The organism is Rhizobium mesosinicum, from assembly GCF_019511345.1.
GTDB classification, from domain to species: domain Bacteria; phylum Pseudomonadota; class Alphaproteobacteria; order Rhizobiales; family Rhizobiaceae; genus Rhizobium; species Rhizobium mesosinicum.
Map to the genome: position 1 here is coordinate 115343 of NZ_JAEUAK010000006.1, position 55842 is coordinate 171184.

The following is a 55842-nucleotide window of genomic DNA, read 5'->3' on the forward strand; positions in this document are numbered from 1 at the left end:
TCGGTTTCGCTCAACGGAGCGCAATGATGGGCGATAGCCGCAATTATCTCGGCCTCAATATCTATATGTCGCTCCTTCCGGGCCTCGCGATCATGGTCACCACGCTTGGCTTCAACATTCTCGGCGACGGCCGGCGGCCTGCTCGATCCGCGGAAATAAAAAGAGATGCGACGCGCAGCTTGCTGCCCGTTTCGTCGTATCGGTTGGGAAAATTGTGCCCGGCCTGAGAGATAAGTACGGGACGTACCGGAGACATGGGTAACACTTTTCGCTTTTGGCGGGAGGTGTTGATGCCGTGGAGAGAGACTTCGGTGATGGAGGAACGTCTACGCTTTATCGCCCGGCTGCTTGAGGGCGAAGGCATGAGCGATGTGTGCCGGGAGTTCGGCATCTCGCGCAAGACCCGGCTACAAGATCTTCAATCGCTACAAGGACGACGGCCTGGAGGCGCTGACGGATCGGTCTCGACGACCGGTGCGTTACGCCAACCAGTTGCCCGAGCCGGTGGAGGCAATGATCGTGCGGCTCAGACAAGAGAAGCCGCATTGGGGTGCCACCCGGCAGAAATATCCTGCAGCAGCAGGCCCGTTTCGATGCATTCGTCAGCGAATTCAATACCGAGCGACCGCATGAAGCCCTGGCGATGAAGACGCCTGTCGATCTCTACGCCGCGTCGTCACGACTCTATCAGGGCCTGCCGGAGATCGACTACCCCTTCCATGATCGGGAGGCGCTGGTCACCAATTGCGGCCGCATCTGCATCTATCGCAAGAAGATCAACATATCGACGGTGCTGGCCGGCCAGAAACTGGGGCTCAAGGAAGTCGACGACGGTATTTGGCTCGTCAGCTTCATGCATTATGATCTGGGATATATCGACCTGGAGCAGAGGACTTTGCAAACCATCGACAACCCGTTCGGCACGAGGTTGTCACCCATGTGTTAGGTACGTTTTGTTACCTATGTCTCCGGGCTGGACAATTGAGAAACTGGAGCGGGCGAAGGGATTCGAACCCTCGACCCCAACCTTGGCAAGGTTGTGCTCTACCCCTGAGCTACACCCGCTCAATCCACAACGGTCCGGGGTAGTAAGTAGCGGACCGTGGGTGCCACCTTGCGGCGACGGGCGCTATATCGCCCAAACGATTTTCAAATGCAACAGGGAAATGACGGAAAAACGAAGAAAAGTTCCGATGGTGGAAAACCGGCTTCGGAAGCGCCGCGAATGCGGGGCAACGCGTCGTCCTGAAGATTGCCAAGCGCACGAGGCGGACGTAAGCAGGCAGTCCAATCTGCCTTTCTCCTGCCTGATGGAATGACGATGATCGAAAACAAGCCCAAGACTCGCCAGGAACTCCTCGCCTTTCTCGATGGGCTCGGCATCGCCCACAGCACCAAAAACCATGCGCCAGTCTTCACGGTGGCCGAATCGGTGGCGTTGCGGGACGAGATTCCAGGCGGGCATACCAAGAACCTGTTCGTGAAGGACAAGAAAGATCGTTACTTCCTGCTGACAGTCGAGGAAAATGCCCTCGTCGACCTCAAGCAGGTCCATACTCTCATCGGCGCTTCCGGCCGCGTCTCTTTCGGCAGGCCCGAGAAGCTGATGGAATATCTTGGTGTCATTCCAGGCGCTGTTACCGCGTTCGGCGCGATCAACGATACCGGCAACAATGTCACCTTCGTCCTCGATGCTGATCTGATGCATGACGAGATCATCAACTGCCATCCGCTTTCCAACGATGCGACGACGTCGATCGCCAGCGCCGATCTGATACGATTCATGGAAGCGACTGGGCATAAGCCGCTTGTCTTGAAAGTGACGTCCTGACATACGATTTTAGCGCTATCAGAGACGCCGGCAGATCGGCGCGGCGGGAGATACCTATGAGCGGCAGCGACAATCCTTACAACGGTTCCTTCGGCAACCAGATGTCGGCAACGGCAAGTTATGGCGCAGTATCCGAGCCTGCGGCGGGCGGCAGTCATATCAAGGACACGACGACGGCGAATTTTTCGAAGGACGTCCTCGATGAGTCGCGCAATCAGCCGGTTCTGGTCGATTTCTGGGCGCCGTGGTGCGGCCCGTGCAAGCAGCTGACGCCGGTTTTGGAAAAGGTCGTCAACGAAGGTCAGGGCCGCGTCAAGCTGGTCAAGATGAACATCGACGATCATCCCTCGATCGCCGGCCAGCTCGGCATCCAGTCGATCCCGGCGGTCATTGCCTTCGTCAACGGTCGCCCGGCCGACGGCTTCATGGGTGCTGTTCCGGAAAGCCAGGTCCGCCAGTTCGTCGATCGCCTTGCAGGTCCGGCGGGTGCCGATCAGGCCGCTGAGATCGAGGCCGTTCTGGCGGAAGCGGGCGAATTGCTTGCTGCCGGCAACATCAATGAAGCGGGGCAGCTTTACGGCGCCATCATACAGGCCGAGCCGGAAAACGCCAAGGCTCTTGCCGGCATGGCCGAGTGTCTGATCGCGGCCGACCAGCATGGCGAGGCTCGCCAGATGTTGAGCGAGTTGTCTGAGGCGCTTGCCAAGGACGCAGGGATTCAGGCGGTCCTGAAGAAGCTCGACCAGATCGAAGAAGCCCGCAAGCTCGGCGATCCTGTCGCTCTGGAGCGCGAGCTGGCACTGAATCCCGATCATCACGAAGCCCGCCTGAAACTCGCCAAGATCCTCAATGTCGAGGGAAAGCGCGAGGAGGCGGCCGAACACCTGCTCTTCATCATGCGCAAGGATCGCGCCTTCGATGACGACGGGGCGCGTCGCCAGCTCCTGCAGTTCTTCGAGGTCTGGGGCTTCAAGGATCCGGCGACTGTTTCGGCTCGCCGCAAGCTTTCCTCCATCCTCTTTTCCTGAGTTTGCCGCATCTGCCCTTGCGTTTTTACGCAAGGGCACCACATTCGTCGTGAGGACGGGCGCCACAGATGCGCCCGCCGAAAGAGTGCGGGACTAGTCTTCATGCAAGTCGGCAATGCGAGATATCTGAAGCCCGGGGATCTACCGGATGAGATCGCAGTTTTTCCCCTGACAGGTGCGCTTCTCCTGCCTGCCGGACAGTTGCCGCTCAACATCTTCGAGCCGCGTTATCTCGCGATGTTCGATGCTGCACTGACCGGAAACCGTCTGATCGGCATGGTGCAGCCGGCGCACGGCGAGCATGAAGACAAGACGCATGCTCCTGAGCTTGCAGCTGTCGGTTGCCTCGGCCGGATTACCTCTTATGCCGAAACGGGGGATGGACGTTATATCGTCTCGCTCACGGGTGTGTGCCGTTTCCGGCTGCTGGAAGAGAGATCGCATGGTCAGCCGTTCCGCAGCTTTCGCATCGCGCCATTCATTTCCGATCTTTCCGCCGAGAACGAGGAAGATGCCGTCGACCGTGGCGCGTTGCTAACAGCTTTTAAGGCCTATCTTGACGCCAACAAACTCGAGGCAGACTGGGAGAGCGTGGAGCGGGCTAGCAACCTTACCCTCGTCAATTCGCTCGCGATGATGTCGCCTTTCGGCCCCGCCGAAAAACAGGCGCTGCTCGAAGCGCCCGACCTCAAGACGAGGGCGGAAACCCTGATCGCCATCACCGAAATCGTGCTAGCCCGCGTCTTCGGCGATTCGGATACCGTACTGCAGTAGAGGGCGCGATGGACGAAAAACTGAGCCGGGTCGATCCCAAGCTTCTCGAACTTCTCGTCTGCCCGCTCACCAAGGGGCGGCTTTCCTATGACCGGGAGCACAATGAGTTGGTCTCGGAAAAGGCGCGCCTTGCCTATCCGATCAGAGACGGCATTCCGATCATGCTCGTTTCTGAAGCGCGCAGCCTCGAAGACTGAAGAGTAATTTCAGATTGTTTCGCCTGCGAGCAGCTTCGGATTGTTCTTGGCAGTCGTTCCTGCCGCCTGGCCGATGAAGAAGGATTTCAGGCCGGGCAGGCGATCGACGATGCCGAGGCCGAAATCGCGGGCGATGCGGATCGGCGCCGCGTCATTGGAGAACAGCCGGTTCAACACGTCTGTGGTGACGCCCATGCGGAACGTGTCGAAACGGCGCCAGCTCTGGTAGCGCTCCAGAATATTGATGGCGCCGATATCAAGGCCAAGGCGATCGGCTTCCACGATGGTTTCGGCAAGGGCGGCTACGTCCTTGAAGCCGAGATTGAGGCCCTGGCCGGAAATCGGATGGATGCCGTGTGCGGCATCACCTGCTAGCGCAAAACGCGGAGCGACGAAGGAGCGAGCAAGCGTGAGGCCGAGCGGGAAGGCGCGCTTGTCGCCAACCACCTTGAGAGCGCCGAGTTTGTGGCCGAAGCGGCGTTCAAGTTCCTCCTCGAAAACCAGATCGTCAGCCGCAATCAAGCGGTTGGCGTCATTCGTCCGCTCGGTCCAGACGAGCGACGAGCGGTTGTTGCGCAGCGGCAGGATGGCGAAGGGGCCGGATGGCAGGAAATGTTCTTCGGCGCAGCCGTGGTGCGGGCGCTCGTGCTCGACGGTCGTCACGATGCCGGACTGACCGTAATCCCAGGTGACAGTCTTGATGCCGGCGAAATCGCGCAGTCTGGAGCGCACGCCATCGCAGGCAACCAGCAGGCGTGATTGCAGCGTGCTGCCGTCGGACAGGCTGACTTCGATATAGGTATCATTCGTCTTCAGGCCGGCGGCGCTCAGGCCGTGGCGGATCTCGATGCCGAGCCGCTCGCAGGCGCCGTGCAGCGCGCCTACCAGAGCGACATTCGGGATCATGTGGGCAAAGGGCCGGCCATCGGCGACTTCGCCGTCGAAGGTCAGGAAGATCGGGCGGACAGGATCGGACATCTTGGAATCGGTCACGATCATCTTGGTGATCGGCTGAGCCTCCGGCTCGATCTCATCCCAGATGCCGAAGACTTCGAGCATCTTTGTCGCGGCCGCGATAATGGCGGAAGCGCGCATATCCTTTTTCCAGGCATGCTCGGGTGCTGCCTCGACGACGGCGATATTGAGATGCGGGGCAGCCTGCTTGACCGCCACGGCCACGGACAGGCCGACATAACCTCCGCCTGCAACCAGCATGTCCAGCATCGTCCGCTCCTGTTACTTTCTACGATCAGATGCGATCTATATAGATCATCATATTGCTACTTCCTACCGCCGAGAGCCGAACAAATGACGGAACAAACGGATAAACCGACCGCGATGGAAACGCTGATTTCGACGCTCGATATCGAGCCGATCGAGGTCGATATCTTTCGTGGCCGCAGTCCGCAGGTCGGCTGGCAGCGCGTGTTTGGCGGGCAGGTGATTGCACAGGCGTTGATGGCGGCGCAGCGCACGGTGGCGGACGGTCGCTTCATTCACTCCCTGCACGCCTATTTCATGCGCCCCGGCGACCCCTCGGTGCCGATCATCTATCAGGTCGAGCGCATTCGGGACGGATCGAGTTTCAACACACGCCGGGCCGTCGCGATCCAGCACGGCAAGGCGATCTTCGCGCTCTCGGCCTCGTTCCAGGTCGAGGAGCCGGGCTTCGACCATCAGGTCCCCATGCCGCCCGTGCCGATGCCGGAAACGCTGCTCGGCGAACAGCAGATCAAGGAGCAGTATCTCGCTCATGCTCCGGAGGCGGTGCGCAAATATTGGGAGCGCGAACGGCCGATCGAGATCCGCCCGGTCTCGCTCAAGCACTATTTTACGAGTGAGAAGCTCGAGCCGCGGCAGGATGTCTGGGTTCGTGCTACCGGTCCTGTGCCGGACAGCAGGCTTTATCAGGCCGCTGTGCTTGCCTATCTCTCGGACATGACGCTGCTCGATGCATCGCTGCATGCCCACGGAACGTCCATTTTCGACCAGAACCTGCAGGTTGCAAGCCTCGACCACGCCATGTGGTTCCATCGTTCCGATAAGCTCGACGACTGGCTGCTCTATACGCAGGACAGTCCGTCGGCTTCAGGCGCCCGGGGATTGACCCGCGGTAGCCTATTTAGTCGCTCCGGTGTCCTAATCGCGTCGGTGGCGCAGGAGGGGTTGATTCGGAAAAAGGCAAATGAATAAATAATGTGCATATTTATAAATTTGCGCGTTATTTGTGCGCTTATTGACCAATCATTTGCCTGTTTATTGGCGCCTTCAATTATAGTCTTTATATTTCAATAACTTATAGACTGTCACGAATCTGGCACGTCCTTTGAATGTCTATCGCCGGTCGCTGGTCAAGAAACCGTCAGCGGCAAGGAGAGTCGGCTCCGCGCCGAGGATAACGAAGGATGGGAAACCAGATGAAAATTGTGATGGCCATTATCAAGCCGTTCAAGCTCGATGAGGTCCGCGAAGCCCTCACGGCGATCGGCATCCAGGGCCTGACTGTGACCGAAGTGAAGGGCTACGGTCGTCAGAAGGGGCACACTGAAATTTATCGCGGCACTGAATATGCGGTCAGCTTCCTGCCGAAGCTCAAGATCGAAATCGCGGTCGCATCCGAGATCGTCGACAAGGCGGTCGAAGCCATCGCAGCATCTGCCAAGACCGGCCAGATCGGTGACGGCAAAATCTTCGTCTACTCGATCGACCATGCCGTGCGCATCCGTACGGGCGAGACCGATTCAGAAGCGCTGTAAAGAACGGCAGATCAAGGAGCTTTTTCCAATGTCAATTTCGAAGTTTTCCTCCAACATAGCACGGGTAGGCGCCCTTTCGGCTGCTCTCCTGGCGCCGGTCGTCGCTTTCGCGCAGGAAGCAGCCCCGGCAGCCGCCGCTGCTCCGGCTTTCACCATGGACAAGGGTGACAATACCTGGATGCTCGTTTCCTCGGCGCTCGTCCTCCTGATGACGATCCCCGGCCTTGCGCTGTTCTACGGCGGCCTCGTGCGCGCCAAGAACATGCTCTCGGTGCTGATGCAGGTCTTCATGATCACTGCCGTCGTGGCGCTGATCTGGGTGACCTACGGCTATTCGCTCGCCTTCACCGATGGTGGCTCGCTGAACAGCTTCGTCGGCGGCTTCTCCAAGGCGTTCCTCGCCGGGGTCAACACCTCGTCGCTGGCTGAGACCTTCTCGAAGGGCGTCGCCATCCCGGAATATACTTTCATCGTATTCCAGATGACCTTCGCCTGCATCACGCCCGGCCTGATCGTCGGTGCATTCGCCGAGCGCATCAAATTCTCGGCCGTCATGCTCTTCGTCGTGCTCTGGGTCACCTTCATCTACTTCCCGATGGCGCACATGGTCTGGTTCTGGGGCGGTCCGAGCTCCTACACCTCGCCGGCTGGTCTGATCTTCTCCTATGGTGCAATCGATTTTGCCGGCGGTACGGTCGTTCACATCAATGCCGGTATCGCTGGCCTCGTTGGCGCCATCATGCTCGGCAAGCGCACCGGCTATAAGAAGGAGATCATGGCTCCGCACTCGATGACGCTCACCATGGTCGGCGCATCGCTGCTCTGGGTCGGCTGGTTCGGCTTCAACGCAGGCTCTAACCTCGAAGCCAATGCCTATGCATCGCTCGCCATGATCAACACCTTCGTCGCGACGGCCGCCGCCGCCGTGTCCTGGTGCATCGTCGAAAGCTTCGCTCGCGGCAAGGCTTCCATGCTGGGCGCGGCTTCCGGCGCTGTTGCCGGTCTCGTCGCCGTCACTCCGGCGGCAGGCTTTGCCGGCCCGATGGGTTCGATCGTTCTCGGTCTCATCGTCTCGCCGGTCTGCTACTTCTTCGTCGACGTCGTGAAGAACAAGTTCAACTATGACGACAGCCTCGACGTCTTCGGTGTCCATTGCATCGGCGGCATCATCGGTGCTCTTGGCACCGGCATCCTCGTCAACCCGGCCCTCGGCGGCGCCGGTATCGTCGACTACTCGACGGCCGATTTCGCTGCCTCCTATGCCGGCACGGCAACGCAGGTCCTGGCCCAGGCCAAGGGCGTGCTCACGACGCTGCTGTGGTCGGGCATCGGCTCTGCGATCCTCTACAAGATCGTCGATGTCATCATCGGCCTGCGCGTTTCGGTTGAAGCCGAGCGCGAAGGTCTCGATCTCGCAACGCACGGCGAAGCAGCCTACCACGCCTAATCACAGGGTTTGCGGCGCCGGCACAAGGGCGCCGCCGAACAGCCCGTCGCGGCCTATCTAACCAAAAGCCGCTCTTGGCCCGGACCTTCACAGGTTCGGGCCCTTTTCTTTTTAGTGATCCGGCATATGCATGGTTAACATCGCTTTAACTCTACTTTGATTAGGTAGAGCGGACGCATTTGGCGCGGCGAAGCATTGGCGATTCGCGTGCCCCCAGGCATTGGACGGGTTTGACATATGGCAAGAAGCACGTCGCCGGCGATGGACGGCCGTCCTGACCGGTTCTCCTTCTCGGCATTCATGCTGCGGCAGATCCAGGCTCTCATCGGCTTTGCGGTCTTCTTGGTCTTAGCGCTCGCGGTTGCGGCGCTTGCGACATGGAACGTCACCGATCCCAGCTATTCCTATGCCACCGGTAATGTGCCGACCAACATACTCGGTTATAGCGGTGCCGCCTTTGCCGACATCGCCATGCAATTTCTGGGACTCGCGAGCGTCGTTTCGATGCTGCCGATCGTTGCGTGGGCGCTGGCGCTGATTTCCGGCCGTCGCATAAGCCGCATTCCAGCGCGTGCCGGCGCATGGCTCGTAGGCACCATACTTTCCTCCGCCGTCATCGGCTGCTTCCCGCCACCGCTCACCTGGCCGATCCCGAACGGTATCGGCGGTGTTATCGGCGACATGATCCTGCGTTTTCCTGCGCTCTTTGTCGGTGCCTATCCCACCGGTGTTTTCGCGACCGCCGTCGGCTGCATCTTCGCCGTCCCGACGGCGTGGATGATGCTCTTTGCGGCCGGCATCGTCGGCCGCGGCGAGCTCGATGAGGAGGAAAACGAAGAAGAGGATTATGTCGATTCGCGCAGCAAGGTGCGTGTCGTCGGCGATGAGGACGATGAGGACGATGGGTCCCGCTGGATGGCCTTTAGCGGCGCCGTGACGCATGCCTGGTATATGAACCAGGCGCGTTTCCGGCGGCTTTTCGGCATGGGACCACGCAAGCGCCGCCAGGGCGATTTCGAATCACCCTACGACTTCAACGATGACGAATTCGGTACGCTGAACGAGCCGGTGCGCGCCAAGCCCGCAGCGCGCGGCGAGCGCATGGATCCTTCCATGGAGCCGCGTGGCCCATCGAGCCGTCGGGTCGTTTCGGCGCCTTCCATCTCGCTCAACGACGATGAGGACGAGGATGACGATACGCCATTCGATACCGGCATGCCGCCGCGTCCGGCCGATATTCTGCCCGATGACGATGATGACGACTGGATGATCCGCGCACCGGCCAAATCGGCCGGTAAACCTGAGCCTCGCGTCATTCCTGCCTCCGCCCGTCCGAAGCCCGGCGCCCGCGTCGAACGTGAGGCGCAAGGTTCGTTCATCCGTCCGGAAGGTTTCCAGCTTCCCTCCATGCATCTGCTTGCCGAGCCGAAGAACGTGGTGCGCGATTCCACGCTTTCGGCAGATGCGCTGGAGCAGAATGCTCGCATGCTGGAGGGTGTTCTGGAAGATTTCGGTGTCAAGGGCGAGATCATCCATGTTCGCCCCGGCCCCGTCGTCACACTTTACGAACTGGAGCCGGCACCCGGCATCAAGTCGTCCCGTGTCATCGGCCTTGCCGACGACATCGCGCGGTCGATGAGCGCTATCGCCGCGCGTGTCGCTGTCGTGCCGGGCCGCAATGCGATCGGCATCGAGCTACCGAACCAGACGCGCGAGACCGTCTATCTGCGCGAGCTCATTGCCTCGCGTGATTTCGAAAGTTCGAAGGCGAAGCTCGCCATGGCGCTCGGCAAGACGATCGGCGGCGAAGCCGTGATCGCCGATCTTGCGAAGATGCCGCATCTGCTCGTCGCCGGTACGACAGGTTCCGGTAAGTCCGTTGCCATCAACACGATGATCCTGTCGCTGCTCTACCGCATGACGCCGGAGCAATGCCGACTGATCATGATCGACCCAAAGATGCTGGAACTCTCCGTCTATGACGGCATTCCGCATCTGCTTTCCCCTGTCGTCACCGATCCGAAGAAGGCCGTCGTCGCGCTCAAATGGACCGTCCGCGAGATGGAAGAGCGCTACAAGAAGATGTCTAAGATTGGTGTTCGCAACATCGACGGCTTCAATACGCGCGTCGAGCAGGCGCTCGCCAAGGGCGACACGATCTCGCGCACGGTGCAGACCGGCTTCGATCGGCAGACGGGCGAAGCGGTCTACGAAACCGAGGAATTCGATCTTCAGCCGATGCCTTACATCGTCGTCATCATCGACGAAATGGCCGACCTCATGATGGTTGCGGGCAAGGACATCGAAGGCGCCGTACAACGCCTGGCGCAGATGGCGCGTGCGGCCGGCATCCATGTCATCATGGCAACGCAGCGTCCGTCGGTCGACGTCATCACCGGCACGATCAAGGCGAACTTCCCGACGCGCATCTCTTTCCAGGTTACGTCCAAGATCGACAGCCGCACGATCCTCGGCGAGCAGGGCGCCGAGCAACTGCTCGGCATGGGCGACATGCTCTATATGGCAGGCGGCGGCCGCATACAGCGCGTCCATGGTCCTTTCGTATCCGACGTCGAGGTCGAAGAGATCGTTTCCTACCTGAAAACACAGGGTTCGCCTCAATATCTCGATGCCATCACTGCCGATGACGACGAGGACGGCGATTATGGCGGCGGTTCGGCCGGCACGGCAAATCTCGCCGATTCGGAAGATCCCTATGACCAGGCCGTTGCCATTGTCTTGCGCGACGGAAAGGCCTCCACTTCCTATGTTCAGCGCAGGCTCGGTATCGGCTATAACCGTGCCGCATCGCTGATCGAGCGCATGGAGCAGGAGGGCATCATCGGCCCTGCCAACCATGCCGGAAAACGGGAGATTCTCGTGCCGACGGATGGGGATATTCTCGACCGCTGATACAGGAAAATTTTGCAACGCCGCCCGTCCGACGGAAACCCTGGGCCCGTGTAATCCGTTACCTTTCACCGGGCGATCGCGGCGCCTTGAAGACGCCGCCTTTCAGCGGCATGCAGATCGCATACAGGAGGTTCATATGACCAACTCCGCATCCATCTTTTCCCGCCTGACGGTGGCCCGCCGCGACGTCCTTGGTGTCTTTGCCGCTGCGGTCGTTGCAAGCGCCGTTCCGTTTCCAGCTCTCGCTCAGGTCGCACAGGCGGCAGCACCCGCTGGCAACAACGCTACGGCACAGGCGATTGCCGATCATTTTTCCGGCGTCGCCACCATGCAGGGCGAGTTCGTGCAGTTTGGCCCTCGGGGTGAACAGACTGGGGGCAAGTTCTTCATCGAGCGTCCCGGCAAGCTGCGCTTCAACTATGACGATCCGTCGCCGATGCGCGTCATTGCCGACGGCAGGAATGTCGCGATCGGCAATGTGAAGCTGAAGACCTGGGATCTCTATCCGCTTTCCAAGACGCCGCTCAGTCTGCTGCTTGCGCCGCGTATCGATCTTTCCGCCGGTATGGTGAAGGGCGTGAAGCAAGAGTCCGATCTGACAACGATCTCGCTCGGCAACAATACGGTGTTCGGCAATTCGACCATCACGATGATGTTCGACCCGAAGACTTATGATCTCCGCCAGTGGACGATCACCGACAACCAGGGTAAGGACACGTCGGTCATGATCTTCAACGTGAAGACCGGTGTTGCCTTCGACGAGCGCGTCTTCCGTGTGCCCTACGAAGATATCAAGGGTACTTCGGCAAACCGTGACTAACGCTTTTCGGTTGATCGCCGGCCGCTTTTGCCCGCGGCCGGTTTTCTCGCTGACGCCTTTGCTCTAAAGCCTTTTCAGAGGGATCTGAAAGGGCACGGCATGAGCTTCTCCATCACCACCTGGAATATCAATTCGGTGCGGCTGCGCATGCCGATCGTCGAGCAGCTCGTGTTGAAACACAGGCCTGATATCCTTTGCCTGCAGGAAACCAAGGTTCCGAACGACCTCTTCCCGCTGGCACCGCTGCGCGCCATGGGGTACGAGCATATCATCATCCACGGCCAGAAGGGCTATCACGGGGTTGCCATCGCCTCCCGCGTGCCGCTGACCGAGGATCACCGGCAGGACTACTGCAATGTCGGCGACGCGCGCCACATTTCGGCGGTCTTCGAGCGCGGCAACCGGCGCATCCGTCTGCATAATTTCTATGTTCCTGCCGGCGGTGACGAGCCGGACCGCACGATCAATCCAAAATTCGGCCACAAACTCGATTTTATCGAGGAGATGAAGAACCTCAAGGCGAACGCCGAGCGCGACACCTCAGCCATCCTCGTCGGCGACCTCAATATCGCGCCGTTAGAGCATGATGTCTGGTCGCACAAGCAGCTTCTGAAGATCGTCAGCCACACGCCCGTCGAAACCGAGGGGCTCATCGAAGTGATGAAACGCGGCGGCTGGCACGATCTCATGCGCCAGCACGTGCCTGCCAACGAGAAGCTCTATACGTGGTGGAGCTACCGCGCGAAGGATTGGGAGGCTGCCGACAAGGGCCGGCGCCTCGACCATATCTGGTCTTCGCCCGATCTCGGTCCGCATCTGCAGCGCATTGAGGTGCTGAAGGAGGCGCGCGGCTGGGACCGGCCGTCCGACCACGTGCCCGTAACAGCACATTTCAATCTCTGAAGGTTCAGTTGAAGCGGTGAAACTGACTCGCGGCCTGCGCCGCCAGTTCGGCGATGTTGTCGCGGATGCGATTTTCGATGATACGCGCTGCCGAGGGAAATTCCTCGATCAGCCGATGGAACAGGGTTCGCGTGATGCGGAGGATGCCGGTATCCTCGCGCGCAATCGCCGTGAATTTACGCTCCACCTGCGTCACCAATGCGAGTTCCGATATCAACGATCCGGATTCGGCAATGGCTTCAGTCTGCCCCATGCCGTCTGAGCCTGTCACGCTGAGTTCGAGGCTGCCGCTGGTGATTACATAGGCGCTTTCAGCAGGCGAGCCCTGACGGAACAATATCTGTCCGGCCGCAATCACGCGACGGTCGGCGCCAAAGGCAATCAGGCGCAATTGGTCGTCGTTCATGTCCTTGAAGAGCGGAAGCTGCGACAGCAGATGAATATCGTCGGAAAGAGACATTCTACGGAATAATCTTGTAGCCGCCGTTCTCCGTCACGAGGATCTCGGCGTTGGACGGATCCCGCTCGATCTTCTGGCGCAGGCGGTAAACGTGGGTTTCCAGCGTGTGGGTGGTCACGCCGGAATTGTAACCCCAGACCTCCTCCAGCAGTACGTCGCGGGTCACGACCTTCTGTTCGGCGCGGTAGAGGTAGCGGATGATCGCCGCCTCCTTTTCCGTCAGGCGGATCTTCTGGCCGTTGTCGGTCGTCAGCAGCTTCTGGCTCGGCTTGAAGAGATAGGGGCCGACGGTAAAAGTGGCATCTTCGCTCTGCTCGTGCTGGCGAAGTTGCACGCGGATGCGAGCCAAGAGCACGGCGAAGCGGAAAGGTTTTGTCACGTAGTCGTTAGCGCCGGCCTCAAGGCCGAGGATCGTGTCCGAATCCGTGTCATGACCGGTCAGCATGATGATCGGCGCCTTGAAGCCACCCTTGCGCAACAGCTTTACCGCCTCGCGGCCATCCATATCCGGCAGTCCGACGTCCATGATCAGCAGGTCGACCGGATTGGAGCGGGCGGACTGGACGCCCTTAGCCGCGGTCGCTTCCTGCAGAACCGTGAATTCCTCATATAACGACAACTGCTCCGTCAGCGTCTGGCGAAGGTCATCGTCATCATCCACCAGAAGAATGGTGCGTGCGGTCATGCGGGTGCGTCCTTGCGTTTGTCAGATACTCCTACGCCAAATTCCACATTTGGCAAGGATTGGCGGTCTGCTGTTGCCGCTCGGGGTCTCATATGGTTTCAATCGAAGCCCAAGGCAATTCAAGAACATGCGAGAAAAATGGAAAAAGCAAGGCGAGAGGGGAATGGCAGGCCTTCGACGCTCGTCGTGCGTGCCGCGCCGGGCAAAAAGAGCAGGGCCATCGTCCGTTTTGGCCCTCTGACCTTGCCTGCCGCCATTGGCCGCAACGGCCGGACCGTGATCAAGCGTGAAGGCGACGGGGCTACGCCGATTGCGGCCATGCGGCTGCTCTATGGTTTCCGGCGCGGCGAGCGAAACGGTCGTCTCGCCTCGGAGCTGCTTATCAAGCGCATCCGCACCGATATGATGTGGTGCGATCAACCGGACGATCCAAATTATAACAGGTTGGTGAAGGCGCCTTTCAAGCCAAGCCATGAGGAGATGGAGCGCAAGGACGGGCTCTACGATATCTGCCTGGTGCTCGACTGGAACGTGACGTCCCGGGCACGCAATCGCGGCTCAGCGATCTTCTTCCATCTTGCTCGGCCGGGATACGAACCGACCGCCGGCTGTGTCGCGATCAGTGCCCGCGACATGCGCCGCATCCTGCCCTTCCTTAGAAAGGGAACGATCGTTCAAGTTACCTGATTGTATTGCTGACCACGTGTCCTATATGGATTTTCGACCGGCATGCGGGGCGCAAAGCGTCCCGGGGAAAACCGCTTGGCGGCTTCAATTCACCCCCCGTTCAATTCGTGTCTTTGGCAAATCCCCTAAACTTCGGGAGATATACTGTGACCACTCAGCCCATCATCACTTTCCATGACGGACATTCCATCCCCCAGGTGGGTCTCGGCGTCTGGCAGACGCCGCAGGATATCGCGGCTCCGACAGTGCGCACCGCACTTGCCGCCGGCTATCGCCATATCGACACGGCTTCCGGTTATGACAACGAAGAGGGTGTCGGGGAGGGCATCCGTTCATCAGGGGTCGACCGCAAGGATATCTTCGTCACCACGAAACTGCGCAATACCGACCAGGGCTATGACAATGCGCTGCGTGCCTTCGAAGTCAGCCTGAAGAAACTCGGCAGTGACTATATCGACCTTTACCTCATCCACTGGCCGTCGCCGCATCGCGGTCTCTATCGTGAAACCTGGAAAGCTTTCGTGCGTCTGCGCGAAGAAGGGCGCGCGCGCTCCATCGGCGTGTCGAACTTCTACCCGGACCATCTCGACCACATCGTCGGCGACACGGGTGTGGTTCCTGTCATCAATCAGATTGAGTTGCATCCGGATTTTCAGCAGAAAGCGGCGCAGGAAGCGCATAAGAAGCTGAATATTGTCACGGAATCCTGGAGTCCGCTCGGCCAAGGCCGTTTCATTTCCAATCCGGTCATCGGCCAGATTGCTGAGAAGCACGGCAAGACGCCGGCGCAGGTGATCATCCGCTGGCACATCGATACCGGCCTCGTCGTCATTCCGAAGTCGGTGACGCCCTCGCGCATCGAGGAGAATTTCAACGTCTTCGATTTCAAGCTTGATGGTGAAGACATGGCCGCGATCGCCAAACTCGATAGTGCCGGCGCTCGCATGGGGCCGGATCCGTACACGGCGACGTTCTGAGAGCCGTCTTCTCAGCCTTGCGCAATTAAAAAAGCCCGGCACGCGAGCGCCGGGCTTTCGTCATGTCCGATGTGCGAGAAAGATCAGTTCCACTCGCGGATATCGACGAAGTGACCGGCAATCGCGGCTGCGGCCGCCATGGCCGGCGAGACGAGATGGGTGCGGCCCTTGAAGCCCTGACGTCCCTCGAAGTTGCGGTTCGAGGTCGAGGCGCAACGCTCGCCCGGCTTCAGGCGGTCGTCGTTCATCGCAAGGCACATGGAGCAGCCCGGCTCGCGCCAGTCGAAGCCGGCAGTCTTGAAGATCTTGTCGAGGCCCTCAGCTTCCGCCTGTTCCTTCACGAGACCGGAGCCCGGTACGATCATGGCGTTGACGGAGGAGGCAACGGTCTTGCCTTCAACGACCTTGGCGGCGGCGCGCAGGTCTTCGATGCGGCCGTTGGTGCAGGAGCCGATGAAGACACGATCGACAGAAATGTCGGTCATCCTCGTGCCCGGCTTCAGGCCCATATAGTCGAGCGCACGCCACTTGGAGGCACGCTTCGTCTCGTCCTGGATCTCATCCGGGTTCGGTACGACACCCTGAACGGAGACGACGTCTTCCGGCGAGGAGCCCCAGGAGACGATCGGCGGCAGTTCGGCCGCGTTCAGCTTGACGATACGGTCGAAATGAGCGCCCTCGTCAGACTTCAGCGTCTTCCAGTAGGCAATCGCCTGTTCCAGCGCTTCGCCTTTCGGCGCGCGCGGCTTACCCTTGATATATTCAAAGGTGATCTCGTCGGGCGCAATCAGGCCGGCGCGAGCACCGCCTTCGATCGACATGTTACAGATCGTCATGCGGCCTTCCATCGACAGCGAGCGAATGGCCTCGCCGGCATATTCGATGACGTAGCCGGTACCGCCGGCAGTGCCGATCTCGCCGATGATGGCAAGAACGATGTCCTTGGCAGTGACGCCTGACGGCAGCTGGCCGTCGACCTGCACCAGCATGTTTTTGGCCTTTTTCTGGATCAGCGTCTGGGTCGCGAGAACGTGCTCGACCTCAGAAGTGCCGATACCGTGGGCAAGCGAGCCGAAGGCGCCGTGTGTGGAGGTGTGGCTGTCGCCGCAAACGATTGTCATGCCCGGCAGGGTGAAGCCCTGTTCCGGCCCGATGATGTGGACGATGCCCTGGCGCTTGTCGTTCTCGGAATAATATTCGACGTTGAACTCAGCGGCATTCTTGGCGAGCTGCTCGACCTGGATGCGGCTTTCTTCGTTCTTGATGCCGAGGTGGCGGTCAGCGGAGGTCGGAACGTTGTGGTCGACGACGGCAAGCGTCTTTTCCGGCGCGCGAACTTTGCGGCCGGACATACGCAGCCCTTCGAAGGCCTGTGGCGAGGTTACTTCATGGACCAGGTGACGGTCGATATAGAGAAGACAGGTGCCGTCTGCCTGTTCGTCGACCAGGTGGTCGTCCCAGATCTTGTCGTAGAGGGTACGCGGTGCGCTCATGGCGGTAAGTCCGTTTTTGGAAGCTTTGGAAAATCGGGAAATAGCGGATCAGGCTCCGCCGGCCGTCATTCGGTCAACGAAGTCGGCTGTTGAGCGCACCGGAGACGCATGCGAAGAACCGCGCCGGCAGGCGATAATGATCCTGCAGCACGAAAATATGCGCGCCAGTGCATCTGAACTTGGATTCCATGGCGCTGGATATAGCGATTTTTGATCGAAACGGCAAATCGAATCATGAAGCTCTATCGCCGCGGCATCTGCTTCATCTTCTTCTCGATCCGCCGCAGCGCCAGCGACAGGCCGATCGTCAGGATCAGGTAGATATAGGTGACGATCGAATAGGTCTCGAAGAAGCGGAAGGAGCCGGAGGCGTAGACCTTGCCCATTTGCGTGATGTCGGCCACGCCGAGGACGGAGACGAGGGAGCTGTCCTTCACCATGGAGACGAAGTCGTTGGAGAGCGGCGGGAAGATCACTCTTATTGCCTGCGGGAAGACGACGAGCCGGAAACGGCGGTAGCGCGACAGGCCGAGCGACTTGGCCGCCTCGATCTGGCCGATATCGACTGACTGGAAACCGGCGCGGAAGATTTCGGCGATGAAGGAGGAATAGCCGATCATCAGGGCGATGATGGCACGCCACATCAGCGACAGGTCCCGCACGAGGATCGGCTCGGCAATACCGGCCTTCACCAGGGGTGTGATCAGGAAATTATAGGCTGCGACAACGCCCGGCGCACCCACGAAGGCGATATAGAAGAGCAGCACGAGGATCGGAATGCCCCGGATGATCTCGATGTAGAAGCGGGCGATCTGGCGCAGCACGATATTGTCGGAGAGACCAAGCAGCGCAATGCCCAGACCGAGCACTGTCGCCAGCACAAAGGCGACGAGTGTCACGAAGACGGTAATGCCGGCACCATTGACGACGGTCCGGAAGACTTGCGCGTAGATGTCGTTGGTGATGATGACGACGGCGAGAACGACGCCGATCAGCACAAGGACGACCAACCACCAGGGACGGTCGTCCTTCTCGTGTCGCGGGGACGGTGGCAGTGCCATCTGCGATCGCTCTGGGAATTACTGGCCCATCTTATAGTCGAGGAACCACTTCTTATTCAGTGCATCGAAGGTGCCGTCCGCCTTCAGCTCGGCAATCGCGGCATTGATGGGGGCGACGAGATCGGAACCTTTCGGGAAGATGAAGCCGAAATCCTCGGTGCCGAGCGGTTCACCGACGACCTTCAGCCCGCCATTCGAGGAATCGACATAACCCTTTGCAGCGACGCTGTCGGTCAGGACGAGATCGACGTCGCCGGTTTTCAATGCCTGCACGGTTGCGCCGAAGGTTTCGAAGAGCTTGATGCGCGGGTTCTGTTCGTTGCCGTCGAGAATTTCGTAGACGGCGGTATAGAAAGGCGAGGTGCCGGGCTGGGCGCCGATCAGGCCTTCGTTGAAGGCGCCGAAACTCTTGGCATCGGTGAAGCGCTTCTCGTCACCACGCACCAGCATGAACTGCTGCGAGCGCATGTAGGGGTCGGAAAAGTCGACTTTCTGCTTCCGATCGTCCTTGATGGTAATGCCAGTCATGCCGATGTTGTACTGGCCATCGGATACGGCCTGGATCATCGCGTCCCAGCTGGTGTTCTGGTATTCGACCTTGAAGTTCAGCCGCTTGGCAATCTCGTTCATCGCGTCATATTCCCAGCCGATCGCCTTGCCGGATTTGGGATCCACGAACTGCAGCGGTGGATAGGCGTTTTCCGTCACCACGACGACGGTCTTGCCACCAAGGTCCGGCAGGCCGGCGGCGAAAGCTGCGAGAGGCGAAAGCATTGCGGCAGTCAAGCCGGCAAGTACGGTGCGGCGAAAGAACATGATATGGCTCCCCAATCTTTGAACGGCAGAATTGTCACGGAAGATTCTGATATGGCAAGGCTGCAGGCATCGCCGATCGGCGCAAAAAAGAAAAGGCGGCCCAAAGACCGCCTTTCCCCTGCAATGATTTCGCTTTCGCGAGGTGCTTATTCAGCCGAACCTTCAGCAGCGGCTGCAGCTTCTGCGGCGGCCTTTGCTTCAGCGGCTTCCGCTGCTGCCTTTTCGGCGGCGAGAGCCTGTGCTGCTGCAACCTTTTCAGCCTCGATACGTGCCTTTTCCTCGGCAACCGCCTGACGCTCGGCGTCGTTGAGCTTGCGGGCGCGGACGCCGGTATCTTCAACGATACGGGCCGACTTACCGCGACGGTCGCGCAGGTAGTAGAGCTTGGCGCGACGGACCTTACCGCGGCGAACGACTTCAACGCTTTCGATCAGCGGGGAGTAAACCGGGAATACGCGCTCGACGCCTTCGCCGTAGGAGATCTTGCGGACCGTGAAGTTTTCCTGCAGGCCGCCGCCGGAGCGGGCGATGCAGACGCCTTCGTAGGCCTGAACGCGGGTACGGTTGCCTTCCGTAACCTTGACGTTGACGCGGACGGTGTCGCCCGGAGAGAACTCGGGAAGGGTGCGCTTGGCTTCGATTTTGGCGGCCTGTTCGGCCTCGAGCTGCTGAATGATGTTCATCGTCTTAACCTTTGGTTCTTCTGAAACAGCCAGAGCGCTCACACTGTCCTTCGGTCGATGCCTCCGGAGTTTGCCCTTGCGGGCGGGAGCGGGTTCGCCATTCTTTGTTTGCTGGCAGACGGGGTTAAACCCCATTTCCGCGTGCGCCATTACACGAAAGACTTCCACCTGTCATCCCTTGGACGACAAATTTGTGAAATCAGCCCGCTTTTTCGGCCTTCTGCGCTCTAATCAAGTCTGGCCGCCTTTCCTTCGTCAGGGAGACGGCCTGATCATGGCGCCATTTCTCGATGGCACCGTGATTGCCCGAAGTGAGGATCGCCGGAATCTCCCGGCCTTCCCACTCCTGAGGGCGGGTATAATGCGGATGTTCCAGAAGTCCGCCTTCGAAGCTTTCATGCAGGCCGGAGAGGTCATTGCCCATGACGCCCGGCAGGATGCGTACGATCGCGTCGAGCAGGATCAACGCTGCCGGCTCGCCGCCTGACAATACGTAATCGCCGATCGAGACTTCCTGGAGTTCGCGTGCCTCGATCACACGCTGGTCGACGCCTTCGAAACGGCCACAGACGATGATCACCCCGTCGCCGGCCGCGAGCTGCCGCACACGCTCCTGCGTCAGCGGCTTGCCACGCGGGCTCATCAGCAGGCGCGGGCGGTTGTCATTTTCAGAAGCGCTGTCGATAGCACGGGCGAGCACATCGGGCTTCAGCACCATACCGGCGCCGCCGCCGGCGGGCGTGTCATCGACGGTTCGGTGTTTATCCGTCGCAAAATCACGGATCTGCACGGTATCGAGTGACCATTGTCCACGCTCCGCCGCCTTGCCGGCGAGCGAAAAATCCAGATGGCCCGGAAACATTTCCGGGTAGAGTGTCAGCACGGTCGCCCGGAAAGCCATGGCGCCTACTTCTTTTTCTTCGGCTTGCCGGGGGCGAGCCCCTTCATGTCGTCGGGATTGTCGACGAGGCCGGCCGCAAGCGGATCAATGAGCAGTTTGCCGGCTTCAAGGTCGATTTCCAGCACGGAGGCTTCCGAAAAAGGGATCAACACCGGACGCTTGCCGGGGCCCTTGAGTTCCAGAAGATCGCCGGCGCCGAAATCGAAGACTCCGGTCACCGTGCCGTAACTGATACCCTGATCGTCGAAGGCTTCGAGCCCTTCCAGATCGGCATAGAAGAACTCGTCGTCCTCCAACTCCTCATCCGACAGGTTGTCGCGTTCGATGTAGAGTTCCAGGCCGTTCAACGCCTCGGCGGCGTTTCGGTCGTTGACGCCGCGGAAGCGGACGACGACCATATTCTTCATTTCGCGCAGTTCGAGAACTTCAAAAACGCGTCCATCCATGCTGTGCAGATGGCCGTAATCACCGAGCGCGGTCGGATCGGCCGTATAGGCCTTTACACGCACCTCGCCGCGAATGCCCTGCGCGCCGCCGATGGTTGCCATCAGCACCGGGTTTTCAAGCTTGGTCATGGGTTCCTTCATTCGAACGCAGGCAAGAAGCTGAGATCACGCCTCTCATAAACGAAGTGCGCGGGAATGGAAACGAAAACGGACGGCATGTCGCCATGCCGCCCGTCCGGATTGGGTCGAAACCGATTATTCGGCGGAAGCAGCAGCTTCGGCGGCGTCGGCAGCCTTCTGGGCCTTCTCGGCAGCGCGTTCCTGAGCCTTCTTGCCAGGCTTTGCCTTTTCCGGATTGTTGCGGGTTTCGCGCTTGGAAATGCCGGCTTCGTCGAGGAAGCGCAGGACGCGGTCGGTCGGCAGGGCGCCCTGGTCGAGCCAGTGCTTGATGCGCTCACCGTTCAGTTGAACGCGCTTCTCGTCGCCCTTGGCGAGCATCGGGTTCCAGGAACCGAGATTCTCGAGGAAGCGGCCGTCACGCGGGCTGCGGGCATCGGCGAGAACGACGTGGTAATACGGGCGCTTCTTAGAACCACCGCGTGCGAGACGAATTTTCAGTGCCATGTTCTTTACTCCTTAGGCTTTTCTTGACCGCTTCGTGGGGCGGTATGGTTATCGGGCTGCGGCGCTCTGTTCAGCGTGGTCCGCAGCGATCTGCTCATGATGCCGGATGACTTCCTTGATGACGAAGTTCAGGAACTTCTCGGCGAAATCCGGGTCCAGATGCGCATCTTCGGCAAGCTGACGAAGACGAGCGATCTGGTATTCCTCGCGCGCCGGATCGGCCGGCGGCAACTTGTACCTGGCCTTCAGCACACCGACCTCTTTGGTGCAGCGGAAGCGTTCGGCCAGAATGTGGACGAGCGCCGCATCGATATTGTCGATCGACTGGCGGTAGCTCGAAAGCTGGGCTTTGACCTCTGGATCAATCATGGGGCAGGCGATCCTTTCACTTCTTCTTGGGCAATCCGGGCAGGCCCGGGAAACCACCACCGAGGCCCGGCAGCTTTGCGCCGCCAAGACCGGGCAATCCGCCCGGCAAGCCTCCGCCAAGACCGGGCATACCCCCACCCGGCTTTCCGAGACCCGCGGCTTCCGCCTGCTTCTGCAGCGCTTCAAGCTGCTTCGGGTCGATATTCGAGAGATCAGGCATGCCGCCCATGCCGCCGAGGCCGCCCAGCCCCATCTTGCCGGCGAGACCACCCATCATCTGCTTCATCATGCCGCCTTTGCCCTTGCCGCCCATCATCTTCATCATGTCGGCCATCTGCCGATGCATCTTCAGAAGCTTGTTGATGGCAGCCGCATCCGTGCCGGATCCGGCAGCGATGCGCTTCTTGCGCGAATGCTTGAGCAGGTCGGGATTGGCGCGCTCGGCTTTGGTCATCGACTGGATGATGGCGATCTGGCGGCCGAACAGCTTGTCGTCCAGGCCGGCGGCGGCCATCTTGTCCTTCATGCCGGCCATGCCGGGCATCAGGCCCATGATGCCGCCCATGCCGCCCATCTTCTGCATCTGACGCAGCTGGTCGGCGAGGTCGTTCAGGTCGAACTTGCCCTTGGCCATCTTGGCGGCCATTGCGGCCGCTTTTTCCGCGTCGATGTTCTCGGCAGCCTTTTCGACGAGCGAGACGATGTCACCCATGCCGAGGATGCGGTCTGCAATGCGGCGGGGGTGGAATTCTTCCAGCTCGCCCATCCGTTCGCCGACGCCGATCAGCTTGATCGGCTTGCCGGTGACGGCGCGCATGGAAAGGGCAGCACCACCGCGGCCATCGCCGTCCATACGGGTAAGCACCAGTCCGGTGATGCCGACGCGCTCATCGAAATTGCGGGCGAGATTGACTGCGTCCTGACCGGTCAAGCTGTCGGCGACCAGCAGGATTTCGTGCGGGTTCGACTTTTTCTTGATATCGGCCATTTCGACCATCAACGGCTCGTCGATATGGGTGCGGCCGGCTGTGTCGAGAATGACGACGTCATGACCGCCGAGCTTTGCGGCCTGGACGGCGCGGGCGGCGATATCGGTCGGAGACTGGCCGGCAATGATCGGTAGTGTGTCGATATTTGCCTGGGCGCCGAGCTGGCGAAGCTGCTCTTGCGCTGCCGGGCGGCGCGTGTCGAGCGATGCCATCAGCACCTTTTTCTTCTCGCGCGTCGTCAGCCGGTTGGCGATCTTTGCCGTGGTCGTCGTCTTGCCGGAGCCCTGCAGGCCGACCATCATGATGACGACCGGGGCGGCTGCATGAAGGTCGACACCGACGCCTTCGCCGCCGAGCATCTCGATGAGCTCATCATGGACGATCTTGACGACCATCTGGCCGGGCTTGATCGACTTCAGGATCTCGGCGCCGACAGCCTTTTCACGCACGCGGTCGGTAAAGGAGCGGACCACTTCCAGCGAAACGTCGGCTTCCAGAAGCGCACGGCGAACCTCCCGCAGCGCTGCGGAAACATCACTTTCCGAAAGCGCGCCACGGCCTGTCAGTCCATTCAGGATGGAACCAAGACGGTCCTGGAGGTTCTCAAACATCGGCTCTTCCTTGATACGTTTCGGGGATTTTTGGGATTCCCTGGAACGTCGTGCTTTTCCTTGACGAAAACAAGACGCATAGCCAAAAAGCACCCGAGGGCGCAGCGCGCTGTCGGGTGTTGACCTCCGGAATCCGTGTCCCGGTCGGCGGCTCGGAGTCTGTTGCTCGTCGCAGATTGGCCGCGATAAACAAGAAAGCTGCGGGAAAGTCAAGGCGAATGCGTCTGGCGATGTCGTGGCAGGCTTTTCTCCGAAGTCGTGCGGCAGGAGTAGCGCGGGGGCACTTCGTATGCAGCCGGTTGCGGTAATGAAAGTATATATCTGTATATACTAACATATTCGCTTTAAAATTCGCCGATGTTTTGGTTCAATATTTTGATCGGCAAGCCGAATTTGCGGGAAATTCCAGTTGCAAAATATTACGCTTCTGATTCTACTTTCTACTTAAGTAAATTCTGTAAAATGATTCGTGCATATCCTTGATTCCGAATGAATCGGCGGAGATATCAAATGATAAATCCAGACATAGAAAGCTGGGCGCTGGCGCGCGCCCATAATATAGTTCTGCGCGAGGGCCTGAATTTGGCGAAGGCTGCACAGGACCTGGATCGCAAACGGTCCCGGTTGCTGGTCTACGAGCTGAGAAAGGTCATTACCGCTGCTATCGTCGAAGCCCATGCTGCGTCCCTTAATTCTGAAGGCACGGTGCGATAGGACCGGACTTCGCTCGTTTCCAAAGGCTGACTGTGCCGTACCCGTTCTGATTTCGCGAGGCCTGGCCTTTGCGCGTAAAAAAGAGGACGAACCTCGCTTGGCGCTCACCCACTGGTAATCCCCGAGCATTTCCGCCATATACAGCCAAAACGCAGCGGAAATAGTCAGATGAGTAACACGGTCGAATTCGCGAAGATGAACGGGCTTGGCAACAAGATCCTGGTTGTCGACATGCGCGGGCGGACCGACAAGGTGACGCCGCAGGCGGCGATCGCACTCAATGCCGATGCCGACACGCAATTCGATCAGATCATGGCCATCCATGATCCGAAGGCGCAGGGAACCGACGCGTACATCGACATCCTCAATTCCGATGGTTCGAAGGCGCAGGCCTGCGGCAATGGTACGCGCTGCGTCGTGCAGGCGCTTGCCGCCGAGACCGGCAAGAAGGCCTTCACCTTCCAGACGGTCGCCGGCATCCTGAACGCAGTCGAGCATGGGGACGGCACGATCTCCGTCGATATGGGGCAACCGGTTTTCGAATGGAGCCATATTCCGCTTGCGGAAGAATTTCACGATACGAGCCGCATCGAGCTGCAGATCGGACCGATCGACAATCCGGTGCTGCATTCGCCTTCGGCCATGTCGATGGGTAATCCGCATGCGATCTTCTGGGTCGACCGCGATCCGATGAGCTTCGATCTCGAACGTTTCGGGCCGCTGCTGGAAAACCATCCGATCTTTCCTGAAAAAGCGAATATCACGCTGGCGCAGGTCATCTCGGATTCGGCACTGCGGACACGCACATGGGAGCGCGGTGCAGGCCTGACGCTTGCCTGCGGGTCGGCTGCCTGTGCTTCCGCCGTCAGTGCGGCCCGCACCGGCCGTACCGGCCGCAAGGTGACGATCGACGTCGCCTCCAGTCCGATCCGCCAGCCGCTGGTTATCGACTGGCGTGAGGATGATCATGTCGTCATGACCGGCCCCGCCGAATGGGAATGGTCCGGTGCGCTCGATCCTTCGACCGGCACATGGTCTCGCGATGCCGAACGCGGGGCGGAAGCGCGGTGAGCGGCGTTGAGGTCATTACCTTCGGCTGCCGTCTCAATACTTATGAATCCGAAGTCATGAGATCGCAGGCGGAAGCGGCCGGGCTCAACAATGCCATTCTGGTCAATACCTGCGCCGTGACGGGCGAGGCCGTGCGCCAGGCCCGCCAGGCGATACGCCGGGCGCGCCGCGACAATCCACATGCCCGCATTATCGTCACCGGCTGTGCCGCGCAGACGGAAAAGCAGACCTTCGCAGAAATGCCCGAGGTTGATGCCGTTCTCGGCAATGAAGAGAAGCTGAAGGCAGCTTCTTACCGCGCACTTCCGGATTTCGGCGTTTCGGCCGAAGAGAAGCTGCGCGTCAACGACATCATGAGCGTGCGCCATACCGCGCCGCAGATGGTCAAGCATATCGATGGCCACGTGCGCGCTTTCATCCAGGTGCAGAACGGTTGCGACCATCGCTGCACCTTCTGCGTCATCCCTTATGGCCGCGGCAATTCGCGTTCGGTGCCGATGGGGGCGGTCGTCGATCAGGCGCGCCATCTCGTCGAAAGCGGGTATCGTGAGATCGTACTGACCGGCGTCGATGCAACGAGCTATGGTGCAGACCTTCCTGGCGAGCCGACGCTCGGTCTGCTCGCAAAGACGCTCCTGAAGCAGGTGCCCGATATTCGTCGCCTCCGGCTGTCTTCGATCGACAGTATCGAGGCCGATCGCCATCTGATGGACCTCATCGCGGAAGAACCGCGCTTCATGCCGCATCTGCATCTTTCCCTGCAGCATGGCGACGACATGATTCTCAAGCGTATGAAACGCCGTCATTTGCGTGCCGACGCTCTGAGTTTCATCGAAGAGGTGCGCCGGCTGCGGCCGGAGATCAGCTTTGGCGCAGACATGATCGCCGGCTTCCCGACGGAGACCGAAGAGATGTTCGAGAACGCAATGCGCCTCGCCGAGGAAGCCGACATCGCGCATCTGCATGTCTTCCCCTACAGCCCACGGCCCGGCACGCCTGCCGCGCGCATGCCGCAGCTCGATCGCTCGCTCATCAAGGATCGCGCCGCTCGTCTCCGCACCACTGGACAGATGCTGTACCAGCGCCATCTGGACAAGATGGTCGGAACGCGGCAATGGCTGCTGGTAGAAAATAACGGTCTTGCCCATACGGAAAACTTCACGCTTGTTGCCGTCCCCGGCCTTCGCCCGCGCGATATCGTCGAAGCGACGATATCAGGCCACAATGGCAAGCATCTCGACATGCAATTGACGGCTGCCGCGGCGGCCTGACTTCACGGACAGCTCATGGCGCTCAGTTTCATCAAAAAGGTCTTCACCTTCGGCAAGCCGGCGGAAGAGCCTGTGCCAGAGGCCGCTGAACGGGAACTGGAGCCGCGATCGAGCGACGAAGATCTGCCAATTGCGGCCGATCCTGTTCTTGCCGAGGAAATGGATACGGCCGGCGGGCCGGCGGCGGATATCGATGAAGCTCTCGCCGAGCAAGAACCGGTTGAAGCTCAGTCGGAATTGCTCCCAACCGTCGATGATCTGGGCGACATGGGCGTGGTTCCCCTGTCGCTGTTGGAAGCCGAGGCGGAAGCGAATGCAGATGACGCTGCGGTAGCACCCCCCTCTGTCCCTTCGGGACATCTCCCCCACAAGGGGGGAGATCGTTTGGAGGATGACGCTGCCGTGAGAGAGGAAGGCAGAGTCGAGCCTACGGAAGTATTTCCGGAGGAGATTCCGGCTGAGGAGGCGCACAATATTCCGGTGGAGGTGGAGCAAGGTTCTCAATCCTTGCCCCCCCTTGTGGGGGAGATGTCCGACAGGACAGAGGGGGATGTCACCCCCGCCGAAGCGCCGCCGAATCCCATCCTTCCCAGAGGCTTTGCTTCCGGACCGGTCGCTGAACCCGAGCCTCTGGTCACTCCGCAGCCGAGACTTTCCTGGTTCCAGCGCCTGCGCAATGGCCTCGCGCGCACCTCCTCGCAGCTGACCGGCCAGATCGCCGCGCTCTTCACCAAGCGCAAGCTCGATGACGAGACGCTGCAGGATCTGGAAGATCTGCTCATCCAGGCCGACCTCGGAGTCGAAACGGCAATGCGGGTGACCGATACGCTCGCCTCCGAACGCTATGGCAAGGATGTGACCGGCGAGGATGTCAGCCGCATCATGGCGAGTGAAATCGCCAAGGTATTGAAGCCGGTCGCCAAGCCGCTGCAGCTCGATCTCTCGCACAAACCGCATGTGATCCTCGTCGTCGGCGTCAACGGTACCGGTAAGACGACGACGATCGGCAAGCTTGCAGCCAAGCTGTCCGGCTCCGGCCTCAAGGTCATGCTGGCGGCCGGCGATACATTCCGCGCAGCCGCCATCGAGCAGCTGAAGATCTGGGCCGATCGCACCAAATCCGAATTCATCGGCACCAAGCTCGGCGCGGATGCCGCGGGCCTTGCCTATGACGCCTTCGAACAGGCGAAAGCCAGGAAATGCGATGTACTGATCATCGATACGGCCGGCCGCCTGCAGAACAAGGCGGAGCTGATGGCCGAACTGGAAAAGATCGTGCGCGTGCTCGGCAAGCTCGATCCCGATGCGCCGCATACCGTGCTCCAGACACTCGATGCGACAACAGGACAGAATGCGCTCAATCAGGTTGAGATTTTCCGCAATGTTGCCGGCGTCAGCGGGCTGATCATGACCAAGCTTGACGGCACGGCGAGGGGCGGCATCCTGGTGGCGATCTCCGCCAAGCATAAGCTGCCGGTCTATTTCATTGGCGTCGGGGAAGGGGTCGACGATCTCGAACCGTTCGAGGCCGAGGATTTTGCGCAGGCCATTGCCGGTATCAGCCAATGATGCCACAGATTAGCCGTTGATGGCTTGCATGCATTGCAAAAAGCAGGTTTGAAGAAGCATGACGACTGAAAGCGATATTACTCCCAGCGCCGCAGACCGGCATCATCCGCTTCTGAAACTGGCGCTGGAACTCGGGCCGCTTCTGGTCTTTTTCTTTGCCAATCTGCGTGGAGAATGGCTCGTCGCCCGTTTTCCGGCACTGGCTGAGCTCGGCGGTCCCCTCTTCGTGGCGACAGGGCTGTTCATGGGCGCAACCATCCTCTCGCTGGTGGTTTCCAAGATCATGCTTGGCCATCTGCCGATCATGCCGTTCGTTTCGGGCATCGTCGTGCTGATCTTCGGCTCGCTGTCGATCTGGCTTCAGAATGAAACCTTCATCAAAATGAAGCCGACAATCGTCAACGCGCTTTTCGGCTTTACCCTGCTTGGCGGTCTTGCCTTCGGCAAGTCTTTACTCGGCTATGTCTTCAATGCCGCCTTCCAGCTCGATGCCGAAGGCTGGCGCAAGCTGACGATCCGGTGGGGCATCTTCTTCCTCTTCCTCGCAGTACTGAACGAGGTGGTCTGGCGCAATTTCTCGGACAATTTCTGGATTGCCTTCAAGGTCTGGGGCACGATGCCGATCACCATCATCTTCACGATGGCGCAGATGCCGCTGGTGCTGAAGCACAGCATTTCCACCGAGGCGGAAAGCGAAAAGTGACTGTTATCGAGAGCGCCGACCGAGCGCGGCATCAGATCTTTTGGTTTTCTGTCTGTCTTGCGGTGCTGGTCGTCCAGATCGTTGCCGAATATCTGATGGGCCGGGTGCCGATCTGCACTTGCGGCTACATCAAGCTGTGGGAAGGAACGGTCAATTCCAGCGGCAATTCCCAGCACCTGTCCGACTGGTACACGCCGTCGCACATCATCCACGGCTTCCTGTTCTACGGGCTTGCGTACCTCCTGCTTCGCGGCAAGCCGCTTGCGGCGAAGTTGCTTCTGGCAATGCTCGTCGAATCCGGCTGGGAGCTTCTGGAAAATTCGCCTCTGATCATCGATCGCTACCGCACGGCGACGATCTCGCTCGATTATTACGGTGACAGCATCATCAATTCGGTCATGGATACGATCTTCATGGCCGTTGGCTTCTTCTTTGCATCAAGAGCGCCCGTGGCGCTGACGGTTGCCATTGCGATCTTCTTCGAGATTTTCACCGGTTACGTGATCCGGGACAATCTGACGCTGAATGTGCTGATGTTGATCTGGCCTGTCGAAGCGATCAAGGTCTGGCAGAGCGGGGCTTAAGAAACCGGCTTGCCCAGCGCCTTTTCGATTGCCGGGAAGAGGCCTTCCTTCAAGCTGATATCGTCGAAGGGGCCGACACGCTTGTAAATGATCGTGCCGTCAGGTGCTACGAGATAGCTTTCCGGAATGCCGTAGACGCCCCAGTCGATCGCCGCCTTGCCGTTCGGATCGACGCCGATGGCGTGGTAGGGATTGCCGAGCTCACCGAGGAAACGCAGGGCGTTCTCGTTCTTATCCTTGTAGTTGATCGCGACGATGTTCAGTCGCTCATCCTCGGCAAGCTGCTTGAGAAGAGGATGTTCGTCGCGGCAGGGAATGCACCAGGAGGCGAAGACATTGACGAGGGTGAGCTTGCCCTTGACCGCTTCGTCCGTCAGCGCCGGCAGATTGGAGCCTTCGAGGGGCGGCAGATTCAGCGACGGCGCCTTGGTGCCGATCAAGGCGGACGGGATTTCGGCGATGTTCTTGCCGTGGAAATCCTGGTCGTAGAGCATTTTCGCCGCCGTCGCGGCAATGCCGCCGAAGACGACAAGCGGGATCAGCGCAAAAACATAGCGGCTGAAGCCATGGCTTTTCGGCCTGTTGTCTTGCCGAGCTTCAGTCATTCGCCATCCTTCGTTCGGGCGGAACGGCGTCTGATGCCGGCGGCTTCGAGCGCTGCCAATTCCTTTTGACGCGCGCGTCCGTCAGACCAGGTCCATAGCGTTACCGCAATCGTTACCAGAGCGGCGAAGCCGTAGGAGCCGTAGACATAGAACGCGTAGCTGCCCATCGCTATTCTTCCCGGTTCGCCATGCGGGCGGCCATACGGCGCTGGGAGGCGATACGGCGGCGCCAAATCTCGTTCCTCATCGCCATCAGATGCAGCGTGAAGAACAGCAGGGTGAAAGCAATCGCCATGACCAGCAGCGGGCGCAGAAATTCCGGATCGATCGCGGGGCCATCGAGGCGCATGACGCTTGCCGATTGATGCAGCGTGTTCCACCAATCGACCGAGAACTTGATGATTGGAATATTGACGAAGCCGACAAGGATCAGGATGGCGGTAACGCGCGCAGCCCTGGATGGATCGTCCATAGCGCGGTTCAGTGCGATCAGGCCGAGATACATCAGAAAGAGGATGAAGACGGAAGTAAGCCGCGCATCCCAGACCCACCATGTACCCCACATAGGCTTGCCCCAGAGCGAGCCGGTGACGAGCGCAAGCAGGGTGAAGGCCGCGCCGAGCGGGGCTGCTGCCTTGGCTGAAACATCTGCCAGCGGATGGCGCCAGACGAGTGTGCCGATCGCCGAAATGCTCATGATCGTATAGCACATCATGGAGAGCCAGGCGGAGGGCACATGTACATACATGATGCGCACCGTCTCGCCCTGCTGATAATCGCCCTCGGTAGAGAAGCTCAGATAGAGGCCGATGATAAAACAGAGGGCCGTGATGCCGCCCAGCCATGGAATAACGCGCGATGCCAGCGCCAGAAACCGCGTCGGGTTGGCGAGGTCGCTGAATTTGCTGATGGCAAGGCTCGTTTCGCTCATATCCGCTTCCTTACCTTGATCTGCCCGGAGCCGCAATCGAAGCGCCGATCAATCCGCTGTGTTTCTGAGCGCAAGGGCTGCTGCCGCCGGACCGATGACGGCGAAGAAGAGCGTCAGGGCGATGAGGATCAGAAATGGCGGCAGGAAGGGCGACGGTCCCACGACCGCTGCATAGGTAGCGCTGACGCCGAAGATCAGCACCGGGATCGTCAGCGGCAGGATGAGCACCGAGACCAGCAGGCCGCCGCGGGGCAGCGCGACGGCAACGGCTGCACCGACAGCGCCAATGAAGGTGATTGCCGGCGAGCCGACGAGGAGCGTCAGCATGGTCGCGCCGATCGCCGTTTCGTTCATGTTCATGAAAAGGCCGAGCAAAGGGGAGGCGATGACGAGCGGCAGGCTGGTTGCCGTCCAGTGCGCGGCGCATTTGATGAGCACAGTCAGCACCAGCGGCGTTTCCTGCATCAGCATCAAATCGAGCGAACCGTCGTCACGCTCTGCCTGGAACAGGCGGTCGAGCCCGAGCAAGGCAGCGAGCAGCGCGCCGATCCAGACGATGGCCGGCCCGATGCGGGAAAGAAGCGCAAGATCGGGTCCGACACCGAAGGGAATGACGGCGACGACCGTCAGGAAGAAGAGTATGCCGATCAGCGCGCCGCCGCCGGCGCGGATGGAGAGTCTCAGGTCGCGCAGGAAAAGGGCGATCATCCCCACACTCCCTGCTCCACCCCGGTGAAACCGGTCATTCCGAGTTCCCTGGTCTCTTTCAACCCAAGAGGCTGATGCGTCGCGGCGACGACAATCCCGCCTTCCCTGAGATGCATTTCGATCAAATCCGCAAACAACCTGTCCGCACTTGCATCCAGCGCCGCAGTCGGCTCGTCCAGAATCCAGACCGGGCGATGTGCGACCAGAAGCTTGGCGAAGGCGAAGCGGCGTTGCTGGCCGGCCGAGAGGTAGCCGAAGGGCAGGTGGGTGATGCCGGGCAGGCCGACAGCTTCGGCGGCTTCCTCGGTGCTCAGACCGGCGGCTTTGCCGGGTCCAAGGAAGGATCTCCAGAAATCCAGATTCTCCGCAACCGTAAGTTCAGTCTTCATGGCGTTACGATGGCCAAGGTAGTGGCTCGCTTCGGCTGCCGGACGCTTCTCTACACCGACCGAATCAGAGACTGTGACGGAGCCTTTTTCCGGCCTCAAAAGACCGGCGATGACGCGCAATAAAGTGGACTTTCCCGATCCGTTTTTACCCGTCAGAATCAGGGCTTCGCCGGCCCCCAAGCTAAAGGAAACGTTAACGAAAATCAGATCCTCACCGCGCCGGGCTGCCAGATTTTCAGCGGTGAGATACATGCATCGGTTCTTTCTTCATTGGCACCATCGGCAAGCTCAAAAAATGTCCGATTTTGACCTTTGTCGCTATGGCAAGTCTTTACGAAATTATCTATAAGACCTGCAACCACGCCAGCGGTCGGCGTGAATTTCATCCTTGCGCCGAACTTGGGGTCTTCTCCTCACGTGCGGACAGCGGAAATGGCCGTACCCGCATCCTGATGTGCATTAAGTGCATAGGCGTTCGCACGACTGTGTTGGCTATCAGAAACGGGGTCTCTCGTGTCTAAATCTCTTGACAGTTTCAATTGTCGGTCCACGCTTTCCGTCGGTGGAAAGGACTACGTCTACTACAGCCTGCCGAAGGCTGAGGCAAACGGCCTGCCCGGCGTATCGAAGCTCCCCTATTCGATGAAGGTGCTGCTGGAAAACCTGCTGCGCTTCGAAGATGGTCAGTCGGTTACCAAGGAGCACATTCTTGCTGTCGCCGAATGGCTGAACAATAAGGGTGCCGTCGAGAACGAGATCGCCTACCGCCCGGCCCGCGTGCTGATGCAGGACTTCACCGGAGTTCCCGCCGTCGTTGACCTTGCCGCAATGCGCGACGCGATGGTTTCTCTCGGTGGCGATCCGGAAAAGATCAACCCGCTCGTTCCCGTCGACCTCGTCATCGACCACTCTGTCATCGTCGACGAATTCGGCACGCCGCAGGCTTTCGCCAAGAACGTCGAGCTGGAATACCAGCGCAACGGCGAACGCTACCGCTTCCTGAAGTGGGGCCAGCAGGCATTCAAGAATTTCCGCGTTGTTCCTCCAGGCACCGGCATCTGTCACCAGGTCAATCTCGAATATCTCGGCCAGACCGTCTGGACGAAGGAAGAGGACGGCGAAACGATTGCTTATCCGGATACCTGCGTCGGCACCGACTCGCACACCACGATGATCAACGGCCTCGGCGTTCTCGGCTGGGGTGTGGGCGGTATCGAAGCTGAAGCCGCCATGCTCGGCCAACCGGTTTCGATGCTCCTGCCTGAGGTCATCGGCTTCAAGCTGACCGGCAAGCTCAAGGAAGGCGTGACCGCGACCGACCTCGTTCTGACCGTCGTGCAGATGCTGCGCAAGAAAGGCGTCGTTTCCAAATTCGTCGAATTCTTCGGCCCGGGCATGGACAACATGCCGCTCGCCGACCGTGCGACGATCGGTAACATGGGTCCGGAATATGGTGCGACCTGCGGCTTCTTCCCGGTCGACGGCGAAACCATCAACTACCTCACCATGTCCGGCCGTACGCATGACCGGATCGCGCTCGTCGAAGCCTATTCCAAGGCTCAGGGCATGTGGCGTGAAGGCGACGGTTCAGACCTCGTCTTCACCGACACGCTGGAACTCGACCTCGGCGACGTCGTCCCGTCGATGGCCGGCCCGAAGCGTCCGGAAGGCCGCATCGCGCTCGAAAACATCGCCTCCGGTTTCGCCGGCTCGATGGATGCCGACTACAAGAAGCCCGGTCAGCTGAACAATCGCTATGCGGTCGAAGGCACGGATTTCGATCTCGGCCATGGTGACGTGGCGATTGCCGCCATCACCTCCTGCACCAATACGTCGAACCCGTCGGTGCTGATCGCTGCCGGCCTTCTCGCCCGCAACGCCGTTGCCAAAGGCCTGAAGACCAAGCCGTGGGTCAAGACGTCGCTTGCTCCGGGATCGCAGGTTGTCGGCGAATATCTTGCCAAGTCCGGCCTCCAGGCCGATCTCGACAAGCTCGGCTTCAACCTCGTCGGCTTCGGCTGCACGACCTGCATCGGCAATTCGGGTCCGCTGCCTGCCCCGATCTCCAAGACGATCAACGACAAGGGTCTGATCGTTTCCGGCGTGCTCTCGGGCAACCGCAACTTCGAAGGCCGTATTTCCCCCGACGTTCAGGCGAATTATCTGGCCTCGCCACCGCTCGTCGTCGCCTACGCGCTCGCCGGCACCGTGCAGAAGGATCTGACCAAAGAGCCGATCGGTGAAGATCAGAACGGCAATCCAGTCTATCTCAAGGATATCTGGCCGACCTCGCACGAGGTTCAGGACTTCATTCAGAAGTACGTGACCCGCGAGCTCTACGAAACAAAGTATGCCGACGTCTTCAAGGGCGACGAAAATTGGCAGGCGGTCAATATTCCGGCCGGCCAGACCTACGCCTGGGACGACCAGTCGACCTACGTTCAGAACCCGCCGTACTTCGTCGGCATGGGCAAGAAGGGAACCGGCACGTCCGACATCAAGGGCGCACGCATTCTCGGGCTCTTCGGGGACAAGATCACCACCGATCACATTTCTCCGGCCGGTTCGATCAAAGCTGCTTCACCGGCCGGCGCCTACCTGCTCGGCCATGACGTTGCCGTGGCCGACTTCAACCAGTACGGCACGCGTCGCGGTAACCACGAAGTCATGATGCGCGGCACCTTCGCCAATATCCGCATCCGCAACTTCATGCTTGGCGCCAATGGCAAGGAAGGTGGCTACACCATCCACTATCCGTCCAAGGAAGAGACATCGATCTACGACGCGGCTATGCAGTACAAGGCCGAGGGCGTTCCGCTCGTCATCTTCGCCGGCGTGGAATATGGCAATGGCTCATCGCGTGACTGGGCTGCAAAGGGCACGAATCTCCTCGGCGTCAAGGCCGTGATCGCCCAGAGCTTCGAGCGTATTCACCGTTCGAACCTGGTCGGCATGGGCGTCATCCCCTTCGTCTTCGAAGAGGGCACGACCTGGCAGAGCCTCAACCTGAAGGGCGACGAACTCGTCACCATCGAAGGTCTCGAAAATATCAAGCCGCGCGAAAAGAAGATCGCCAAGATCACCTATGCCGACGGCACGGTGAAGGACGTTCCGCTACTGTCGCGCGTCGATACGCTCGATGAGGTGGTCTACCTGAACAATGGCGGCATCCTGCAGACGGTTCTGCGTGATCTCGCAGCCTGATTGTTAAGATACCTGCCTGATAATGGCCGCCGGGGAGCAGTTTCCCGGCGGTTTTTCTTTGCCGAGAACGGGGCTGTTTCATTGCTCACGATGATGTGTCTCGGTCGCCTCTGCTCCAGCTCCGTCTCACCCGTTCGTGACTTTCCGTTTGGACCTGGAACGATTATTCGTACGTTCATATCTCGGAGCCGGCGGTTCAGGACCGCTGCCGGTCCTGGAAAAGAGGTGCTGGTGAATGCCCCCGCGTTTTATGATCCCGCTGATCGCCGGACTTGCTTTCGCAGGTCCGCTCTTGGCCGCAGACGGTACGCCGAAAGGCGTCGTTGAGCTGTTCACGTCGCAAGGCTGCTCCTCCTGTCCGCCGGCCGATGCCGCATTTCGCAAGCTCGTCAGCCAGGGCAACGTCATCGCACTCGCCTATCATGTCGATTATTGGAATTATCTCGGCTGGGCCGACACGCTGAGCTCAAAGGAAAATACCGCGCGGCAGTACGGCTATGCCCGCATGATGGGCCGCAGCAACGTCTATACGCCGCAGGCAATCGTCAATGGCCGTGATCATCTCGCAGGCGCCGACCTCGCCGGCATCAACGGCAAGATAAACGGCTATGCCGATGAGGGCAAAGGCCTGACCGTGCCTGTCAGCGCCCGCATGCGCGGCGATGAGTTGGAGATCAAGCTGGGCGCCGGCCACGGCAAGGCCAATGTCGTGATCGTCTATTTCGACAAGGAAAAAACGATCAATGTCGAGAAGGGCGAAAACAGCGGCCAGAAGATTTCCTACCTCCACAGTGTGACCGATGTAGAGACCGTCGGCATGTGGGACGGCAAGGTCACGACTATCACTCTGCCGGCCAGCGTGATGGAAAAGCCGGATCTCGAGGGATCAGCGATTCTATTGCAATCTGTGACCGATAACGGCGATCCGGGAGCGATCCTCGGCGCAACGGTTATCATGGCGGGGAAAAATATTTAGTCATTTCAATAGTTTACGGAAGATTGCCAGGCGGCCCGGCCAAGCGTATTCGGGGCTGGGGTTAAGGTCGATACGCTCCGCCGGGCCCTTTGGCGCGCTGGCGCCAAACTGGAGCCTATAGTTCTCTTGGAAATGAGGCGCTGTTTTGACTGAAATGCGGCACGGCGGAGAAAGGCGGTTTCATCCCCAGTGTGACAGTCCTTTCCCTTGCAATTTGCCGCGGCTCGGGCAAACTGTCACTCTCCTGTCACACGTGGAGGCCTTGGGATTCTGATGACAGATACGCCGGATTTGCGACGCGGCGACAGCCGCTCCGTCGACAATAGCTCTTCAACCGTCGTTGATCTCAAGGAATACAAACAAAATAAAGACCCGGTACCGGTGACATTTCACCGGCGGGAACTCGATCAGATTCTATGGATTTACGGTCGCATGGTGGGTGAGGGCGAGTGGAAAGACTATGCCATCGACCACACCAAGGAGAAGGCGGTGTTCTCCGTCTTCAAGCGCTCAGGCGAAATGCCGCTCTTCCGCATCGAGAAGAATCCAAAGCTTGCCGCCAAACAGGGCGCTTATTCGGTCGTGAACGTCAACGGCATGATCCTGAAGCGCGGCCATGAACTCGGCCCGGTGCTGAAAGTTTTCGATAAGGCGCTGAAGCTCGTCGACAAGTAGGCAAAATCATCCCTTGAACAGCGTGCCTGGATAGGCGTCAGGATCGGGATGGGTTTCCGTTCCTTGGCCGAGCCCGCGCTGCATCAGCATCGTATCCAGCCAGCGGCCGTGCTTGTAGCCGGCACCTTTCATCAGACCGATCTCATCGAAACCCAGCGAACGGTGAAGAGCAATCGAAGCAGAGCTTGCACCGCCGATGACAGCGGTCATTTGGCGGAAGCCGGAGACGGTGCAGCGCGAAATCAGCTCTCCAAGGAGCAGCTTGCCGATGCCCTTGCCGCGCGCGCCCGTACCCAGATAAATCGAATCCTCGACCAGCCAGCGATAGGCCGGACGGGTACGGAATGCCGATGCGTAGGCATAGCCAAGCAGCGTTCCGTCTTCGCTTGTCGCGGCGATGTAGGGATAGCCCTGCTCGCGAATAGCGGAGTAGCGAGTCGACATTTCCGTCTCGTCCGGCGGCACAATCTCGTAGCTCGAAGTGCCGTTCAGCACAGATTCGCGATAGATTTCAGTGATGGCGGGAAGATCGGAAGGAAGGGCGTCGCGCAGGAGAGGGAGCATTTCGGATCGATCGGCACGGTTGGATGAAGGCCTACGTTGAAGCACTCCGGCGAACAGCCTGCAACAAAAAAGGCGGCCGAAGCCGCCTTTTTCGTGTTTCAGTACAGACTGCTTATTTCCGGTTGCCCATGAACTGCAGCAGGAACATGAAGAGGTTGATGAAGTCGAGGTAGAGCGTCAGCGCGCCCATAATAGCCTTGCGGCCAGCGACGTCATAACCGTCTGCTTCATAATACATTTCCTTGATCCGCTGGGTATCGTAGGCGGTAAGGCCTGCGAAGATCAGTACGCCGATCACGGAGATTGCGAACTGAAGGGCGGACGAAGCCAGGAAGATGTTGACCAGCGAAGCGATGATCAGGCCGAAGAGACCCATGATCAGGAACGAGCCCATCGCCGACAGATCACGCTTGGTCGTGTAACCGAAGAGCGACAGCGCGCCGAAGGAGGCAGCGGTCACGAAGAAGGTCTGCGTGATGCTCGACTGTGTATAGATCAGGAAGATCGACGACAGCGAGAGGCCGACCAGTGCAGCATAGATCCAGAAGGTTGTTTGAGCCGCAGCCACGCTCATGCGGTTAATGCGGAAGCTCAGGAAGAAGACCGCCGCAAGGGGAGCGAGGATCACGACCCAGCGCAGGGGCGACTGGTACAGGACCTGGCCGAACTGGGTGAGTTGGCCGTCCTGGACGGCGAAGGTGAATGCGAAATAGGCGGCCAAACCAGTGATCGCCAGGCCCAGCGCCATCAGGTTGTAGACCTTGAGCATATAGGCGCGGAGGCCTTGATCAATCACTTCGCCGGTTTGTGCGCGGCTTTGGTAGTTACGAAGGTCAGCCATAGTTTCCTCTTACAAGCTCCGATGGAAATACGGTGTCGGGTTCGCGACCCGGGCGCCGCTGCGGAGCTCCAGCATGCCTGCTGACAATATGAGGCTTTCGCCCTTTTCAAACAAGGCCCTTGCAATCAGCCATTCGGTTAAATCGCCGTAAGGTGAAGGGATCTGGGCCTCTCGCCCTTTTACAGCTCGCGTAAAACGGGTGCTGCCTTCTGTCCGAGGATGCGCCAAGTGCCAATGAGGCCGATGCCAACGGTCAGTACGAGGGCTGTAGCGAGGGTGAGACCGGCGACATCGGGCATGAAGCTGGAGGGCAGGTGCATAATACGGCTGACGATGAACCAGGCGGCCACGCCACCGGCAAGCAGTGCGAAGATGGCGGTTGCGGCACCGAGAATGAGATACTCGTAGCTGAAGGCACGGATCAGCATGGTTCTCGTCGCGCCAAGCGTTTTCAGCACCACTGCATCATGGGTGCGGGCCCGGTTGCCGGCAGCGAGTGCGCCAGCGAGTACGAGAACGGAGGCGATGAGGGCGACGGCAGCGGCGGCGCGGATCGCGGTCGCAAGCTCGCCGACCAGCTGGTTGACGATATCGATCGCGTCCTTGACGCGCACGCTCGTGATCGTCGGATAGGCGTTGGTCACGGATTTCAGGATCGCAGCGTCTTCGGTCTCGGTCGATGCGGGATCTGTCAGTGTCGCCAACCATGCATGCGGAGCGCCACGAAAGGTGTTCGGCGAGAAGACCATGACGAAGTTGATCGACAGCGATTCCCACTCGACCCGCCGCAGATTGGCGATCTTGGCGGTGATGTTGCGGCCAAGAACGTTGACGGTCACGGTATCGCCGATCTTGAGGCCGAGCTCATGTGCCTCCTCCGCCGAGAAGGAGACGAGCGGTTCGCCGCTATAGTCCTTGCCCCACCACTGGCCTTCGGTAAGGACGGAATTCTCCGGCGGGCTTTCCTCGTAGGTAATGCCGCGGTCGCCATTCAGCACCCAGCGGCCCGCCGCCGGCACATTCATCTTGGTCACATCCTGGCCATTGAAGGCAATGATACGGCCGCGCAGCATCGGCACTTCCACCAGCTTGCCCATCGGAGACTGGGTATGGATCAGGTTGCGGAAGGCATCGACCTCGGCGCTCTGGATATCGACGAAGAAGAAGTTCGGAGCGCCCTCGCTCATGCGGCCCGTCAATTGCTGGCGCAGGTTGCCGTCGATCAGCGTGAGGGTCACCAGCAGCGCAAGGCCGAGACCGAGCGAGAGGACGACTGAGGGCGTCAGTGCTCCGGGGCGGTGGATATTGCCGATCGCCAACCGGAGCGCCGGCGAGTTGACGCGCGGGCTTCTACGCGCCAGCCAGGCGATCAAAGCCGCGACGAGCCGCAGGATGACGAAGGCGAAAATGATGGCGCCGACGAAGACCACGGCGATGAAGCGATCATAGGCGGTAAAGATGGCAAGGCCTGCCAGTGCTGCCATGAAGAGCACGGCCAGGAGTACATAGGGCCAGGAGGGTAAGCGGCGTGCCTCAAAGCCCTGTTCGCGGAAGAGCGCGGTTGCCGGCACCTCGCGTGCATGGCCGAGCGGCAGGATGGCAAAGGCAAGCGTCGTGAGCATGCCGAAGAGGGCCGCAAGAAGCAGAGCGCCGGGATAGAGCGTCGGATCGGTGGAAACCGGCAGAAACTGGACAAGGAATTGCGCGGCCAGCATTGGTGACAATGCGCCGAACACAAGACCGATCAGGATACCGGCCGCCGCGATAATGCCGATCTGGAAGAGATAGATCCAGACGACGACGGCGGCGGGCGCTCCCAGGCATTTGAAGGTGGCGATCGTCGTACGTTTGGCATCGAGGAAGGCGCGAACCGCGTTGGCGACGCCGACACCGCCGACGATCAATGCGGTCAGGCCGACCAGCGTGAGGAACTGCGAGAAGCGGGTGATGTTTTCCGTCAGTGACGGGGCGGCGCGATCGCTGGTCCGGACCGACCAGCCGGCTGACGGGAATTCCCTGGTGGCGCGCGCCTGAATGCCGCTCATCGTGCTGCGGTCTTCCAGCTTGATCTTGTAGACATGTTCCACAAGGCTGCCCGTCTGGATCAGGCCGGACGCCTGCAGCGCGTTTCGGCTGATGAGCATGCGAGGGGCGAAGCCGAAACCTTCCGAGAGCGCATCGGGCTCGGTCTTGACCGTGCCTGTGATACTCAGCTTGACGTTGCCGAGCAGAAGCTCGTCGCCGATCTGCAATCCCAACCGCTCCAGCAACAGCGGAGCAACGACCGCGCCGTATGTGCCGCCTTCTCCTGACAGCAGGGAGGGGAGCGGATAATTCGGCTCCGCTTCAAAAGTGCCGTAGAGCGGATAGGCTTCGTCGACGGCCTTGACCTCGACCAATGCCTGATCCGATCCATCCGGCTTGCGGGCCATGGAGCGCAGACCGGTGGAGACGGAAACCTCGCCGAGGCCGCGGAGGAAATTCATTTCCTGCGGCGTTGCTTCCCGGTTGTTAAGTTCGAAGCGGACGTCGCCGGCCAAGAGTTCCTGCCCCTGCGAAGCGATCGTATCGGTGATCGACTGGGAAACCGAGTTGACGGCAGCGATTGCGGCGGTGCCGAGCGCGATACAGGCGAGGAAGATGTAGAAGCCCTTCAGGCCGCCGCGCAGCTCGCGCAGGGCCAGTCGGAAGGCGAGCGAGATGCGGGGGGTGACGATCGTCATGCAATCGCGGCCTCGGATTGGCGGACGGCGCTATCGCCCTCGATGCGTCCGGAGCGGACGCGGATCTGGCGCGAGCAGCGATTGGCGAGGCTGATATCGTGGGTCACGAGCAGCAGGGTCATGCCGCGCTCGGCCTGTTTGGAAAACAGGAGGTCTGCGATCTGCCGGCCGGTATCGGTATCGAGATTGCCGGTCGGTTCGTCGGCGATCAGCAAGGCAGGTGACGGAGCAAGTGCGCGGGCGATTGCAACGCGCTGCTGCTCGCCGCCCGAAAGCTGGCCGGGATAATGGTTCAGGCGCTCGGCGAGCCCGACGGATGCCAGTTCGCGTCGGGCGATCTCGAAGGGATCTGGAATATTGGCGAGTTCGAGGGGGACGGCGACATTTTCCAGCGCCGTCATGTTGGCGATCAGGTGGAAAGATTGGAAGACGATGCCGATATTGCGGCCGCGGAAATCGGCGACCTGATCCTCGCTCAGCGCATGCAGCGGCGTGTCATTGATGTTGATCTCGCCACTATCGAGCTTTTCCAGGCCCGCAAGCACCATCAGCAGCGTAGACTTGCCGGAGCCGGAAGGGCCGACGATGCCGACGGATTCGCCGGCACTGACCTCCAGATTGATGTCCTTCAGCACATGGACGGAGGCCGCAGCAGTGCCGAGCGTCAAATCGGCGTGTTTCAGACCGATGATGGTTTTGGCCAACAGAAATCGCCCTACATAGTTCCGTAACCGAATGGCCGCATAACGGCACCTAGCCAATCTAGGGAAAGCATTATGAGATTTAAAGTTGCCGCCCTTCACTTCGCTGTCATCGTCTTCTCGCTGATTTCCTCGACAGTTGCGCAGGCACGCACCGTCAATCTGGTCGGCTTCGGCGACAGCCTGATGGCAGGCTACCAGCTGCCGCCGGGCGATGGCTTTCCCGAGAAGCTGCAGGCTGCACTGAAGGCCAAGGGGGTCGATGTTTCGATCACCAATGCCGGCGTATCCGGCGACACGACGACCGGCGGGTTGGCGCGAATCGACTGGTCCATTCCTGACGGAACCGATGGGGTGATTCTCGAACTCGGAGCCAATGATGCGCTTCGCGGCATCCCGCCGGAACAGAGTGAAAAGAATCTCGATCGGATGATAAGCCGCTTGAGGGAGCGGGGCATAGCAGTGCTGCTCGTCGGCATGATGGCGCCACCGAACATGGGGTCGGACTATGCCGAACGTTTCAACCCGATCTATCAGAAACTCGCGGAAAGACATGGCGTTGACCTCTATCCATTTTTCCTCGACGGCGTGGTGCTGGATGCCGGTCTGAAGCTCGATGACGGTATGCATCCAAACGCCAAGGGCGTCGATGTGATGGTAGAAAAGATGGAACCGGCAGTCACGAAATTCGTTGGGACGATTTCTTCTGTGAAGAAATAAGGGCTTGCACAGGTTTGTAATGCGTGATTCCGTGTGAGCACCTGCAAAAGATTCGGGGAGTGCTCGTTATGCCGAGACTTTTTACCGCCCTCGAAATTCCGCGCAATGCGGCGATGAGCCTGTCATTGTTGCGCGGTGGTCTTCCCGGAGCACGATGGATCGATGTGGAGAACTACCACATCACGCTTCGCTTCATTGGCGATGTCGATGGCCGGACCGCAGACGAAATCGTCGAGCGTCTCGACCGGATCGACCGGCCGGAATTCCAGCTCCGGCTTGAAGGTATCGGCTCCTTCGGCTCCAAGAAGCCGCACTCGATCTGGGCCGGCGTTTCTCCTTCACCTGAAATGAATGCCCTGCAGGGCGAGATCGAGCGGATTTGCCAGCGCATCGGCCTGCCGCCGGACCCGCGCAAGTTCACGCCGCACGTCACGCTCGCCCGGCTGAAATATTCCCGTGTCGATGACGTCGTTCACTATCTCGCAGGCCGCGGCAACTTCCAGACCTCGACCTTCACCGTGCCGCGCTTCGTGCTTCTGTCATCGCGTGAATCGGTTGGCGGCGGACCCTACCTCACGGAGGAGGTCTTCCCGCTCCACGAGCCGCTGACGGTGCCAAGCCTCTCGACCAACGTGCTGCAGCCGCTGAAGAGCCTGGCGTAAACGAACTCGAAGTCTTCCCGGTCGCCATAATAGGGATCGGGAATATCTTCCCCGGTACCGAGCGCGAAATCGCCGAAGAGGTGGACGTTATCCGCGTGCGGTGAATGCCGGCGCAGTTCCGCAACGTTCGAGCGGTCCATGGCGAGGATCAGATCGGAATCGTCAAAATCTTCAGGCAATATCTTCCGGGCGCGCTGCCCGGTAATATCGATGCCATGCGCGCGTGCGGTGGTGATCGAGCGTCGGTCGGGCAGTTCTCCCTGATGCCAGCCGCCGAGACCGGCGGAGTCGATATGGAAAGCCTTGCCAAGGCCTGCCTCGTCAGCAACATGGCGGAATATTCCCTCGGCAAGCGGAGAGCGGCAGATATTGCCCATGCAAACAAAGAGGATGCTGATACGTTTCATCTGAGGATCCGACTGAAGGATGAAAGGAAGATGGCATGAAAATGGAAAAGCTGGAAAGGCCGGCAATCAACCAGTTGCTCGGCGAACTCACGGGCTGGACGCTCGACGATGCGGCAGGTTCGATTTCGAAGACATTCAAATTCGCGAATTTCGTGGAAGCTTTCGGTTTCATGACGGAATCGGCGCTTGCGGCCGAAAAATTCAACCACCATCCGGAATGGTTCAACGTCTATTCCCGCGTCGAGGTGAAGCTCAACACGCACGATGCCGGCGGGTTGACGGAGTTGGATTTCAAGCTCGCAAAGGCGATGGAGAAGGCTGCGGCGCGCGAGGCGATTGAATTGGGCGATTGAAACGGCTCGCGTCGTCACCATATTTTCGGGGCGACCACAAAGGATATCGGGATGAATGAGGTCAAATACGGGGAGATCCTGCTGCCGGGCGACGAGGAGACGCAGGATCGCCGTGAAAAGACGGTGCGGCAGAAATTCTGGCCGACCTTTCGTCGCGCCGTACGACAGATTCCGTTTTCTCGTGATGTGGTCGCTGGCTTCTATTGTGCGCTTGATCCGCAGACACCGACCAAGGTGCGTGGTGTGCTGTTGGCGGCACTTGCCTATTTCGTGATGCCGGTCGACATAGTTCCCGATATCTTTGCCGTAATCGGTTTTTCGGATGACATAGCCGTCTTGTCGGCAGCCTTCGCGATGGTGCGAGGCAATATTCGGGCAAGTCATTACGAGGCGGCCGATCGCGTTCTTGCTGAGCGTACCGAAGAGGGCATGAAAACGATCTAGCTTCTTCCGGCTCAGTAGTTAGGGAGTTTGCGGAACACAAGTCCCAAACGCGGCTTGGCCGCACCGAAAAGGCAGCTTGCCTTTGGCAGTTGACCGACAGTTTCTGCGCATTGCGGTCGCGTATCAGCCGAGAGCTCAGGCGCGGCGCGAAGCAGCCGAACAGAATAGAGAATGCGGACTCGTCGGGCTGATCAGCACCCTTTGCAAGGATGGCGAAATGCTGTCTTTCCCCGGCATCCATATCTCCTCGCGCAGTCGTTGCGGCGAAAATTTTGGCCTGAATTTCCACACCTTAACGAGGTACAACGGATTTGAGAAAGGTCAAACTCTTGCCTGAATCTTTGTGTCTTAAATTCACCCGAACCGATGGCTCAGCCCATCCAGACAGAGCGCGGCACAGGCGCCGCTGTCAGGTTCGAAACGTTGACAGTCGGCGAAAATGAAACAGGCAGAAACAATTCGTAGCCATTGTTGACCATTTGGTAACCTGAATTAAGTCAAAATAAAGCAGATCGTGATTATGCGCCGCCCGCAATGATCGCTTCGGGCCTTGAACCGCAAGAACCGGCAGGAATTCCATGTTCGTAAAAAGTATCGTATCCGCTTTCGCCCTCACAGTTGCTATGACCGGAGTGGCGGCAGCGCAGCAGGCGGCAGCAGCACCGACCCGCATCCAGCAGTTCCAGGCATGGGGAGCCTATTCTTACAAGTCCGGCAATGCGACCGTCTGCTATGTGCTTTCGGTGCCGACCACAAAGCAGCCGGCCAGCGTCGACCATGGTGATAATTTCTTTATCGTCTCCCAGCGTCCGGGTCAGAACATCTCCTATGAGCCTCAGGCGATGATGGGCTACACGGTGAAGGAGAATTCGAAGATCAATGTTACGATCGACAACAAAACTTTCGTAATGTTCACCAAGGACAAGGCTGGATGGGTCGAGAATGCGGCTCAGGAGCCGGCGCTTGTCGCAGCCATGAAGACCGGTCACTCGATGACCGTCAACGCCACCTCGCGCAAGGGCACAGGCACCTCGTACAGCTATTCGCTGTCGGGCATTTCTGCTGCACTGAAGCAGATCGAAAGCTGCAAGTAAGCTTGCAGTTCGGGCAATGTTTCGAAGGCCGGCCTTGCGCCGGCCTTCGTCGTTTCCATCTATAGTGACGCTTCCATGTCTAGTGACGTGGGGGAAAAATGATGCTAAAGCGGCTCGCAACTGCGGAAGGATGGCGATTTATCGCCGCTCCGCGCATTCATTTCTGCAATCATGCGTCAGCGGCCCCGTAAGTCTTCCGGCTTTCCGGGATGGTTGCCATGTTGAGTTCGGGATTAGAAGATTATGTCCGTCATGGATGCGATGACCATTGCCAAGCCCGCTGCGAGGGCGCCTCTCGGCACTGAGCTTGCGCCTAAGCCCTCGCTGATCGGTCTGACGCGCGAGGAAATGGGCGCGGCACTGCGTGAAAAGGGTGTGCCGGACAAGCAGATCAAGATGCGCGTTTCGCAGCTCTGGAACTGGATCTATGTGCGCGGCGTCTCCGACTTTGACCACATGACGAATGTTGCCAAGGACATGCGTGAGATGCTGAAGCAGCATTTCACCATCGCCCGGCCAGAAATCGTCGAAGAACAGATTTCCAATGACGGTACGCGCAAGTGGCTGCTGCGTTTTCCGCCGCGCGGTGCCGGCCGGCCGGTCGAGATCGAGGCCGTCTACATCCCCGAGGAAGGGCGCGGCACGCTCTGCATTTCCAGCCAGGTCGGCTGCACGCTCACCTGTTCCTTCTGTCACACCGGAACGCAGCGGCTGGTACGCAATCTGACCGCCGAGGAAATCCTCTCCCAGCTTCTGCTGGCCCGCGATCGGCTGGGTGACTTCCCGGATCGCGACGTGCCTGTCGGCGCCGTCGTGCCCTCCGAAGGCCGCAAGGTCAGCAATATCGTGATGATGGGCATGGGCGAGCCGCTCTATAACTTCGATGCCGTCAAACAGGCGCTGCTGATCGCCACTGACGGCGACGGTCTGTCCCTGTCCAAGCGTCGCGTGACGCTTTCCACCTCCGGCGTCGTGCCCGAGATTTTGCGCACCGGCGAGGAGATCGGCGTTATGCTGGCAATCTCGCTGCATGCGGTGCGCGACGACCTGCGCGATATCCTCGTGCCGATCAACAAGAAATATCCGTTGAAGGAGCTGATCGAGGCCTGCAAGAACTATCCAGGGCTTTCGAACGCGCGGCGCATCACTTTCGAATATGTGATGCTGAAGGACGTCAACGATAGCCTGGAAGACGCCAAGGGGCTGATCCAGCTGCTGAAGGGCGTGCCGGCGAAGATCAATCTTATCCCCTTCAACCCATGGCCGGGCACCAATTATCAGTGTTCCGATTGGGCGCAGATCGAGAAGTTTGCCGATTTCATCAATTCGGCAGGCTACGCTTCGCCGATCCGCACGCCGCGCGGACGCGACATTCTGGCGGCCTGCGGTCAGCTCAAGTCGGAATCCGAGCGCATGCGCAAGACAGAGCGCCTTGCCTTCGAAGCGATGATGATCGCCAACCACGGCGCAGACGACTGATCAGCAAGTTTGATCGTCGCAACAGTTCTCCGCGATTGATTAAAGGGGACGCTTTTCCTAAAAGTGCCCCAAAATCATCCTGGAGGACACCCCATGCGTTCAATTCTTCTGGCTTTTGCCGCAACTCTGGCCCTGACGCTGCCGGCGAAGGCCGATGATGTCACCGTTGCCGTAACCGCAATCGTCGAACATCCGGCGCTCGATGCAGCCCGGAACGGCGTGCGCGATGCGCTGGCCGCTGCCGGCTACAAGGAGGGCGAGAACCTCAAGTTCGTTTTCGAATCTGCGCAGGGCAACCCCGCAACGGCAGCCCAGATCGCTCGCCAGTTCGCCGGCGACGAACCGAATGTCATCGTGCCGATCTCCACACCGTCGGCCCAAGCCGTCGTTTCGTCAACGCGCGATATCCCTGTCGTCTTCACTGCTGTGTCCGACCCGCTCGGCGCGCAGCTCGTCAAGAACATGGACAAGCCGGGCGGCAACGTGACCGGTCTTTCCGACATGTCACCGGTCGGCGAGCATATCGCGCTGATCAAGGAAATCCTGCCTAACGTGAAGACGATCGGCTACCTCTACAATTCCGGCGAGGCGAATTCGGTCTCGCTGCTGGCGGCGCTGAAGGCTGAAGCCGACAAGGCCGGCATCGCGCTCGTTGAATCAGCTGCAACGAAGTCCGCCGAAGTGCAGGGCGCGGCGCGTGCCCTCGTCGGCCGCGCTGACGCGATCTATATTCCGACCGACAACACGATCATCTCAGCGCTCGAAGGTGCGGTTGCCGTTGCCGAAGAAAGCAAGCTGCCGCTCTTCACCGCCGATACGGATTCCGTTTCGCGCGGGTCGATCGCCGCTCTCGGCTTTAACTATTATGATGTCGGCAAACAGACCGGCGAGATTGTCGTGCGCGTTCTGAAGGGCGAAAACCCGGGCGATATCGCAGTAAAGACGGCAGCCGGCAGCGACCTCGTTATTAACAAGGCTGCCGCCGCCAAGATGGGGGTGACCCTGCCGCAGACCGTTCTGTCACGCGCCAATAAGGTCATCGAATAGCCGGCTGCCATCCAAGGTCTTAGTCATGATCAGCCGCTCTCGTTTGCACGGGGGCGGCTGTTGGTATTAAAAGGCTCCGGTTTCGCGACGGGCGGAACGGAAACAAGAGGGGCAGAAAGCCTTGAGCCAAATCGCATTCTGGGGGGCCGTCGAGCTCGGCCTGGTTTATTCCTTCGTTGCGCTCGGCGTCTATCTCGCCTTCCGTGTCCTCGATTTTCCGGATCTGACGGTGGACGGCTCGTTTCCGCTTGGCGCAGCCGTGACCGCGGTGCTGATCATCGTCGGCGTCAATGCGTGGCTTGCAGCGCTGATTGCGATGGCAGCAGGGGCTGGAGCCGGAATGGTGACCGCGCTGCTCAACGTGCGCTTCAAGATCCTGAACCTTCTCGCCTCGATCTTGACGATGATCGCGCTCTTTTCCGTGAATCTGCGCGTGATGGGCAAGCCGAATGTCGCGCTCATCAATGCCGATACGATGATCAGCCCTTTCTTTGGCCACGGGCTCAGGGATTTTTACGTGCGGCCGCTCTTCGTCGGCGTTCTTGTTGTCATTGCCGTCCTTGTCATCTGGCGCTTCCTTGAGAGCGATGCCGGACTTGCAATGCGTGCGACAGGCGCCAATGCCCGCATGGCCCGCGCCCAGGGTGTCGATACCAGCCGGCAGATCTATCTGGGCATGGCGATTTCCAATGCACTTGTGGCGCTTGGTGGCGCACTCTTTGCGCAAACGAATGGGTTTGCCGACGTGACCTCCGGTGTCGGTACCATCGTCGTCGGCCTTGCCGCCGTCATCATTGGCGAGACCCTGCTCGGGCGCCGCGGGCTACTGATTGCGCTTGTCGGATGCGTATTCGGCTCGATCATCTACCGCATCGCAATCCAGCTGGCGCTGTCGAGCGATGTCATCGGCCTGCAGGCTTCCGACCTCAATTTCGTGACGGCGGTTCTCGTGACCGTCGCGCTCATTCTTCCCCGCCTTCGCGGAGGTGCAACATCATGATCAGCGTCAAGGATATCAAGGTTGTTTTCGGGCGCGGCACGCCGTTGCAGAAACAGGCGCTGAACGGCGTCAGCCTGACTATCGAGCAAGGCTCATTCGTCACCGTCATCGGCTCCAATGGCGCCGGCAAGTCGACACTGCTCGGCGTGCTTGCAGGCGATGTCATGCCGAGCGAAGGCTCGGTTCTGATCGGCAAGACCGATGTGACGCGCAAATCGACGGCGAAGCGTGCCGGCATGGTTGCGCGTGTGTTTCAGGATCCGCTGACCGGAAGCTGCGGTGCGCTCTCGATCGAAGAAAACCTCGCGCTCGCCGCCCGACGCGGCGAAAAGCGCGGGCTTGGTTCGGCGCTCGGCGGCAGCAGGCGCGACTATTTCAGGGAGCGAATTGCCGAGCTCAATCTTGGGCTGGAGAACCGGCTGAAAGACCGTATGGACTTGCTGTCCGGCGGGCAGCGGCAGGCTGTTTCGCTGGTCATGGCGACGCTTGCCGGCTCTGAAGTATTGCTACTCGACGAGCATACGGCAGCGCTCGATCCGGGTATGGCCGAGTTCGTCATGAACCTCACGCAAAAAATCGTTTCAGAACGCAAACTGACGACGATGATGGTCACGCATTCCATGCGTCAGGCGCTGGATTACGGTCATCGCACGGTCATGCTGCATGGAGGCGAGATCGTGCTCGACGTCGCCGGCGACAACAGGAAAAACCTGCAGGTCGAAGACCTGATCGCCATGTTTCGCAAGATGCGCGGCCAGACGCTCGATGACGACGCGCTGCTGATCGGCTAAGCCGACAGCGTGCTGATCGGCTGATCAAAGCGTGTCGCGATCGTTCAGGTGCTTGACACGCTTTGCCTCTTTGTTTGACGCATTTCCGAAGCGCAAACCAGCGTCACGCTTTATCGGGCCTGGGTGAGCAGGATCTTGGCGGCGAAGACTGAGAAAACGCCGGCGAAGGTATAATCCATGCCGCGCAGCACTTTCCGATTGTTCTGCAACCAGTTCGACAGCCAGTCGGCTGCCATGACGACGGCCGCATTGACTGGCATACCGATCACGATGAAGCAGAAGCCGAGGAAAAGCAGCTTGTGCGTGACGGCCGGGTCGTTGGCGCTGACGAACTGCGGCAGGAAGGTCATGAAGAAGATGATGACCTTCGGGTTCAAGAGATTGACCCAGAAGCCCGAGGAAATGTTCGACAGGATCGTCCCTTTCGGACCTTCTACCTTGGCGACGGTCAACTTCGAGCCGAAGCGGATCGCCTGAACAGCCAGCCAGAAGAGATAGGCGGCACCGCCGGTCTTCAGGATCAGGAAGGCGGTCGGCGAAGCGGTAATCAGCGCCGAGATGCCGAAGGCGACCAGCATCGTATGAACGACGATGCCGAGGCTGGTGCCGAGCACAACGAAAAGCGCCGCCTTCTTGCCCTGCGCAAGCGCACGGCTGATCGACAGCGTCATGTCAGGGCCGGGGGTTGCCGCAAGCAACAGCGTGGCAGCGGCAAAAGCAATAAGCGTCGGAAAGCTCGGCACGAAATCCATGGTTCACTCTGAAAGCCGGGAAAAGACCTGACGATCTCTTATCCGGCTTTGAAAAAATTACCAATCAAACCTTCTGATGACGCCGATTACTTCTGTTCCAGGAAGGCCTTGAACTTGTCGGCGTAATCCTTGTGCCAGCGCGACAGCGGCGGACGATTCTCGATGATGTCGCCGATTGCCCAGGCCATGCGGCGCTCATCCACCGGGCGGGCGACGTCGTTATCAGGGCAGAGGATGTAGAAATCGCCGCGTTCAAGGCTCTCGACCATGAAAGCGACAGTCTGTTCCGGCGTCCAGGCGCCTGCCGGCTTTTCCTGGCGATCGCCCTTGGTCAGGCCGGTGAAGACAAAGCCCGGGATCAGCAGATGCGCCGATATCTGCGCGCGTTCGGTGTTGCGCAGTTCGTGTTCGAGCGCTTCGGTGAAGACCTTCACGCCGGCTTTCGAGATATTGTAGGCCGGGTTGCCGGGCGGCGTCGTGATGCCTTGCTTGGACCCGGTGTTGATGATGAGGCCGGGCTCGCCGTGGGCGATCATCCCGGGGCCGAAGGTCCTCGTGCCATTGATGACGCCGAGAAGATTGACCGCGAGGATATTGTCCCAGCCGGACTGGGCACTGAAGATCGAGGTCTCCGGGCCGATGCCGGCATTGTTCATCAGCACGTGCACCCGGCCGAAGCGCTGAATGACGGCACGCTCGAGAGCTTCTATCTGCTCCTTTTGCGAGACGTCGGTCTCGACAGCCATCACATGTTCCTGACCGGCGATTGCCTCAAGTTCTGCGCGGGCGTTTGCGAGCTTTTCACCGCCGAGATCGGCGATGACGACACTCATGCCAGCTTTGGCAAAATGCTTTGCGGCCGCAAGGCCGATGCCGGAAGCACCGCCGGTGACGACGGCAACATTGGATTGCTTGAAAATGTTTTGAATATTCGTCACGGGACTGGCCTCTCCTCAGAGCATTGTTCGGACGGTGCCGAATATGGGCTCTGCTTTTGCGCTGTCAAACCTTATCGGGGTACCGCTGGTGCCTCGTTGCCCTTGCGTCACGCGCCAATCTCGCTAAAAGTGCCGCGATACTGGGCTTTGCGGGTGTGCCGCGGCCTTCATGCAACGGACCTCATCATCATGGCATCATACAAAGACGTGAAGAAAGTCGTGCTCGCCTATTCGGGCGGTCTCGATACCTCGATCATCCTGAAGTGGCTGCAGACCGAGCTCGGCGCTGAAGTCGTCACCTTCACGGCCGATCTCGGCCAGGGCGAAGAACTGGAACCGGCGCGCAAGAAGGCCGAGATGCTCGGCATCAGGGAGATCTATATCGAGGACGTGCGCGAGGAATTCGTGCGCGACTTCGTCTTCCCGATGTTCCGCGCCAATGCCGTCTATGAAGGCGTCTACCTGCTCGGCACATCGATTGCCCGTCCGTTGATTTCCAAGCACCTCATCGATATCGCCCGGAAGACGGGTGCCGACGCGATTGCCCACGGTGCCACCGGCAAGGGCAATGACCAGGTTCGTTTCGAGCTTTCTGCCTATGCGCTGAACCCCGATATCAAGATCATCGCGCCGTGGCGCGACTGGGCGTTCAAGAGCCGTACCGAGTTGCTCGAATTCGCCGAGAAGCACCAGATCCCGGTCGCCAAGGACAAGAAGGGTGAGGCTCCTTTCTCCGTCGACGCCAACCTGCTGCACTCCTCTTCCGAGGGAAAAGTTCTGGAAGACCCGGCGCAGGAAGCGCCTGAATATGTGCATATGCGCACCATCTCGCCGGAAGCGGCCCCCGACAAGGCGACCATTATCAAGGTTGGTTTCCGCAAGGGCGACGCCATCTCGATCAACGGCGTCGAGATGTCGCCGGCGACGCTGCTCGCAACGCTCAATAACTATGGCCGTGACAATGGCATCGGTCGCCTCGACCTCGTCGAAAACCGTTTCGTCGGCATGAAGTCGCGCGGCGTTTATGAAACTCCGGGCGGCACGATCCTGCTTGCTGCGCATCGCGCCATCGAGTCGATCACGCTCGACCGTGGCGCTGCTCATCTCAAGGACGAGCTGATGCCACGTTATGCCGAGCTCATCTATTACGGCTTCTGGTTCTCGCCGGAGCGCGAAATGCTGCAGGCCCTGATCGACAAGAGCCAGGAGCATGTCGAAGGCGAAGTGACGCTGAAGCTCTACAAGGGCAATGTCATGGTCATCGGCCGCGAGAGCGAAAAATCGCTCTATTCCGATAAGCTCGTCACCTTCGAAGACGACCAGGGCGCTTACGACCAGAAGGATGCCGCCGGCTTCATCAAGCTCAATGCGTTGCGTCTTCGCACGCTCGGCAAGCGTAATCTGAAGAAATAAGTCACGCCGGACCGACATCGAAAGGCTCGCCGGTTCTGCCGCGCGGGCTTTTTCTTTGTCGGACCGATCGCAGGTTGTAACGTCTTGACGCGGCAAGGGTATCGCATAAGCTGAACCGTCATCACCGGAGCATTTCCATGCCGCAATCCCTGCTTCTCGGCGCCTTCCTGGCGGCGCTTTTCTATGTGCTCATTCCCGGTCCGGCCTTCCTGCAGCTTCTCGGCATTGGCGCCGGGCAGGGGCGCAAGGCAGGCGCTTTCTTCATGATGGGTCACCTCGTTGGCGATATTATCTGGTCGGGGCTGGCGCTGATCGCGATCGTCGGTGCCAAGACGATCGGCACCTTCGTGTTCGACCTGCTGGGGCTTGCCTGCGGTTTCTATCTCGCCTGGATCGGCTGGAGTGCCGTCAATGCCAAGCCGAAGGCTGAGGGGCAGGCGCTGATGGTAGTGGAGCGGCCATTCCGCCGCGGGCTGATCTTCGGCGTCACCAATCCGAAGGGCTATCCGGTGGCGCTCGCCACGTTCACGGCACTGGTCGCGGGATCGGCAAACGCGCTCGATTTTCAGGCCCTGCCGATGCTGCTCAGCGTTTCCTTCGTCGGCTTCGTCACCGCTGACATCATCCTGATCGGCATCATTGGCGCCGGCGTGGTGCGCCGCTTCTACCGTGCGCATGAGCGGCTAATCGTCCGCTGCTCCGGAGTGCTTTTCATGGGCTTTGCCGTCCAGGCGCTATGGCATGCCACGCCCGGCCTGCTCGGTTGGAGGAAAGCCTGATCAGTCTTCGCCGGCGAGAAAGCCGACGACCGACTCCAGCGTTTGAACCTCATTCGGGTCGCCGATCGACATGGCGATCTGAAGCTGATTTTTGTAATAATCGAGGTAGTTAAAGCTCGTGCCGTCAGTCACATTGGACAGGTCGATGACGTTTCCGAGCGGATCGATCGCGTGCATGGGCAATGGTTCGGATATTGCGGCGAAAGTATTTTGATCGATCAAGCCGCTGTCGAAGCCCTGGCGGGCATAGTTGCGCAGTTCACCCGCACTGACGGCTGTGAAATCAATCGCCTGCCGGCTGTCAAAATTTTGGATCTGGAATGACCCCTGGTCTCTGGTCGGCTTGGGCTCAATTACGATATCAGCGGTCTTCGGACTTTTTGCGTTATTGTTTGTATTGTTTTTGAATAGCAAACTCTGAGAAGACCGCAGGGAAAAAATTTCCATGCGCATGTCCTCTTACTTGAAGATCAAAGAAAAACTAGCGCCTCGCGCTGATTCGCGTCAATCGTTAACGATTAGTTAATTTTTACGTATCAATTCTTGCCCACAAGATTTAGCGGGGCGGACAAAGCCCCAGCCGCCCACATATCAATTTCGTTGGGACCTCTCTATATTATCGATCGACCGGCCGGCATAAAGGACTTTCATATGTCTTCTCCCACCCAATTCAATCAGGCACTTGTCAACTGGAATGGCCTTCATGGCCTGCCGCGTTTTGACGCGATCGCTGATGGTGATTTCGCTGCTGCCTTCGAGTCCGCACTCGCCTCGCACGAAAGAGAGATCGACGCGATCGCCGGCAACAAGGAGGAGCCGAGCTTCGATAATACCGTCGTCGCGCTTGAGCTCGCCGGCGATGAGCTGTCGCGAGTTTCCGCACTTTTCTGGAACCGGGCAGGTGCTCATACCAACGATGTCATCCAGGCGCTGGAGCGGGAAATCTCGCCGAAGATGTCACGGCACTATTCGAAGATCGGCATGAATGCGGATCTCTTCAAGCGCATAGATACACTCTGGGAAAAGCGCGAAAGCCTTGGTCTGACGCTGGAGCAGACGCGCGTGCTGGAGCGGCATTGGAAAGGCTTCGTCAAATCGGGCGCAAAGCTGCCGAAGGCGGAACAGGAGAAGCTTGCGGCGATCAATGAAAAGCTTGCCGGCCTCAGCACCGGCTTCGGGCAGAACGTGCTCGCAGACGAGAAGAGATGGTCGCTGATCCTCTCCGGTGAAGAAGAACTCATTGGCATTCCCGATTTCCTGCGCGACGCGATGGCGGCTGCTGCCCGCGAACGCGGTGAGGATGGCAAATATGCCGTGACCCTGTCGCGCTCGATCATCGAGCCGTTCCTGACTTTTTCGGAGCGCCGCGATCTGCGCGAACAGGCCTTCAAGGCCTGGGTGGCGCGTGGCGAAAATGCCGGCGCGACCGATAACCGCGGCATTATCAGAGAAACGCTTGCCCTGCGCGACGAAGTGGCGAAGCTTCTCGGCTACGGCAACTTCGCCGAATTGAAGCTCGATAACACGATGGCGAAGACACCCCAGGCTGTGAACGATCTGTTGCGCGCCGTCTGGACGAGAGCGGTGAAACGCGCCCGTGAGGAAGAAGCCGATATCGCCGGGCTGATCGCTGCCGAGGGCAAGAACCACGAGGTCATGCCCTGGGACTGGCGCCATTACGCTGAGAAGATCCGTGCGCAGCGGTTCAATTTCTCGGAAGCTGAATTGAAGCCCTATCTGCAGCTCGAAAAGATCATCGATGCCTGCTTCGACGTCGCCGGCCGGCTGTTCGGCATTCGCGCCGTCGAGAAGAAGGGCATTGCTGCCTATCATCCCGACGTGCGGGTCTTCGAGATCCGCGACCGGGACGACAAGCTGGTCGCACTCTTTCTCGGTGACTATTTCGCTCGCAGTTCGAAGCGCTCGGGCGCCTGGATGAGCTCTTTCCAGTCTCAGCACAAGCTGCCCCTGAAGAACGGCCATCATGGCGAGCTGCCGATCATCTACAACGTCTGCAACTTCGCAAAGCCCGCAGAAGGCAAGCCGGCGCTGCTTTCGCTCGACGATGCGCGTACGCTATTCCATGAATTCGGCCATGCACTGCACGGCATGCTTTCCAATGTCACATATCCCTCTGTATCGGGAACGGCGGTCTCCCGCGACTTCGTCGAGCTTCCCTCGCAGCTTTACGAGCACTGGCTGACGGTCCCTGCCATCCTCAAGGAATATGCCGTGCATTTTGAAACCGGAGAGCCGATGCCGC

Annotated in this window: 59 protein-coding genes, 1 tRNA gene and 1 pseudogene (1 of these 61 running past the window's edge); 35 read left to right on the forward strand and 26 right to left on the reverse strand. The window is 59.5% G+C overall.

All coding sequences use genetic code 11. The features are described from left to right. Positions 1-26 precede the first annotated feature (26 nt). Complete coding sequence (locus JNB85_RS17435; RefSeq protein ID WP_223216524.1) at positions 27-227, forward strand: hypothetical protein; 201 nt, start codon at positions 27-29, stop codon at positions 225-227. A gap of 63 nt (positions 228-290) precedes the next feature. Further along, positions 291-946 (forward strand): annotated as a pseudogene (locus JNB85_RS17440) (helix-turn-helix domain-containing protein). A gap of 44 nt (positions 947-990) precedes the next feature. Here the strand turns inward: JNB85_RS17440 and JNB85_RS17445 are convergent. Next, positions 991-1065: transfer RNA gene (locus tag JNB85_RS17445), tRNA-Gly, on the reverse strand. Positions 1066-1321: 256 nt separating this feature from the next. On the opposite strand from JNB85_RS17445, the gene JNB85_RS17450 reads away from it, so the two are divergent. From JNB85_RS17450 to JNB85_RS17465, 4 genes are all read left to right on the forward strand, one after another. Beyond that, positions 1322-1831, forward strand: a complete 510-nt coding sequence (locus JNB85_RS17450) for a prolyl-tRNA synthetase associated domain-containing protein (RefSeq protein ID WP_220335595.1) — start codon at positions 1322-1324, stop codon at positions 1829-1831. Between the two features lie 56 nt (positions 1832-1887). Beyond that, positions 1888-2859 carry a thioredoxin gene (gene trxA / locus JNB85_RS17455; protein WP_220335596.1) on the forward strand — a complete coding sequence of 324 codons (972 nt, stop codon included), beginning with the start codon at positions 1888-1890 and terminating at the stop codon, positions 2857-2859. Positions 2860-2961: 102 nt separating this feature from the next. Next, entirely contained in the window at positions 2962-3633 is a 672-nt protein-coding gene (locus tag JNB85_RS17460) for an LON peptidase substrate-binding domain-containing protein (RefSeq protein WP_220335597.1), read from the forward strand. Between the two features lie 8 nt (positions 3634-3641). Beyond that, positions 3642-3830, forward strand: a complete 189-nt coding sequence (locus tag JNB85_RS17465; RefSeq protein WP_112545684.1) for a Trm112 family protein — start codon at positions 3642-3644, stop codon at positions 3828-3830. A gap of 9 nt (positions 3831-3839) precedes the next feature. On the opposite strand, the gene JNB85_RS17470 is transcribed toward JNB85_RS17465, so the two are convergent. Further along, positions 3840-5054 carry a ubiquinone biosynthesis hydroxylase gene (locus tag JNB85_RS17470; RefSeq protein WP_220335598.1) on the reverse strand — a complete coding sequence of 405 codons (1215 nt, stop codon included), beginning with the start codon at positions 5052-5054 and terminating at the stop codon, positions 3840-3842. Positions 5055-5138: 84 nt separating this feature from the next. Here JNB85_RS17470 and tesB point away from each other — a divergent pair, with 84 nt between their 5' ends. From tesB to JNB85_RS17500, 6 genes are all read left to right on the forward strand, one after another. Continuing rightward, positions 5139-6023, forward strand: coding sequence for an acyl-CoA thioesterase II (tesB, locus tag JNB85_RS17475; protein WP_220335599.1), 885 nt, complete (start codon positions 5139-5141; stop codon positions 6021-6023). Positions 6024-6235: 212 nt separating this feature from the next. Further along, positions 6236-6586, forward strand: coding sequence for a P-II family nitrogen regulator (locus JNB85_RS17480; protein ID WP_007814595.1), 351 nt, complete (start codon positions 6236-6238; stop codon positions 6584-6586). Positions 6587-6614: 28 nt separating this feature from the next. Continuing rightward, positions 6615-8033 carry an ammonium transporter gene (locus JNB85_RS17485; RefSeq protein ID WP_220335600.1) on the forward strand — a complete coding sequence of 473 codons (1419 nt, stop codon included), beginning with the start codon at positions 6615-6617 and terminating at the stop codon, positions 8031-8033. A 237-nt stretch (positions 8034-8270) separates the two neighbouring features. Beyond that, positions 8271-10946 (forward strand): FtsK/SpoIIIE family DNA translocase, encoded by a 2676-nt coding sequence (locus tag JNB85_RS17490; protein WP_220335601.1) that lies wholly within the window; start codon positions 8271-8273, stop codon positions 10944-10946. 136 nt (positions 10947-11082) lie between these two features. Next, positions 11083-11766 carry an outer membrane lipoprotein carrier protein LolA gene (locus JNB85_RS17495; protein ID WP_220335602.1) on the forward strand — a complete coding sequence of 228 codons (684 nt, stop codon included), beginning with the start codon at positions 11083-11085 and terminating at the stop codon, positions 11764-11766. 99 nt (positions 11767-11865) lie between these two features. Continuing rightward, positions 11866-12669, forward strand: a complete 804-nt coding sequence (locus tag JNB85_RS17500; protein WP_220335603.1) for an exodeoxyribonuclease III — start codon at positions 11866-11868, stop codon at positions 12667-12669. Between the two features lie 4 nt (positions 12670-12673). On the opposite strand, the gene JNB85_RS17505 is transcribed toward JNB85_RS17500, so the two are convergent. Both JNB85_RS17505 and JNB85_RS17510 read right to left on the reverse strand, forming a co-directional pair. After that, entirely contained in the window at positions 12674-13129 is a 456-nt protein-coding gene (locus JNB85_RS17505) for a cyclic nucleotide-binding domain-containing protein (protein WP_220335604.1), read from the reverse strand. 1 nt (position 13130) lies between these two features. Next, positions 13131-13814 carry a response regulator transcription factor gene (locus tag JNB85_RS17510; RefSeq protein WP_183749409.1) on the reverse strand — a complete coding sequence of 228 codons (684 nt, stop codon included), beginning with the start codon at positions 13812-13814 and terminating at the stop codon, positions 13131-13133. 138 nt (positions 13815-13952) lie between these two features. Here JNB85_RS17510 and JNB85_RS17515 point away from each other — a divergent pair, with 138 nt between their 5' ends. Together JNB85_RS17515 and JNB85_RS17520 are read left to right on the forward strand one after the other, a co-directional pair. Beyond that, entirely contained in the window at positions 13953-14501 is a 549-nt protein-coding gene (locus JNB85_RS17515) for a L,D-transpeptidase family protein (RefSeq protein ID WP_220335605.1), read from the forward strand. Between the two features lie 146 nt (positions 14502-14647). Next, on the forward strand, positions 14648-15478 hold the full coding sequence (locus tag JNB85_RS17520; protein WP_220335606.1) for an aldo/keto reductase: 831 nt from the start codon (positions 14648-14650) through the stop codon (positions 15476-15478). A gap of 83 nt (positions 15479-15561) precedes the next feature. Here JNB85_RS17520 and leuC read toward each other — a convergent pair whose 3' ends face one another. The 9 genes from leuC to ffh all read right to left on the reverse strand — a co-directional run bounded on the left by leuC (position 15562) and on the right by ffh (position 23471). After that, a complete protein-coding gene (leuC, locus tag JNB85_RS17525; protein WP_220335607.1) occupies positions 15562-16971 on the reverse strand; it encodes a 3-isopropylmalate dehydratase large subunit in 1410 nt (469 codons plus the stop codon). Between the two features lie 242 nt (positions 16972-17213). After that, positions 17214-18032 (reverse strand): amino acid ABC transporter permease, encoded by an 819-nt coding sequence (locus tag JNB85_RS17530; RefSeq protein ID WP_220335608.1) that lies wholly within the window; start codon positions 18030-18032, stop codon positions 17214-17216. An 18-nt stretch (positions 18033-18050) separates the two neighbouring features. Continuing rightward, entirely contained in the window at positions 18051-18848 is a 798-nt protein-coding gene (locus JNB85_RS17535; RefSeq protein ID WP_220335609.1) for a basic amino acid ABC transporter substrate-binding protein, read from the reverse strand. Between the two features lie 146 nt (positions 18849-18994). Then, complete coding sequence (gene rplS / locus JNB85_RS17540) at positions 18995-19531, reverse strand: 50S ribosomal protein L19 (RefSeq protein WP_183749415.1); 537 nt, start codon at positions 19529-19531, stop codon at positions 18995-18997. A gap of 199 nt (positions 19532-19730) precedes the next feature. Continuing rightward, positions 19731-20432 carry a tRNA (guanosine(37)-N1)-methyltransferase TrmD gene (gene trmD / locus JNB85_RS17545; RefSeq protein ID WP_220335610.1) on the reverse strand — a complete coding sequence of 234 codons (702 nt, stop codon included), beginning with the start codon at positions 20430-20432 and terminating at the stop codon, positions 19731-19733. Between the two features lie 5 nt (positions 20433-20437). Beyond that, positions 20438-21007 (reverse strand): ribosome maturation factor RimM, encoded by a 570-nt coding sequence (gene rimM, locus JNB85_RS17550; protein WP_220335611.1) that lies wholly within the window; start codon positions 21005-21007, stop codon positions 20438-20440. A 126-nt stretch (positions 21008-21133) separates the two neighbouring features. Then, positions 21134-21502 carry a 30S ribosomal protein S16 gene (gene rpsP, locus JNB85_RS17555; protein WP_183749418.1) on the reverse strand — a complete coding sequence of 123 codons (369 nt, stop codon included), beginning with the start codon at positions 21500-21502 and terminating at the stop codon, positions 21134-21136. Positions 21503-21550: 48 nt separating this feature from the next. After that, a complete protein-coding gene (locus tag JNB85_RS17560) occupies positions 21551-21871 on the reverse strand; it encodes a chorismate mutase (RefSeq protein WP_220335612.1) in 321 nt (106 codons plus the stop codon). Between the two features lie 16 nt (positions 21872-21887). Further along, positions 21888-23471 carry a signal recognition particle protein gene (gene ffh, locus JNB85_RS17565; RefSeq protein ID WP_220335613.1) on the reverse strand — a complete coding sequence of 528 codons (1584 nt, stop codon included), beginning with the start codon at positions 23469-23471 and terminating at the stop codon, positions 21888-21890. Positions 23472-23960: 489 nt separating this feature from the next. Here ffh and JNB85_RS17570 point away from each other — a divergent pair, with 489 nt between their 5' ends. The 6 genes from JNB85_RS17570 to JNB85_RS17595 all read left to right on the forward strand — a co-directional run bounded on the left by JNB85_RS17570 (position 23961) and on the right by JNB85_RS17595 (position 29383). Then, the gene (locus JNB85_RS17570; RefSeq protein WP_183749420.1) at positions 23961-24185 is read left to right on the forward strand and encodes a hypothetical protein; all 225 of its coding nucleotides are present in this window, start codon (positions 23961-23963) and stop codon (positions 24183-24185) included. A 168-nt stretch (positions 24186-24353) separates the two neighbouring features. Then, on the forward strand, positions 24354-25256 hold the full coding sequence (gene dapF, locus JNB85_RS17575; protein ID WP_220335614.1) for a diaminopimelate epimerase: 903 nt from the start codon (positions 24354-24356) through the stop codon (positions 25254-25256). Continuing rightward, positions 25253-26527 (forward strand): tRNA (N(6)-L-threonylcarbamoyladenosine(37)-C(2))-methylthiotransferase MtaB, encoded by a 1275-nt coding sequence (gene mtaB / locus JNB85_RS17580; RefSeq protein ID WP_220335615.1) that lies wholly within the window; start codon positions 25253-25255, stop codon positions 26525-26527. Before dapF ends, mtaB begins: the two co-directional genes overlap by 4 nt. Before the next feature lie 15 nt (positions 26528-26542). After that, a complete protein-coding gene (gene ftsY, locus JNB85_RS17585; protein WP_220335616.1) occupies positions 26543-28096 on the forward strand; it encodes a signal recognition particle-docking protein FtsY in 1554 nt (517 codons plus the stop codon). Positions 28097-28154: 58 nt separating this feature from the next. After that, positions 28155-28799 carry a septation protein A gene (locus tag JNB85_RS17590; protein WP_183749424.1) on the forward strand — a complete coding sequence of 215 codons (645 nt, stop codon included), beginning with the start codon at positions 28155-28157 and terminating at the stop codon, positions 28797-28799. Then, positions 28796-29383 carry a DUF2585 family protein gene (locus tag JNB85_RS17595; protein WP_220335617.1) on the forward strand — a complete coding sequence of 196 codons (588 nt, stop codon included), beginning with the start codon at positions 28796-28798 and terminating at the stop codon, positions 29381-29383. Before JNB85_RS17590 ends, JNB85_RS17595 begins: the two co-directional genes overlap by 4 nt. On the opposite strand, the gene JNB85_RS17600 is transcribed toward JNB85_RS17595, so the two are convergent. The 5 genes from JNB85_RS17600 to ccmA are packed head-to-tail and all read right to left on the reverse strand — an operon-like array spanning position 29380 to position 32268. After that, positions 29380-29988, reverse strand: coding sequence for a DsbE family thiol:disulfide interchange protein (locus JNB85_RS17600; protein ID WP_220335618.1), 609 nt, complete (start codon positions 29986-29988; stop codon positions 29380-29382). The two genes, JNB85_RS17595 and JNB85_RS17600, sit on opposite strands and share 4 nt — an antisense overlap. Next, positions 29985-30155 carry a heme exporter protein CcmD gene (gene ccmD / locus JNB85_RS17605; RefSeq protein WP_220335619.1) on the reverse strand — a complete coding sequence of 57 codons (171 nt, stop codon included), beginning with the start codon at positions 30153-30155 and terminating at the stop codon, positions 29985-29987. Before ccmD ends, JNB85_RS17600 begins: the two co-directional genes overlap by 4 nt. Before the next feature lie 2 nt (positions 30156-30157). Then, positions 30158-30919, reverse strand: coding sequence for a heme ABC transporter permease (locus JNB85_RS17610; RefSeq protein WP_220335620.1), 762 nt, complete (start codon positions 30917-30919; stop codon positions 30158-30160). Positions 30920-30967: 48 nt separating this feature from the next. Next, positions 30968-31627: a heme exporter protein CcmB gene (gene ccmB, locus JNB85_RS17615; protein WP_183749429.1), complete on the reverse strand. Its 660-nt coding sequence runs from the start codon at positions 31625-31627 to the stop codon at positions 30968-30970. Continuing rightward, positions 31624-32268 (reverse strand): heme ABC exporter ATP-binding protein CcmA, encoded by a 645-nt coding sequence (gene ccmA / locus JNB85_RS17620; RefSeq protein ID WP_220335621.1) that lies wholly within the window; start codon positions 32266-32268, stop codon positions 31624-31626. The genes ccmB and ccmA overlap by 4 nt, the downstream gene beginning before the upstream one ends. Before the next feature lie 261 nt (positions 32269-32529). Here ccmA and acnA point away from each other — a divergent pair, with 261 nt between their 5' ends. The 3 genes from acnA to JNB85_RS17635 all read left to right on the forward strand — a co-directional run bounded on the left by acnA (position 32530) and on the right by JNB85_RS17635 (position 36871). Further along, positions 32530-35220 (forward strand): aconitate hydratase AcnA, encoded by a 2691-nt coding sequence (gene acnA, locus JNB85_RS17625; RefSeq protein WP_220335622.1) that lies wholly within the window; start codon positions 32530-32532, stop codon positions 35218-35220. A gap of 235 nt (positions 35221-35455) precedes the next feature. Then, positions 35456-36196: a DUF1223 domain-containing protein gene (locus tag JNB85_RS17630; protein WP_220335623.1), complete on the forward strand. Its 741-nt coding sequence runs from the start codon at positions 35456-35458 to the stop codon at positions 36194-36196. Between the two features lie 273 nt (positions 36197-36469). Next, positions 36470-36871: a DUF2794 domain-containing protein gene (locus JNB85_RS17635; RefSeq protein ID WP_220335624.1), complete on the forward strand. Its 402-nt coding sequence runs from the start codon at positions 36470-36472 to the stop codon at positions 36869-36871. Positions 36872-36877: 6 nt separating this feature from the next. Here JNB85_RS17635 and JNB85_RS17640 read toward each other — a convergent pair whose 3' ends face one another. The 4 genes from JNB85_RS17640 to JNB85_RS17655 all read right to left on the reverse strand — a co-directional run bounded on the left by JNB85_RS17640 (position 36878) and on the right by JNB85_RS17655 (position 41703). Then, positions 36878-37435: a GNAT family N-acetyltransferase gene (locus JNB85_RS17640; protein ID WP_220335625.1), complete on the reverse strand. Its 558-nt coding sequence runs from the start codon at positions 37433-37435 to the stop codon at positions 36878-36880. A gap of 112 nt (positions 37436-37547) precedes the next feature. Continuing rightward, the gene (locus tag JNB85_RS17645; RefSeq protein WP_183749435.1) at positions 37548-38276 is read right to left on the reverse strand and encodes a Bax inhibitor-1/YccA family protein; all 729 of its coding nucleotides are present in this window, start codon (positions 38274-38276) and stop codon (positions 37548-37550) included. A 179-nt stretch (positions 38277-38455) separates the two neighbouring features. Continuing rightward, positions 38456-40999: an ABC transporter permease gene (locus tag JNB85_RS17650; RefSeq protein ID WP_220335626.1), complete on the reverse strand. Its 2544-nt coding sequence runs from the start codon at positions 40997-40999 to the stop codon at positions 38456-38458. Continuing rightward, positions 40996-41703: an ABC transporter ATP-binding protein gene (locus JNB85_RS17655; RefSeq protein WP_220335627.1), complete on the reverse strand. Its 708-nt coding sequence runs from the start codon at positions 41701-41703 to the stop codon at positions 40996-40998. The genes JNB85_RS17650 and JNB85_RS17655 overlap by 4 nt, the downstream gene beginning before the upstream one ends. Before the next feature lie 72 nt (positions 41704-41775). Between JNB85_RS17655 and JNB85_RS17660 the strand changes: the two genes are divergently transcribed. Further along, positions 41776-42420, forward strand: a complete 645-nt coding sequence (locus tag JNB85_RS17660) for an arylesterase (RefSeq protein ID WP_220335628.1) — start codon at positions 41776-41778, stop codon at positions 42418-42420. 68 nt (positions 42421-42488) lie between these two features. Beyond that, positions 42489-43082, forward strand: a complete 594-nt coding sequence (thpR, locus tag JNB85_RS17665) for an RNA 2',3'-cyclic phosphodiesterase (protein ID WP_183749439.1) — start codon at positions 42489-42491, stop codon at positions 43080-43082. Here the strand turns inward: thpR and JNB85_RS17670 are convergent. Continuing rightward, positions 42989-43489: a low molecular weight protein-tyrosine-phosphatase gene (locus JNB85_RS17670; RefSeq protein ID WP_220335629.1), complete on the reverse strand. Its 501-nt coding sequence runs from the start codon at positions 43487-43489 to the stop codon at positions 42989-42991. The genes thpR and JNB85_RS17670 overlap by 94 nt on opposite strands. A gap of 35 nt (positions 43490-43524) precedes the next feature. Between JNB85_RS17670 and JNB85_RS17675 the strand changes: the two genes are divergently transcribed. From JNB85_RS17675 to JNB85_RS17705, 7 genes are all read left to right on the forward strand, one after another. Further along, positions 43525-43842, forward strand: coding sequence for a 4a-hydroxytetrahydrobiopterin dehydratase (locus JNB85_RS17675; protein WP_220335630.1), 318 nt, complete (start codon positions 43525-43527; stop codon positions 43840-43842). A gap of 51 nt (positions 43843-43893) precedes the next feature. Continuing rightward, positions 43894-44286: a YkvA family protein gene (locus tag JNB85_RS17680; RefSeq protein WP_220335631.1), complete on the forward strand. Its 393-nt coding sequence runs from the start codon at positions 43894-43896 to the stop codon at positions 44284-44286. A gap of 578 nt (positions 44287-44864) precedes the next feature. Further along, positions 44865-45380 carry an invasion associated locus B family protein gene (locus JNB85_RS17685; RefSeq protein WP_220335632.1) on the forward strand — a complete coding sequence of 172 codons (516 nt, stop codon included), beginning with the start codon at positions 44865-44867 and terminating at the stop codon, positions 45378-45380. Positions 45381-45623: 243 nt separating this feature from the next. Then, complete coding sequence (gene rlmN / locus JNB85_RS17690) at positions 45624-46859, forward strand: dual-specificity RNA methyltransferase RlmN (RefSeq protein WP_220335633.1); 1236 nt, start codon at positions 45624-45626, stop codon at positions 46857-46859. A gap of 93 nt (positions 46860-46952) precedes the next feature. Continuing rightward, positions 46953-47906, forward strand: coding sequence for an ABC transporter substrate-binding protein (locus tag JNB85_RS17695; RefSeq protein WP_220335634.1), 954 nt, complete (start codon positions 46953-46955; stop codon positions 47904-47906). Positions 47907-48027: 121 nt separating this feature from the next. Continuing rightward, positions 48028-48906: an ABC transporter permease gene (locus tag JNB85_RS17700; protein WP_220335635.1), complete on the forward strand. Its 879-nt coding sequence runs from the start codon at positions 48028-48030 to the stop codon at positions 48904-48906. After that, on the forward strand, positions 48903-49697 hold the full coding sequence (locus JNB85_RS17705; RefSeq protein WP_220335636.1) for an ABC transporter ATP-binding protein: 795 nt from the start codon (positions 48903-48905) through the stop codon (positions 49695-49697). Before JNB85_RS17700 ends, JNB85_RS17705 begins: the two co-directional genes overlap by 4 nt. Before the next feature lie 110 nt (positions 49698-49807). Here JNB85_RS17705 and JNB85_RS17710 read toward each other — a convergent pair whose 3' ends face one another. Both JNB85_RS17710 and JNB85_RS17715 read right to left on the reverse strand, forming a co-directional pair. Further along, entirely contained in the window at positions 49808-50449 is a 642-nt protein-coding gene (locus JNB85_RS17710; protein WP_220335637.1) for a LysE family translocator, read from the reverse strand. An 86-nt stretch (positions 50450-50535) separates the two neighbouring features. Then, entirely contained in the window at positions 50536-51387 is an 852-nt protein-coding gene (locus JNB85_RS17715) for an SDR family NAD(P)-dependent oxidoreductase (RefSeq protein WP_220335638.1), read from the reverse strand. Between the two features lie 189 nt (positions 51388-51576). On the opposite strand from JNB85_RS17715, the gene JNB85_RS17720 reads away from it, so the two are divergent. Further along, a complete protein-coding gene (locus tag JNB85_RS17720; protein ID WP_220335639.1) occupies positions 51577-52800 on the forward strand; it encodes an argininosuccinate synthase in 1224 nt (407 codons plus the stop codon). 137 nt (positions 52801-52937) lie between these two features. After that, the gene (locus JNB85_RS17725; RefSeq protein ID WP_220335640.1) at positions 52938-53579 is read left to right on the forward strand and encodes a LysE family translocator; all 642 of its coding nucleotides are present in this window, start codon (positions 52938-52940) and stop codon (positions 53577-53579) included. On the opposite strand, the gene JNB85_RS17730 is transcribed toward JNB85_RS17725, so the two are convergent. Then, positions 53580-54026, reverse strand: coding sequence for a hypothetical protein (locus tag JNB85_RS17730; RefSeq protein ID WP_220335641.1), 447 nt, complete (start codon positions 54024-54026; stop codon positions 53580-53582). 204 nt (positions 54027-54230) lie between these two features. On the opposite strand from JNB85_RS17730, the gene JNB85_RS17735 reads away from it, so the two are divergent. After that, positions 54231-55842 carry the 5' portion of a M3 family metallopeptidase gene (locus tag JNB85_RS17735; RefSeq protein WP_220335642.1) on the forward strand. The gene runs 476 nt beyond the window's last position, so 1612 of the gene's 2088 nt are visible here — the first part of the coding sequence; the start codon lies at positions 54231-54233; its stop codon lies beyond the right edge, outside the window.

Coding starts and splice junctions, on each gene's coding strand:
- JNB85_RS17435 (WP_223216524.1), top strand. CDS start 27: ATGGGCGATAGCCGCAATTATCTCGGCCTCAATATCTATATGTCGCTC.
- JNB85_RS17450 (WP_220335595.1), top strand. CDS start 1,322: ATGATCGAAAACAAGCCCAAGACTCGCCAGGAACTCCTCGCCTTTCTC.
- trxA (WP_220335596.1), top strand. CDS start 1,888: ATGAGCGGCAGCGACAATCCTTACAACGGTTCCTTCGGCAACCAGATG.
- JNB85_RS17460 (WP_220335597.1), top strand. CDS start 2,962: ATGCAAGTCGGCAATGCGAGATATCTGAAGCCCGGGGATCTACCGGAT.
- JNB85_RS17465 (WP_112545684.1), top strand. CDS start 3,642: ATGGACGAAAAACTGAGCCGGGTCGATCCCAAGCTTCTCGAACTTCTC.
- JNB85_RS17470 (WP_220335598.1), bottom strand. CDS start 5,054: ATGCTGGACATGCTGGTTGCAGGCGGAGGTTATGTCGGCCTGTCCGTG.
- tesB (WP_220335599.1), top strand. CDS start 5,139: ATGACGGAACAAACGGATAAACCGACCGCGATGGAAACGCTGATTTCG.
- JNB85_RS17480 (WP_007814595.1), top strand. CDS start 6,236: ATGGGAAACCAGATGAAAATTGTGATGGCCATTATCAAGCCGTTCAAG.
- JNB85_RS17485 (WP_220335600.1), top strand. CDS start 6,615: ATGTCAATTTCGAAGTTTTCCTCCAACATAGCACGGGTAGGCGCCCTT.
- JNB85_RS17490 (WP_220335601.1), top strand. CDS start 8,271: ATGGCAAGAAGCACGTCGCCGGCGATGGACGGCCGTCCTGACCGGTTC.
- JNB85_RS17495 (WP_220335602.1), top strand. CDS start 11,083: ATGACCAACTCCGCATCCATCTTTTCCCGCCTGACGGTGGCCCGCCGC.
- JNB85_RS17500 (WP_220335603.1), top strand. CDS start 11,866: ATGAGCTTCTCCATCACCACCTGGAATATCAATTCGGTGCGGCTGCGC.
- JNB85_RS17505 (WP_220335604.1), bottom strand. CDS start 13,129: ATGTCTCTTTCCGACGATATTCATCTGCTGTCGCAGCTTCCGCTCTTC.
- JNB85_RS17510 (WP_183749409.1), bottom strand. CDS start 13,814: ATGACCGCACGCACCATTCTTCTGGTGGATGATGACGATGACCTTCGC.
- JNB85_RS17515 (WP_220335605.1), top strand. CDS start 13,953: ATGGAAAAAGCAAGGCGAGAGGGGAATGGCAGGCCTTCGACGCTCGTC.
- leuC (WP_220335607.1), bottom strand. CDS start 16,971: ATGAGCGCACCGCGTACCCTCTACGACAAGATCTGGGACGACCACCTG.
- JNB85_RS17530 (WP_220335608.1), bottom strand. CDS start 18,032: ATGGCACTGCCACCGTCCCCGCGACACGAGAAGGACGACCGTCCCTGG.
- JNB85_RS17535 (WP_220335609.1), bottom strand. CDS start 18,848: ATGTTCTTTCGCCGCACCGTACTTGCCGGCTTGACTGCCGCAATGCTT.
- rplS (WP_183749415.1), bottom strand. CDS start 19,531: ATGAACATCATTCAGCAGCTCGAGGCCGAACAGGCCGCCAAAATCGAA.
- trmD (WP_220335610.1), bottom strand. CDS start 20,432: ATGGCTTTCCGGGCGACCGTGCTGACACTCTACCCGGAAATGTTTCCG.
- rimM (WP_220335611.1), bottom strand. CDS start 21,007: ATGACCAAGCTTGAAAACCCGGTGCTGATGGCAACCATCGGCGGCGCG.
- rpsP (WP_183749418.1), bottom strand. CDS start 21,502: ATGGCACTGAAAATTCGTCTCGCACGCGGTGGTTCTAAGAAGCGCCCG.
- JNB85_RS17560 (WP_220335612.1), bottom strand. CDS start 21,871: ATGATTGATCCAGAGGTCAAAGCCCAGCTTTCGAGCTACCGCCAGTCG.
- ffh (WP_220335613.1), bottom strand. CDS start 23,471: ATGTTTGAGAACCTCCAGGACCGTCTTGGTTCCATCCTGAATGGACTG.
- JNB85_RS17570 (WP_183749420.1), top strand. CDS start 23,961: ATGAATCGGCGGAGATATCAAATGATAAATCCAGACATAGAAAGCTGG.
- dapF (WP_220335614.1), top strand. CDS start 24,354: ATGAGTAACACGGTCGAATTCGCGAAGATGAACGGGCTTGGCAACAAG.
- ftsY (WP_220335616.1), top strand. CDS start 26,543: ATGGCGCTCAGTTTCATCAAAAAGGTCTTCACCTTCGGCAAGCCGGCG.
- JNB85_RS17590 (WP_183749424.1), top strand. CDS start 28,155: ATGACGACTGAAAGCGATATTACTCCCAGCGCCGCAGACCGGCATCAT.
- JNB85_RS17600 (WP_220335618.1), bottom strand. CDS start 29,988: ATGACTGAAGCTCGGCAAGACAACAGGCCGAAAAGCCATGGCTTCAGC.
- ccmD (WP_220335619.1), bottom strand. CDS start 30,155: ATGGGCAGCTACGCGTTCTATGTCTACGGCTCCTACGGCTTCGCCGCT.
- JNB85_RS17610 (WP_220335620.1), bottom strand. CDS start 30,919: ATGAGCGAAACGAGCCTTGCCATCAGCAAATTCAGCGACCTCGCCAAC.
- ccmB (WP_183749429.1), bottom strand. CDS start 31,627: ATGATCGCCCTTTTCCTGCGCGACCTGAGACTCTCCATCCGCGCCGGC.
- ccmA (WP_220335621.1), bottom strand. CDS start 32,268: ATGTATCTCACCGCTGAAAATCTGGCAGCCCGGCGCGGTGAGGATCTG.
- JNB85_RS17630 (WP_220335623.1), top strand. CDS start 35,456: ATGCCCCCGCGTTTTATGATCCCGCTGATCGCCGGACTTGCTTTCGCA.
- JNB85_RS17635 (WP_220335624.1), top strand. CDS start 36,470: ATGACAGATACGCCGGATTTGCGACGCGGCGACAGCCGCTCCGTCGAC.
- JNB85_RS17640 (WP_220335625.1), bottom strand. CDS start 37,435: ATGCTCCCTCTCCTGCGCGACGCCCTTCCTTCCGATCTTCCCGCCATC.
- JNB85_RS17645 (WP_183749435.1), bottom strand. CDS start 38,276: ATGGCTGACCTTCGTAACTACCAAAGCCGCGCACAAACCGGCGAAGTG.
- JNB85_RS17650 (WP_220335626.1), bottom strand. CDS start 40,999: ATGACGATCGTCACCCCCCGCATCTCGCTCGCCTTCCGACTGGCCCTG.
- JNB85_RS17660 (WP_220335628.1), top strand. CDS start 41,776: ATGAGATTTAAAGTTGCCGCCCTTCACTTCGCTGTCATCGTCTTCTCG.
- thpR (WP_183749439.1), top strand. CDS start 42,489: ATGCCGAGACTTTTTACCGCCCTCGAAATTCCGCGCAATGCGGCGATG.
- JNB85_RS17670 (WP_220335629.1), bottom strand. CDS start 43,489: ATGAAACGTATCAGCATCCTCTTTGTTTGCATGGGCAATATCTGCCGC.
- JNB85_RS17675 (WP_220335630.1), top strand. CDS start 43,525: ATGAAAATGGAAAAGCTGGAAAGGCCGGCAATCAACCAGTTGCTCGGC.
- JNB85_RS17680 (WP_220335631.1), top strand. CDS start 43,894: ATGAATGAGGTCAAATACGGGGAGATCCTGCTGCCGGGCGACGAGGAG.
- JNB85_RS17685 (WP_220335632.1), top strand. CDS start 44,865: ATGTTCGTAAAAAGTATCGTATCCGCTTTCGCCCTCACAGTTGCTATG.
- rlmN (WP_220335633.1), top strand. CDS start 45,624: ATGTCCGTCATGGATGCGATGACCATTGCCAAGCCCGCTGCGAGGGCG.
- JNB85_RS17695 (WP_220335634.1), top strand. CDS start 46,953: ATGCGTTCAATTCTTCTGGCTTTTGCCGCAACTCTGGCCCTGACGCTG.
- JNB85_RS17705 (WP_220335636.1), top strand. CDS start 48,903: ATGATCAGCGTCAAGGATATCAAGGTTGTTTTCGGGCGCGGCACGCCG.
- JNB85_RS17710 (WP_220335637.1), bottom strand. CDS start 50,449: ATGGATTTCGTGCCGAGCTTTCCGACGCTTATTGCTTTTGCCGCTGCC.
- JNB85_RS17720 (WP_220335639.1), top strand. CDS start 51,577: ATGGCATCATACAAAGACGTGAAGAAAGTCGTGCTCGCCTATTCGGGC.
- JNB85_RS17725 (WP_220335640.1), top strand. CDS start 52,938: ATGCCGCAATCCCTGCTTCTCGGCGCCTTCCTGGCGGCGCTTTTCTAT.
- JNB85_RS17730 (WP_220335641.1), bottom strand. CDS start 54,026: ATGGAAATTTTTTCCCTGCGGTCTTCTCAGAGTTTGCTATTCAAAAAC.